54 protein-coding genes and 1 pseudogene (2 of these 55 only partly in view) are annotated in these 54,483 nt (G+C 62.7%); 25 read left to right on the top strand and 30 right to left on the bottom strand.

All coding sequences use genetic code 11. From position 1 onward, the window contains the following. Nucleotides 1–372: the 5' end (the start) of a LysR family transcriptional regulator gene (locus tag NTD82_RS25240; protein ID WP_175653128.1), read on the bottom strand. The gene continues 576 nt to the left of window position 1, outside the view; 372 of the gene's 948 nt are visible here — the first part of the coding sequence; it begins with the start codon at nt 370–372; the stop codon falls past the left edge of the window. 204 nt (nt 373–576) lie between these two features. Here NTD82_RS25240 and NTD82_RS25235 point away from each other — a divergent pair, with 204 nt between their 5' ends. The 4 genes and pseudogenes from NTD82_RS25235 (at nt 577) to NTD82_RS25220 (ending at nt 5,203) form a co-directional block, all read left to right on the top strand. After that, on the top strand, nt 577–1,992 hold the full coding sequence (locus NTD82_RS25235; RefSeq protein WP_095158901.1) for an acetyl-CoA carboxylase biotin carboxylase subunit: 1,416 nt from the start codon (nt 577–579) through the stop codon (nt 1,990–1,992). Nucleotides 1,993–2,002: 10 nt separating this feature from the next. After that, a complete protein-coding gene (oadA, locus tag NTD82_RS25230; protein ID WP_262130727.1) occupies nt 2,003–3,811 on the top strand; it encodes a sodium-extruding oxaloacetate decarboxylase subunit alpha in 1,809 nt (602 codons plus the stop codon). 103 nt (nt 3,812–3,914) lie between these two features. Continuing rightward, nucleotides 3,915–4,928: pseudogene (locus NTD82_RS25225) on the top strand (HipA domain-containing protein); the annotation flags it as partial. Then, nucleotides 4,925–5,203 carry a helix-turn-helix domain-containing protein gene (locus NTD82_RS25220; RefSeq protein ID WP_095158903.1) on the top strand — a complete coding sequence of 93 codons (279 nt, stop codon included), beginning with the start codon at nt 4,925–4,927 and terminating at the stop codon, nt 5,201–5,203. The pseudogene NTD82_RS25225 and the gene NTD82_RS25220, both read left to right, overlap by 4 nt. 31 nt (nt 5,204–5,234) lie before the next feature. Here NTD82_RS25220 and NTD82_RS25215 read toward each other — a convergent pair whose 3' ends face one another. Together NTD82_RS25215 and NTD82_RS25210 are read right to left on the bottom strand one after the other, a co-directional pair. Further along, entirely contained in the window at nt 5,235–6,056 is an 822-nt protein-coding gene (locus NTD82_RS25215) for an amino acid ABC transporter permease (RefSeq protein ID WP_262130726.1), read from the bottom strand. After that, a complete protein-coding gene (locus tag NTD82_RS25210; protein WP_262130725.1) occupies nt 6,053–6,871 on the bottom strand; it encodes an ABC transporter substrate-binding protein in 819 nt (272 codons plus the stop codon). The genes NTD82_RS25215 and NTD82_RS25210 overlap by 4 nt, the downstream gene beginning before the upstream one ends. A gap of 106 nt (nt 6,872–6,977) precedes the next feature. Between NTD82_RS25210 and NTD82_RS25205 the strand changes: the two genes are divergently transcribed. Beyond that, complete coding sequence (locus NTD82_RS25205) at nt 6,978–7,877, top strand: homocysteine S-methyltransferase family protein (protein WP_262130724.1); 900 nt, start codon at nt 6,978–6,980, stop codon at nt 7,875–7,877. A gap of 4 nt (nt 7,878–7,881) precedes the next feature. Here the strand turns inward: NTD82_RS25205 and NTD82_RS25200 are convergent, their stop codons facing one another. Genes NTD82_RS25200 through NTD82_RS25190 form a run of 3 tightly spaced genes read right to left on the bottom strand, consistent with a single transcriptional unit; the run spans nt 7,882 to nt 9,660 of the window. Continuing rightward, nucleotides 7,882–8,556: a GNAT family N-acetyltransferase gene (locus NTD82_RS25200; protein ID WP_262130723.1), complete on the bottom strand. Its 675-nt coding sequence runs from the start codon at nt 8,554–8,556 to the stop codon at nt 7,882–7,884. Nucleotides 8,557–8,570: 14 nt separating this feature from the next. Next, nucleotides 8,571–9,017 carry a GNAT family N-acetyltransferase gene (locus NTD82_RS25195; RefSeq protein WP_095158908.1) on the bottom strand — a complete coding sequence of 149 codons (447 nt, stop codon included), beginning with the start codon at nt 9,015–9,017 and terminating at the stop codon, nt 8,571–8,573. Between the two features lie 13 nt (nt 9,018–9,030). Beyond that, nucleotides 9,031–9,660, bottom strand: a complete 630-nt coding sequence (locus NTD82_RS25190) for an FMN-binding negative transcriptional regulator (RefSeq protein WP_262130722.1) — start codon at nt 9,658–9,660, stop codon at nt 9,031–9,033. A 91-nt stretch (nt 9,661–9,751) separates the two neighbouring features. On the opposite strand from NTD82_RS25190, the gene NTD82_RS25185 reads away from it, so the two are divergent. Beyond that, the gene (locus NTD82_RS25185; protein ID WP_262130721.1) at nt 9,752–11,281 is read left to right on the top strand and encodes a PLP-dependent aminotransferase family protein; all 1,530 of its coding nucleotides are present in this window, start codon (nt 9,752–9,754) and stop codon (nt 11,279–11,281) included. A gap of 69 nt (nt 11,282–11,350) precedes the next feature. Here NTD82_RS25185 and NTD82_RS25180 read toward each other — a convergent pair whose 3' ends face one another. The 5 genes from NTD82_RS25180 to aspA form a co-directional block, all read right to left on the bottom strand. Next, nucleotides 11,351–12,454, bottom strand: a complete 1,104-nt coding sequence (locus NTD82_RS25180; RefSeq protein ID WP_262130720.1) for a polyamine ABC transporter substrate-binding protein — start codon at nt 12,452–12,454, stop codon at nt 11,351–11,353. Continuing rightward, entirely contained in the window at nt 12,451–13,497 is a 1,047-nt protein-coding gene (locus NTD82_RS25175) for a histone deacetylase family protein (RefSeq protein WP_262130719.1), read from the bottom strand. Before NTD82_RS25175 ends, NTD82_RS25180 begins: the two co-directional genes overlap by 4 nt. Nucleotides 13,498–13,647: 150 nt before the next feature. After that, nucleotides 13,648–14,640 carry an AraC family transcriptional regulator gene (locus tag NTD82_RS25170; RefSeq protein ID WP_095158913.1) on the bottom strand — a complete coding sequence of 331 codons (993 nt, stop codon included), beginning with the start codon at nt 14,638–14,640 and terminating at the stop codon, nt 13,648–13,650. Nucleotides 14,641–14,691: 51 nt separating this feature from the next. Continuing rightward, nucleotides 14,692–15,687 carry an asparaginase gene (locus NTD82_RS25165; RefSeq protein WP_262130718.1) on the bottom strand — a complete coding sequence of 332 codons (996 nt, stop codon included), beginning with the start codon at nt 15,685–15,687 and terminating at the stop codon, nt 14,692–14,694. A gap of 189 nt (nt 15,688–15,876) precedes the next feature. Next, a complete protein-coding gene (gene aspA, locus NTD82_RS25160; protein WP_095158915.1) occupies nt 15,877–17,301 on the bottom strand; it encodes an aspartate ammonia-lyase in 1,425 nt (474 codons plus the stop codon). Nucleotides 17,302–17,481: 180 nt separating this feature from the next. On the opposite strand from aspA, the gene NTD82_RS25155 reads away from it, so the two are divergent. Further along, the gene (locus NTD82_RS25155) at nt 17,482–18,390 is read left to right on the top strand and encodes a LysR substrate-binding domain-containing protein (protein WP_110969808.1); all 909 of its coding nucleotides are present in this window, start codon (nt 17,482–17,484) and stop codon (nt 18,388–18,390) included. A 7-nt stretch (nt 18,391–18,397) separates the two neighbouring features. Here the strand turns inward: NTD82_RS25155 and NTD82_RS25150 are convergent, their stop codons facing one another. Beyond that, nucleotides 18,398–19,039: a hypothetical protein gene (locus tag NTD82_RS25150; protein WP_095158917.1), complete on the bottom strand. Its 642-nt coding sequence runs from the start codon at nt 19,037–19,039 to the stop codon at nt 18,398–18,400. Nucleotides 19,040–19,293: 254 nt separating this feature from the next. Here NTD82_RS25150 and purE point away from each other — a divergent pair, with 254 nt between their 5' ends. From purE to NTD82_RS25130, 4 genes are all read left to right on the top strand, one after another. Continuing rightward, nucleotides 19,294–19,785 carry a 5-(carboxyamino)imidazole ribonucleotide mutase gene (gene purE, locus NTD82_RS25145; protein ID WP_065758113.1) on the top strand — a complete coding sequence of 164 codons (492 nt, stop codon included), beginning with the start codon at nt 19,294–19,296 and terminating at the stop codon, nt 19,783–19,785. A gap of 10 nt (nt 19,786–19,795) precedes the next feature. Further along, nucleotides 19,796–20,878, top strand: coding sequence for a 5-(carboxyamino)imidazole ribonucleotide synthase (locus NTD82_RS25140; RefSeq protein WP_262130717.1), 1,083 nt, complete (start codon nt 19,796–19,798; stop codon nt 20,876–20,878). A gap of 90 nt (nt 20,879–20,968) precedes the next feature. After that, nucleotides 20,969–21,214 carry a GlsB/YeaQ/YmgE family stress response membrane protein gene (locus tag NTD82_RS25135; protein ID WP_095158919.1) on the top strand — a complete coding sequence of 82 codons (246 nt, stop codon included), beginning with the start codon at nt 20,969–20,971 and terminating at the stop codon, nt 21,212–21,214. A gap of 51 nt (nt 21,215–21,265) precedes the next feature. Continuing rightward, nucleotides 21,266–21,799 (top strand): DUF3299 domain-containing protein, encoded by a 534-nt coding sequence (locus NTD82_RS25130; RefSeq protein ID WP_256587854.1) that lies wholly within the window; start codon nt 21,266–21,268, stop codon nt 21,797–21,799. 19 nt (nt 21,800–21,818) lie between these two features. On the opposite strand, the gene NTD82_RS25125 is transcribed toward NTD82_RS25130, so the two are convergent. Beyond that, nucleotides 21,819–22,715, bottom strand: coding sequence for a D-hexose-6-phosphate mutarotase (locus tag NTD82_RS25125; RefSeq protein ID WP_262130716.1), 897 nt, complete (start codon nt 22,713–22,715; stop codon nt 21,819–21,821). Nucleotides 22,716–22,786: 71 nt separating this feature from the next. Next, nucleotides 22,787–23,188 (bottom strand): acyl-CoA thioesterase, encoded by a 402-nt coding sequence (locus NTD82_RS25120; protein WP_009402429.1) that lies wholly within the window; start codon nt 23,186–23,188, stop codon nt 22,787–22,789. A 363-nt stretch (nt 23,189–23,551) separates the two neighbouring features. Here NTD82_RS25120 and NTD82_RS25115 point away from each other — a divergent pair, with 363 nt between their 5' ends. From NTD82_RS25115 to NTD82_RS25080, 8 genes are all read left to right on the top strand, one after another. Beyond that, complete coding sequence (locus NTD82_RS25115; protein ID WP_095158922.1) at nt 23,552–24,841, top strand: MFS transporter; 1,290 nt, start codon at nt 23,552–23,554, stop codon at nt 24,839–24,841. 163 nt (nt 24,842–25,004) lie between these two features. Next, on the top strand, nt 25,005–26,003 hold the full coding sequence (locus NTD82_RS25110) for a phosphate ABC transporter substrate-binding protein PstS (RefSeq protein WP_095158923.1): 999 nt from the start codon (nt 25,005–25,007) through the stop codon (nt 26,001–26,003). A 138-nt stretch (nt 26,004–26,141) separates the two neighbouring features. Further along, nucleotides 26,142–28,430: an ABC transporter permease subunit gene (locus NTD82_RS25105; protein WP_095158924.1), complete on the top strand. Its 2,289-nt coding sequence runs from the start codon at nt 26,142–26,144 to the stop codon at nt 28,428–28,430. Between the two features lie 17 nt (nt 28,431–28,447). After that, nucleotides 28,448–30,118, top strand: a complete 1,671-nt coding sequence (gene pstA, locus NTD82_RS25100) for a phosphate ABC transporter permease PstA (RefSeq protein WP_095158925.1) — start codon at nt 28,448–28,450, stop codon at nt 30,116–30,118. Nucleotides 30,119–30,203: 85 nt separating this feature from the next. Next, the gene (gene pstB, locus NTD82_RS25095) at nt 30,204–31,037 is read left to right on the top strand and encodes a phosphate ABC transporter ATP-binding protein PstB (protein ID WP_095158926.1); all 834 of its coding nucleotides are present in this window, start codon (nt 30,204–30,206) and stop codon (nt 31,035–31,037) included. A 122-nt stretch (nt 31,038–31,159) separates the two neighbouring features. Then, nucleotides 31,160–31,915, top strand: a complete 756-nt coding sequence (phoU, locus tag NTD82_RS25090) for a phosphate signaling complex protein PhoU (RefSeq protein ID WP_095158927.1) — start codon at nt 31,160–31,162, stop codon at nt 31,913–31,915. 163 nt (nt 31,916–32,078) lie between these two features. After that, a complete protein-coding gene (locus NTD82_RS25085) occupies nt 32,079–32,981 on the top strand; it encodes a response regulator (protein ID WP_095158928.1) in 903 nt (300 codons plus the stop codon). Between the two features lie 177 nt (nt 32,982–33,158). Next, a complete protein-coding gene (locus NTD82_RS25080; protein WP_262130714.1) occupies nt 33,159–34,055 on the top strand; it encodes a peptidoglycan DD-metalloendopeptidase family protein in 897 nt (298 codons plus the stop codon). Between the two features lie 6 nt (nt 34,056–34,061). On the opposite strand, the gene NTD82_RS25075 is transcribed toward NTD82_RS25080, so the two are convergent. The 3 genes from NTD82_RS25075 to phoB all read right to left on the bottom strand — a co-directional run bounded on the left by NTD82_RS25075 (nt 34,062) and on the right by phoB (nt 37,634). Further along, a complete protein-coding gene (locus tag NTD82_RS25075; protein WP_095158930.1) occupies nt 34,062–35,402 on the bottom strand; it encodes a hemolysin family protein in 1,341 nt (446 codons plus the stop codon). Between the two features lie 114 nt (nt 35,403–35,516). Continuing rightward, the gene (phoR, locus tag NTD82_RS25070) at nt 35,517–36,791 is read right to left on the bottom strand and encodes a phosphate regulon sensor histidine kinase PhoR (RefSeq protein ID WP_262130802.1); all 1,275 of its coding nucleotides are present in this window, start codon (nt 36,789–36,791) and stop codon (nt 35,517–35,519) included. Nucleotides 36,792–36,944: 153 nt separating this feature from the next. Then, nucleotides 36,945–37,634 (bottom strand): phosphate regulon transcriptional regulator PhoB, encoded by a 690-nt coding sequence (gene phoB, locus NTD82_RS25065; RefSeq protein WP_095158932.1) that lies wholly within the window; start codon nt 37,632–37,634, stop codon nt 36,945–36,947. Between the two features lie 148 nt (nt 37,635–37,782). On the opposite strand from phoB, the gene NTD82_RS25060 reads away from it, so the two are divergent. Next, nucleotides 37,783–38,151, top strand: coding sequence for a hypothetical protein (locus NTD82_RS25060; RefSeq protein ID WP_095158933.1), 369 nt, complete (start codon nt 37,783–37,785; stop codon nt 38,149–38,151). 87 nt (nt 38,152–38,238) lie between these two features. On the opposite strand, the gene ubiA is transcribed toward NTD82_RS25060, so the two are convergent. Both ubiA and NTD82_RS25050 read right to left on the bottom strand, forming a co-directional pair. Continuing rightward, a complete protein-coding gene (ubiA, locus tag NTD82_RS25055; protein WP_262130712.1) occupies nt 38,239–39,129 on the bottom strand; it encodes a 4-hydroxybenzoate octaprenyltransferase in 891 nt (296 codons plus the stop codon). Further along, nucleotides 39,129–39,695 carry a chorismate--pyruvate lyase family protein gene (locus NTD82_RS25050; RefSeq protein ID WP_262130711.1) on the bottom strand — a complete coding sequence of 189 codons (567 nt, stop codon included), beginning with the start codon at nt 39,693–39,695 and terminating at the stop codon, nt 39,129–39,131. The genes ubiA and NTD82_RS25050 overlap by 1 nt, the downstream gene beginning before the upstream one ends. Before the next feature lie 148 nt (nt 39,696–39,843). Between NTD82_RS25050 and NTD82_RS25045 the strand changes: the two genes are divergently transcribed. From NTD82_RS25045 to NTD82_RS25030, 4 genes are all read left to right on the top strand, one after another. Beyond that, nucleotides 39,844–40,011, top strand: coding sequence for a rubredoxin (locus NTD82_RS25045; protein ID WP_095158936.1), 168 nt, complete (start codon nt 39,844–39,846; stop codon nt 40,009–40,011). A gap of 34 nt (nt 40,012–40,045) precedes the next feature. Beyond that, the gene (locus NTD82_RS25040; RefSeq protein ID WP_262130710.1) at nt 40,046–41,194 is read left to right on the top strand and encodes an NAD(P)/FAD-dependent oxidoreductase; all 1,149 of its coding nucleotides are present in this window, start codon (nt 40,046–40,048) and stop codon (nt 41,192–41,194) included. 187 nt (nt 41,195–41,381) lie between these two features. Next, complete coding sequence (locus NTD82_RS25035) at nt 41,382–41,657, top strand: HU family DNA-binding protein (protein ID WP_095158938.1); 276 nt, start codon at nt 41,382–41,384, stop codon at nt 41,655–41,657. Nucleotides 41,658–41,812: 155 nt separating this feature from the next. Continuing rightward, on the top strand, nt 41,813–42,187 hold the full coding sequence (locus NTD82_RS25030; protein ID WP_262130709.1) for an SCP2 sterol-binding domain-containing protein: 375 nt from the start codon (nt 41,813–41,815) through the stop codon (nt 42,185–42,187). 44 nt (nt 42,188–42,231) lie between these two features. On the opposite strand, the gene NTD82_RS25025 is transcribed toward NTD82_RS25030, so the two are convergent. From NTD82_RS25025 to exbB, 6 genes are all read right to left on the bottom strand, one after another. Then, nucleotides 42,232–43,632, bottom strand: a complete 1,401-nt coding sequence (locus NTD82_RS25025) for an aminoacyl-tRNA deacylase and HDOD domain-containing protein (protein WP_262130708.1) — start codon at nt 43,630–43,632, stop codon at nt 42,232–42,234. 78 nt (nt 43,633–43,710) lie between these two features. Continuing rightward, nucleotides 43,711–45,786 carry an ATP-dependent DNA helicase RecG gene (recG, locus tag NTD82_RS25020; RefSeq protein WP_095158941.1) on the bottom strand — a complete coding sequence of 692 codons (2,076 nt, stop codon included), beginning with the start codon at nt 45,784–45,786 and terminating at the stop codon, nt 43,711–43,713. Nucleotides 45,787–45,795: 9 nt separating this feature from the next. Continuing rightward, nucleotides 45,796–46,716, bottom strand: a complete 921-nt coding sequence (locus NTD82_RS25015; RefSeq protein ID WP_095158942.1) for a hydrogen peroxide-inducible genes activator — start codon at nt 46,714–46,716, stop codon at nt 45,796–45,798. A gap of 147 nt (nt 46,717–46,863) precedes the next feature. Beyond that, entirely contained in the window at nt 46,864–47,598 is a 735-nt protein-coding gene (locus NTD82_RS25010) for an energy transducer TonB (RefSeq protein ID WP_262130707.1), read from the bottom strand. Continuing rightward, nucleotides 47,595–48,023 (bottom strand): TonB system transport protein ExbD, encoded by a 429-nt coding sequence (gene exbD, locus NTD82_RS25005; protein ID WP_095158944.1) that lies wholly within the window; start codon nt 48,021–48,023, stop codon nt 47,595–47,597. Before exbD ends, NTD82_RS25010 begins: the two co-directional genes overlap by 4 nt. A gap of 3 nt (nt 48,024–48,026) precedes the next feature. Then, nucleotides 48,027–49,034 carry a tonB-system energizer ExbB gene (gene exbB / locus NTD82_RS25000; protein WP_095158945.1) on the bottom strand — a complete coding sequence of 336 codons (1,008 nt, stop codon included), beginning with the start codon at nt 49,032–49,034 and terminating at the stop codon, nt 48,027–48,029. A gap of 197 nt (nt 49,035–49,231) precedes the next feature. Here exbB and NTD82_RS24995 point away from each other — a divergent pair, with 197 nt between their 5' ends. After that, nucleotides 49,232–50,089 carry an SDR family oxidoreductase gene (locus NTD82_RS24995; protein ID WP_262130706.1) on the top strand — a complete coding sequence of 286 codons (858 nt, stop codon included), beginning with the start codon at nt 49,232–49,234 and terminating at the stop codon, nt 50,087–50,089. 12 nt (nt 50,090–50,101) lie between these two features. Here the strand turns inward: NTD82_RS24995 and NTD82_RS24990 are convergent, their stop codons facing one another. The 5 genes from NTD82_RS24990 to NTD82_RS24970 form a co-directional block, all read right to left on the bottom strand. Continuing rightward, entirely contained in the window at nt 50,102–50,839 is a 738-nt protein-coding gene (locus NTD82_RS24990) for a hypothetical protein (protein ID WP_262130705.1), read from the bottom strand. A 55-nt stretch (nt 50,840–50,894) separates the two neighbouring features. Continuing rightward, on the bottom strand, nt 50,895–51,275 hold the full coding sequence (locus tag NTD82_RS24985; protein ID WP_095158948.1) for a RidA family protein: 381 nt from the start codon (nt 51,273–51,275) through the stop codon (nt 50,895–50,897). Nucleotides 51,276–51,298: 23 nt separating this feature from the next. Then, nucleotides 51,299–53,407: a bifunctional GTP diphosphokinase/guanosine-3',5'-bis pyrophosphate 3'-pyrophosphohydrolase gene (gene spoT / locus NTD82_RS24980; RefSeq protein WP_095158949.1), complete on the bottom strand. Its 2,109-nt coding sequence runs from the start codon at nt 53,405–53,407 to the stop codon at nt 51,299–51,301. Nucleotides 53,408–53,467: 60 nt separating this feature from the next. After that, nucleotides 53,468–53,731: a DNA-directed RNA polymerase subunit omega gene (gene rpoZ / locus NTD82_RS24975; protein ID WP_095158950.1), complete on the bottom strand. Its 264-nt coding sequence runs from the start codon at nt 53,729–53,731 to the stop codon at nt 53,468–53,470. Nucleotides 53,732–53,896: 165 nt separating this feature from the next. Next, nucleotides 53,897–54,483: the 3' portion of a LysR family transcriptional regulator gene (locus tag NTD82_RS24970; RefSeq protein WP_262130704.1), read on the bottom strand. The gene runs 286 nt beyond the window's last position; 587 of the gene's 873 nt are visible here — the last part of the coding sequence; its start codon lies off the right edge, out of view; its stop codon occupies nt 53,897–53,899.

Here is a 54,483-nt window from a genome sequence, read left to right as displayed (position 1 = left end):
CGTCAGGTTGACCTCGGGATGGAGCTTCTTGAACGCCGCGAACAAGTGCGGCACGAAGTACTTGGCGCTCGATTCGACTGCCAGCTTCAGTTGGCCCTGCAACGAGCCCTGCATGTCGGAAAGCTGCATGTCGAGGCTTTCCAGGCGGCCGAAGATGTCCCGGCTGGCGCGCTGCAAGGCCTCGGCGGCTTCGGTGAGGTAGAGTTTCTTGCCGACGTACTCGAACAACGGCTGGCCGACCAGTTCTTCGAGCTGGCGGATCTGTAGACTAACGGCGGGTTGCGTTAGCGCCATTTCCTCCGCAGCGCGGCTGTAAGAGCGCAAATCGCACACTTCATTGAAGATCTGCAATTGACGCAATGTCATACGCATCAATGACTTACGCATGTTATCCCCAGCCCTTGGCAAAACCTTGTAACAGCACTATAAGCTTTTGCTAATGGAGCCTCTAACAAATATTGATTTTTGTTTATTCACCTACAGCGCTAGGGTGTTTGTGCGACTGGCCAGCTAGCTCTGGTCACGCGCCGACCGGCAGAGCCCGGTCGTTTGTCCAGCGGCTTTGGGAAGAATCCAGTGATAAAAAAAATCCTGATCGCCAACCGGGGTGAAATCGCAGTTCGGATCGTGCGGGCTTGCGCCGAAATGGGTATCCGCTCCGTGGCGATCTATTCCGACGCCGACCGCCACGCCTTGCACGTCAAGCGTGCCGATGAGGCCCACAGCATTGGTGCCGAGCCACTGGCCGGTTACCTGAACCCGCGCAAGCTGGTGAACCTCGCTGTGGAAACCGGCTGCGACGCACTGCACCCGGGTTATGGTTTTCTGTCGGAAAACGCCGAACTGGCGGATATCTGCGCGGAGCGTGGGATCAAGTTCATCGGCCCGGCCGCCGAAGTCATTCGCCGCATGGGCGACAAGACCGAAGCCCGCCGCAGCATGATCAAGGCCGGCGTACCGGTTACACCCGGTACCGAAGGCAACGTTGCCGACATCCATGAGGCCCTGCAGGAAGGTGAACGCATCGGTTATCCGGTGATGCTCAAGGCCACGTCCGGCGGCGGTGGCCGCGGGATTCGTCGCTGCAACAGCCGCGAAGAGCTGGAGCAGGCCTTCCCCCGGGTCATTTCCGAAGCGACCAAAGCCTTCGGTTCGGCGGAAGTCTTCCTGGAAAAGTGCATCGTCAACCCGAAACATATCGAAGCCCAGATTCTTGGCGACAGCTTCGGCAATGTGGTGCATCTGTTCGAGCGCGACTGTTCGATCCAGCGCCGCAACCAGAAGCTGATCGAGATCGCCCCGAGCCCACAGCTCACCCCGGAACAGCGCGCCTATATCGGTGACCTGTCGGTGCGCGCGGCCAAGGCGGTCGGTTATGAAAACGCCGGTACCGTGGAGTTCCTGCTCGCCGATGGCGAGGTGTACTTCATGGAAATGAACACCCGGGTGCAGGTGGAACACACCATCACCGAGGAAATCACCGGCATCGACATCGTTCGCGAGCAGATCCGCATTGCCTCGGGCCTGCCGCTGTCGGTCAAGCAGGAAGACATCCAGCACCGCGGATTCGCCCTGCAGTTCCGGATCAACGCTGAAGACCCGAAGAACAACTTCCTGCCCAGCTTCGGCAAGATCACCCGTTACTACGCGCCCGGCGGTCCCGGCGTGCGTACCGACACGGCGATCTACACCGGCTACACCATTCCGCCGTACTACGACTCCATGTGTCTGAAACTGGTGGTCTGGGCGCTGACCTGGGAAGAAGCCATGGACCGCGGCCTGCGCGCCCTGGATGACATGCGTTTGCAGGGGGTCAAGACCACCGCCGCGTACTACCAGGAAATCCTGCGCAATCCGGAGTTCCGCAGCGGCCAGTTCAACACCAGCTTCGTGGAAAGCCATCCGGAACTGACCAACTACTCGATCAAGCGCAAACCCGAAGAGCTGGCTTTGGCCATCGCCGCCGCCATCGCCGCGCATGCAGGCCTGTGAGGAACCCATAATGTCCAAGAAAATTTTCGTAACCGACACAATCCTGCGCGACGCCCACCAGTCCCTGCTGGCCACCCGCATGCGCACCGACGATATGCTGCCGATCTGCGACAAGCTCGACAAGGTCGGCTACTGGTCGCTGGAAGTCTGGGGCGGCGCGACCTTCGACGCCTGCGTGCGCTTCCTCAAGGAAGACCCGTGGGAGCGCCTGCGCAAACTGCGCGCGGCGTTGCCCAACACTCGCCTGCAGATGCTCCTGCGCGGCCAGAACCTGCTGGGCTACCGCCACTACAGCGATGACGTGGTCAAGGCGTTCGTCGCCAAGGCTGCAGTCAACGGCATCGACGTCTTCCGCATCTTCGACGCGATGAACGACGTGCGTAACCTGCGCGTCGCCATCGAAGCCGTGAAGGCCGCCGGCAAGCACGCCCAGGGCACCATCGCCTACACCACCAGCCCGGTTCACACCATCGACGCCTTCGTCGCCCAGGCCAAGCAAATGGAAGCCATGGGTTGCGACTCCATCGCGATCAAGGACATGGCCGGCCTGCTGACCCCATACGCCACCGGCGAACTGGTCAAGGCGCTGAAAGCCGAGCAATCGCTGCCAGTGTTCATCCACTCGCATGACACCGCCGGCCTGGCCGCCATGTGCCAGCTCAAGGCGATCGAGAACGGCGCGGATCATATCGACACCGCCATCTCCAGCTTCGCCTGGGGCACCAGCCACCCGGGTACCGAATCGATGGTCGCTGCGCTCAAGGGCAGCGAATTCGACACCGGCCTGGATCTGCAACTGCTGCAGGAAATCGGCCTGTACTTCTACGCCGTGCGTAAGAAATACCACCAGTTCGAAAGCGAATTCACCTCGGTCGACACCCGTGTTCAGGTCAACCAGGTGCCCGGCGGCATGATTTCCAACCTGGCCAACCAGCTCAAAGAGCAGGGCGCGCTGAACCGCATGAACGAAGTGCTGGCGGAAATCCCGCGGGTGCGTGAAGACCTCGGCTTCCCGCCGCTGGTGACCCCGACTTCGCAGATCGTTGGCACCCAGGCGTTCTTCAACGTACTGGCCGGCGAGCGCTACAAGACCATCACCAACGAAGTGAAGCTCTACCTGCAAGGCGGCTACGGCAAGGCGCCGGGCGTGGTCAGCGAGCAACTGCGTCGCCAGGCCATCGGCAGCGAAGAAGTGATCGACGTGCGTCCGGCGGACCTGCTGAAGCCGGAAATGACCAAGCTGCGCGCGGACATCGGCGCTCTGGCCAAGTCGGAAGAAGACGTCCTGACCTTCGCTATGTTCCCGGATATCGGGCGCAAGTTCCTCGAAGAGCGCGAAGCCGGCACCCTGACCCCTGAAGTGCTGCTGCCGATTCCGGAAGCTGGCGCCGTGGCCTCGGCCAGCGGTGAAGGCGTACCGACCGAGTTCGTCATCGACGTGCACGGCGAGACCTACCGCGTCGACATCACCGGTGTGGGCGTCAAGGCCGAAGGCAAGCGTCACTTCTACCTGTCCATCGACGGCATGCCGGAAGAAGTGGTGTTCGAACCGCTCAACGAATTCGTCGGTGGCGGCGGCAGCAAGCGTAAACAGGCCTCTGCGCCGGGCCATATCAGCACCACCATGCCGGGCAACATCGTCGATGTCCTGGTCAAGGAAGGCGATACGGTCAAGGCCGGTCAGGCAGTGCTCATCACCGAAGCGATGAAGATGGAAACCGAAGTGCAATCGCCGATCGCCGGCAAGGTCACCGCCATCCACGTTGCCAAGGGCGACCGGGTCAACCCGGGCGAAATCCTGATCGAGATCGAGGGCTGATCAAGCCCTCGGCAGTAAACGGTTAACCTCATGGGGAGCGAATTGCTCCCCTTTTTTTCGATTGGCTATATGCATTTAAATGCAGAAAACCTCAAGAACTCTAGACATCTTCTTGCTGACGCGCAGCACGCCGGCACCGATTGGCAATATGCGCATCAAGGAGTCGGCCGAGACGCTGGATACCGGCGCCCCGATGGGGTTCAGTTTCGAGGATGTCGTCAGTCGCGATCAGCGCTTTCTTGAGTATGCCTACGAGCAGGGCGCGGCTATTGGTGGGGCTACGGGGGCGGGGGGCGAGGCGCCCAAGCTGCTGCTGACAGAAGGACGGAATGGGCAGCTCTATCCGGATGCGGTGCTGAATGACGAACATGCCGCCTGCCACTGGTTTGTGAAGTTTGCTCGTAACCAGGCGCTAGACAACGATCAGACGATCCTGCGTGCCGAATTCCTCTACTACAAGGCGCTGCAACGCCTTGGCATCGATACGGTAGCAACTGCCGAGCTGGACCTGAAAGAGGCTGATAAACCTAGCCTCTGGATGAAGCGCTTTGACCGTCGGATCGGTGCTTCCGGCGTTGAGCGATTGGCGGTCGAGTCGGTGTATTCGCTGGCGGGAGTGACCGAGCCAGGCAGCCGGATGGATCATCTGGAAGTTATCCAAGGGCTGGCCGCCCTGTGGATAAATGCCGGGCAGAAGGATCAGGTGCCTGATCTGGTGGCGGAATATATGCGCCGTGATCTGATCAACAAGATTCTCGGCAACTCCGACAACCACGGGCGCAACACGGCGATCATTCGTGGCGAGGATGCGCTGCGGCTGGCGCCGATCTATGACCTCGCGCCCATGGTGATGGACGCCGAAGGCATCACACGAACCACCAAATGGGCTTCGCCTGTGGAGCATATGGGAGAGGTCGGCTGGCGAGCGGCTTGTCAGTTGCTGGAACCGTTGGTGGATCCGCAACAGGCGTTCGAGCGCTTGCGCCAGGATGCTCGTGGTTTGCTGGCGCTGCCGGATCTGCTGGCGGAGTCGGGTTTGCCGAAGGCGGTCATTGATCATCCGCACATCGCTTTGAAAAACCTTGAACAACGCATGAAGGACTGGGAGTTGCTATGACGGTTTCGATCGAGATTCGAGGGTTGCTGATCGAAAGCGTAATGGCGGGTATCGCCGATGGCTCACTTGAATTGGGTGCCGCCGTGCGTCGGTTGCGGGTCGAAGTCGCCAAGATGCAGCAAACCCAGTTCGCGAAGATGTGCAAAATTTCGGTGCGGACCCTGATTCAGATTGAACAGGGGGAAGGGAACCCGACACTCAATTCGCTGAATGCCGTGTTCCGGCCGTTCGGTTTGCAGATGGGGGTCATGAGGCGGCCGGATCGGTTGCGCTGAGTGAGCAGCCAAATCGCTGGCGCACTCACTTTTACCGCTGATACCCCTTCCCGTAATGCCGCTCCAACCGCGCCTGCACCAGTTCCAGTGCAAACGACAGCAGCCAGTAAATCAGCGCCGCGGTGGTGAGCATTTCCAGATACCGGTAGCTGGAGCGTCCGTAGGACTGCGCCAGGAACATCACTTCCCACACGCCCATCACCGAAATCAGCGATGAATCCTTGAGCATCGAGATGAATTGGTTAGCCCCCGGCGGGATGATGGTGCGCATGGCTTGGGGCAGGGTGACGTGCCAGAAGATGGTCGCCGGCCGCATGCCCAACGCCAGTGCCGCCTGGCGTTGGCCTTGGGCGACGCCGAGGATGCCGGCGCGGAAGATTTCGCTCAGGTAGGCGCCGTAGTTCAGCGACAGGGCGATGATCCCCGCAGTGATCGCGCCCGGCACCAGGCCAATCTGCGGCAGGCCCAGGTAGAGCAGCATGATCTGGATCAGCAGCGGTGTGCCGCGGAAGAACGAGGTGTAGAAGCTGGCAATGCCCAGCAACACCGCGCTGTTCGACAGCCGCGCCAACGCGGCGGCGAAGCCCAGCACCACCGAGCAGACCATCGAACACAGGCAGAGGAACAGGGTCAGCGCGGCGCCTTGCAGGAAGCCGTTCGGGCCGAGTTTGAAACCGGCCAGATTGGGAAACTTCTCAAGGATGATCGAAAACTTCAGATCAAAACTCAGGAAGAAGCCCACGAACACCAGCAGCAGGACCAGCCAGGTCAGGTAGAGCCGGGCGCGAAAGCCCGGCAGCGGCAAGCCCGCGCGGGTTTCGGCGGGCTTTGGCGGCAGTTGTTGAGCACTCATTTACTGATGTCAGCGCCGATCCATTTCTGCGAAATGCGCGTCAGGGTGCCGTCCTGCTTCAGTTGCGCGAACACATCGCGGACCTTGGCATCCCATTCGGCGTCGCCTTTTTCGATGGCCACCGAGTTCGGCTCCTCATAGAGCGCGGCGCCGGCCAGTTTGAAGCGTTTGTCCTGATCCAGGCGTGGTTTGGCGGTGACCAGGTTGGTGAGGATGGCATCCAGGCGCACGCCGGCACCCAGGCCGAGGTCCTGGAAGGCGACGTTATCGGTGTCGTACGGGGCGATCTGCACCGCTTCGAAGGGGTACTCAAGCTTGGTGTCCTCGGCGCCTTCGATCACCAGGTTCTTGTTCAGGTAGCTCTCGTAGCTGGAGGCGCTGGTCAGGCCGACCTTCAGGCCGTCGAGGTCCTTGGCCGAGTGAATGCGCTCGTCCTTGGCGTTGACCACGATCACCGCCGGCGAGGCGTAGTACTCGACCGGGAAGGCGAACACCTCGGCGCGGGCCTTGCTCGGGGTCATGGAGCAGATGCAGATGTCGTAGCGGCCGCTCCAGCGTCCTGCGGCGATCACGTCCCAGGACGGCGTTTCCAGGCGCAATTTCACACCCAGCTTGTCAGCCACGGCCTTGGCCACATCGACGTCGAAGCCGTCCAGCTGGTTCTGTTCATTGAGGAAGGAGAACGGCGGATAGCTTTCCATCAGCACGTTGACCAGCTCTTTGCGGGATTCCACACGGTCCAGGGTGGCACCGGCGAAGGCGTGGGTAGCAGTCAAGGCCAGCAGGCCCGCGCCTAGCAGAGAAGAAAGTTTCATAGGAATCACCGGAAAAAGTTGTAAGACAAAGCCTGTGAGGTATTAGATAGTTATAACAATAGCGGCACTAATACGTTTTATTTATATCTTTAGAAGCAGGTGTTATATGGGCGAAAAGGCGTTGGTCATTCTTGATGGCGGCATGGGCCGGGAGCTGCAGCGCCGCGGTGCGCCGTTCCGGCAACCAGAGTGGTCGGCACTCGCGTTGAGCGAGGCGCCGGAAGCGGTGGTGGCGGTACATCGGGCCTATATCGAGGCGGGCGCTCAGGTCATTACCAGCAACAGCTATGCGGTGGTGCCTTTTCATATCGGCGAGGAGCGTTTCAAGGCCGAAGGCCGCGCCCTGGCCAGCACCGCCGGGCAGCTAGCTCGCGCGGCGGCGGATGCCGGACCGCAAGCGGTACGCGTGGCCGGGTCACTGCCGCCGTTGTTCGGCTCTTATCGCCCCGACCTGTATCAGGCCGACCGCGTTGGCGACGTGCTGACGCCGCTGGTCGAAGGCCTGGCTGACCATGTTGATTTATGGCTGGCGGAAACCCAGAGCGCCATCGCTGAAGTGCAGGCGATCCGCGCCGGTCTTCCGCAGGACGGCAAGCCGTTCTGGGTGTCGTTCACGTTGCAGGATGAGGAAGTCGACGAGGTGCCGCGCCTGCGTTCCGGCGAGCCGGTGGTCGATGCCGCCGAGGCCGTTGCGGCCTTGGGCGTGCAGACCCTGCTGTTCAACTGCAGCCAGCCAGAGGTGATTGGCGCCGCCATCGACGACGCCATCGCCACCTTCAAGCGCCTGGGCGTTGAGATTGCCGTCGGCGCCTACGCCAACGCCTTCCCGCCGCAGCCGAAGGACGCCACCGCCAACGATGGCCTGGACGAGTTGCGTGAAGACCTCGACCCGCCCGGTTACCTGCATTGGACGCAGGATTGGCGCCAACGCGGCGCCAGCCTGCTGGGCGGATGCTGCGGGATCGGCCCGGAGCATATCGCCCTGTTGGCCCAGCGTTTGAAGTAACGCCTTACGACGTGGCGCGGCAGGCTTCCAGCGTTCTGAGTTGACCCTCCGGACGCTGGTTTTCCTCGCTCAGCCAGCGCTCGAAACCGGCGGCAATCGCCGGCCACTCGTCATCCAGGATCGAATACCAGGCGGTGTCGCGGTTCTGGTCCTTGACCACCATGTGCTGACGAAACACCCCCTCGAAGCTGAAGCCGAAGCGCTCCGCAGCCCGTCGCGAACGGGCGTTGGCGTTGTTGCACTTCCATTCAAGCCGGCGGTTGCCCAGCTCGAACGACAACTTGCCCAGCAGATAAACCGCTTCCGTGCCCTTGGGCGTGCGCTGCATCGCCGCGCCGAAAGCGATGTGGCCGATCTCGATCCGGCCATGGGCCGGGACGATGGACATCAGGCTGAGAATGCCCTGCACCTGGCCGCTGGCCAGATCGACGACGCTGTAGAACAGCGGGTCGCGGCTGCTGGCGTTGTCTTCCAGCCAGCGGTCGAACGGCGCGCGCTCGCTGAAGGGACCATAAGGCAGGTAGTCCCACAGCAGGCCATCGGCACCCGGCCCCTGGAGCACTTGCCAGAGATCATCGCCGTGCCGGCGCAGGTCGAGTTTCTCCAAGCGGATGAAGCGGCCGGTCAATGGCTCCGGGTGCGGTTCCGTGGCGGGTTTCCAGTTCAGATTCGTACTCATGGGAAGGCTCCGTCTTACAGCGGCTTGCGGAACTGGATGAAGCCCGGACGCTCGGCGACCTGCTCGTACAGGGAAATGGCCGTGGCGTTGGTTTCGTGGGTCAGCCAATGCACCTTGGCGCAACCGGCTTCGCGGGCGACATCGTAGACGTGCTCGATCAACTCGCGGCCGACGCCCTTGCCGCGCTGGCTGCCGTCAACGTAGAGGTCCTGCAGGTAGCAGGAGTTTTCCACAGACCAGTTGGAGCGGTGGTAGATCCAGTTGACCATGCCCACCGCCTTGCCATCGACCCAGGCCAGTGCCGAGTTGGTGGTTTCGGCCGGGTCGAGCAGGCGCTGCCAGGTCACTTGGCTGACGTCGTCGGGCAGGCGGGTTTCATAGAAATGCAGGTAGGCCTGCCACAGTGGCAGCCAGGCAGCGTGATCGGCGGCGGTAACCGGACGGATCTGAACGGTAGACATGTGGCGCGTTCCTTCAAGGTTGCTGCATCAGCGCAGCGAGTTGGTTGTCCAGTGGGTCGGGGCTGGCGGCCAGGCCGTCGCGCACGCCGTCGTGGTCGAGGGTCGAACGGTTCTGGCTAAGCTTGCGGTTGCTCTGCAGGCGCGCGATGGGCACCGCGAAACCGACGATGGCCTTGAGCATGCCTTGCAGGTAATCGGCCGGGGCGTCGTCCACCGACCAGGGACGCTCGCGGCCCTGCTCATGGCGGTCGCTCAGGCGCCGGACGATATCCAGCAGCGGTTCGGCTTCATGGTAGACGCGGGGCGTGCCCCAGGCGTGCACCGCTGTGTAGTTCCAGGTCGGGACGGTCCGCGGGTCCTCGGCCTTGCTCGGGTAGAAGCCCGGGCTGACATAGGCGTCGGCGCCGGGAAACACCACCAGCACCTCGGCCCCGCGCTCCAGTTCCTGCCATTGCCGGTTGCCCCGGGCCAGGTGCCCGTACAGCGTGCCATTGGGACCTTCATCGGGATTCAGCAGCAGCGGCACATGGCTGGCTTGCAGGCCCTGCTCGCCCAGGGTGATCAGTACCGCCAGGCGGGTGTTCTCAATGTGCTGGAGCTGGCGTTGCAAGTCGTCATCTTTGAAAGCGCTGGGTGAGAACATGGCAAAGTTTCCTTGGCGAATGGACTCATCCTAGGCAGGCTATTGGTCTAGTGTAAGAGCCATTTAAAGCTAATTTCCTGGGTCCAATAACATGGTAGAGCCTTCTGTTTCCTTGCCGTTCGATCCTACCGGGATCGTCCTTGACCGCCGGCAGGGCCTCAGCCGGCAGCTTTATCAGGCATTGCGCGCGCGTGTGCTCGATGGACGTCTTGGTAGCGGTGCCCGGCTACCGGCCAGCCGCGACATGGCAGCGATTCTTGGTTTGTCGCGAAACAGCGTGGTGCGCGCCTACGACCAACTGTATGCCGAGGGTTTCATCGAAAGTCGGGTGGGCGACGGCACCTATGTCAGCCACCTGCCAAAGTTGTCCACAAAAGTATCCACAAGGTTATCCCGGGGTTTATCAACAGCCTTATCCACAATTTCGCCGGAAAATACTGGTGATTCGTCCAGTAAAGTTATCCACACTGATGCCCTTTTTCGCTTGGAAAATCATCATTTGCCCACGCCGCGCAGTGGTCCGCCGCGGGCTTTCCGGGTCGGTGTGCCAGCGTTCGACCTGTTCCCGTTCGAGGTCTGGGCCAAGTTGCAGGCGGGTTTCTGGCGAAATCCCGATGCGGCCGGTCTCGGTTACGGTGATCCGGCAGGTGAACCGATGCTTCGCGAACTGATAGCCGCTTATTTGCGTCGATCGAGGGGACTTTCCTGCACGCCTGAACAAATTGTGATCACCACCGGCGCACAGCAGGCCATCAGCCTTTGTGCACAGTTGCTGTTGGAGCCTGGGGCGGGGGTCGCTGTGGAAAACCCGGGCTATCGCGCCGCCGCCTGTGCCTTCGCCCTGACCGGCGCGACGATGCACGGCGTGGCTGTGGATAACGAAGGGCTCGACTGCAACGCATTGGCCGCCTTGAGTGATTGCCGCTTGGCCTACGTCACGCCTTCACACCAATACCCCACGGGCGTGGTGATGAGCCTGGCCCGGCGCCTGGAACTGCTGGCCTGGGCCGAGCGCAACGAGCGCTGGATTGTCGAGGACGACTACGACGGCGAATACCGCTACAGCGGCGCGCCATTGGCACCGCTGGCGGCGCTCGATCGTAGCGGGCGGGTGTTGTACGTCGGCACCTTCAGCAAGGTGGCTTTTCCGGCCCTGCGTCTGGGCTATCTGGTGCTGCCGCGGCAATTGGTGGAGCCGTTTTCCCGGTGTCGGGCGTTGATGGTGCGGCATTCGGAGGTCGGCACGCAGACGGTGATGGCGCAGTTCATGGCCCAAGGGCATTTCCAGCGGCACATCCGGCGCATGCGGCGGGCGGCGCTGAGCCGGCGTAATGCCTTGCAGGCCGGTTGGCCTGTGGATATTCCGGGTGTGGGTGGGTTGCCGGAAATGGTTGCGGGGCTGCACGTCAAAGTGGATGTGGATAACTTCGAGCGGGAGCAGTGGCTGGTGGAACGGGCGCTTGAGGCGGGTGTGGAGATCAATCCGCTGAGTGACTACTGGCTACCGGAGACGCCCGCGTCTGTGGATAAGAGCGCCGGGCTGGTGTTGGGGTTTGCGGCGGTGGGGGAGGCGGGGATTGCGCAGGCGTTGGGGGCGTTGAGGAAGGTCTGGAAGGGGTGAGCGTTTTTTGGGGCGCATCGCGAGCAAGCTCGCTCCTACAGGGGGCGAGCTTGCTCGGGATAATTACACTCAGGTCCCCGCTTTGATCTTGGTCCAGGCCCGCGTCCGTGCCCGCTCCGCGTCACGGCCCAGCGGCTGCAAGGTATAGAGCTTGGTCATCGCCTCCGCCGTCGGGTACAGGTTCGGGTTGTTGCGGATCGCCGGGGCGACCAGCTCGGTGGCGTCCTTGTTCGGATTCGGATAGCCGACAAAGTCGCTGATCGGCGCGATCACCTTCGGTTGCAGGAGGTAGTTGATGAAGGTGTGGGCATCTTCCGGGTTGGCTGCGCCTTTGGGGATGGCCAGCATGTCGAACCAGATTGGCGCGCCTTCCTTCGGCAGGCGCATGTCCACCACTACGCCGTTTTTCGCTTCGATGGCGCGGTTGGCGGCCTGGGAGAAGCTGCCGGAGTAGCCCACCGCCACGCAGATGTCGCCGTTGGCGATGTCGGCCATGTATTTGGACGAGTGGAAATAGGTGATGGATGGACGAATCTTCATCATCAATTCTTCGGCTTTCTTGTAGTCCGCCGGTTTGCTGCTGTTAGGCGGCAAGCCCAGGTATTGCAGGGCCAGCGGCATGATTTCCGACGGCGAATCGAGCAGGGCCACGCCGCACTGCTTGAGTTTGGAGAGGTTCTCCTCCTTGAAGATCAGGTCCCAACTGTCCACCGGTGCATTTTCGCCCAGTGCCGCCTTGACCTTGGCCGGGTTGAAGCCGATCAGCACGGTGCCGTACATGTAGGGCACGGCGAATTTGTTGCCCGGGTCATTGGCCTCGATCAGCTTCATCAGCGCCGGGTCCAGGTGCTGCCAGTTCGGCAGTTTGCTGCGGTCCAGCGGCTGGAACACGCCCGCTTCGATCTGCTTGGCCAGGAACACGTTGGAGGGCACCACTACGTCATAGCCGGAGTTGCCGGTCAGCAACTTGGCTTCCAGCGCCTCGTTGGTGTCGAAGATGTCGTAGATCAGCTTGACCTGGGCGTCCTTTTGGAAGTCCGTCAGGGTTTGCGGGGTGATGTAGTCGAACCAGTTGTAGACCCGCAAGGTGCGTTGTTCGGCGACAGCCTGGAGGCTGCCGGCGAGCAAGGTGGTACAGAGCAGGGGGGCGAGCAGTCGTTTTAATCGAGTCATGCTTGGGCTTCCTGTTGGGCGCGTTCGAAACCTTCGAGAACGTTCACGGCGTTGATGCCGATTTCTTCCACCGCATAGCCGCCTTCCATGACGAACAGGGTCGGCTTGCCAAGACGGGCGATGCGCTCGCCCATTTGCAGGTAATCAGGGCTGTCGAGCTTGAACTGGGAGATCGGGTCGTCCTTGAAGGTGTCCACGCCGAGGGAAATCACCAGCACGTCCGGCGCGTAGGCGTCGATGCGTTGGCAGGCCTGCTCGAGCGCGTTGTTCCAGGTGGCCCAGTCGCTGCCGGCGGGCAGAGGGTAGTTGATGTTGTAGCCCAGGCCGTCGCCGTCGCCGTGTTCGTCGGCATAACCGAGGAAGAACGGGAATTCGGCCTGCGGGTCGCCGTGGATCGAGGCGAAGAACACGTCGCTGCGGTCGTAGAAGATTTCCTGGGTGCCGTTGCCGTGGTGGTAGTCGACATCAAGGATCGCCACTTTGCCGTGGCCTTGGTCGAGGAACGCCTGGGCGGCGATGGCCGCGTTGTTCAGGTAGCAATAGCCGCCCATGACGTCGCTGGCGGCGTGGTGTCCTGGCGGACGGCAAAGAGCGAAGGCACTGTGGGCGCCGGCCTGCACCGCGGCCTGGGCGGTGAGCGCCACTTGCGCGGCGCTGTAGGCTGCTTGCCAGGTGCCGGCGGTGATCGGCGCGCCGGCGTCGAAGCTGTAGTAGCCCAGTTCGCCCAGCAGGCTGGTCGGTTTGACCCGGCGCAAGGTGCGCGCCGGCCAGGTGAATGGCAGCAGGTCGCCGTCGCGGTTCAGCTCGGCCCAGCGGGCCCAGGCCCCTTCGAAGAAGTTCAGATAGCCGGCGTCGTGCACCCGCAGCAACGGTTCACGGCCAAAATCGCGCGGGCCGCTGATGGGCCCGAGGTTACGGGTCTTGACCCGCTCCAGTACGTGGTCGGCCCGCGACGGCATTTCGAAGCAGGGCATCAGTTGCCCGTCGATCAGCTCGCAGCGGCCGTGGTGCAGGCGGTGGTCATCGGAATAAATCGTCAGCATGTTGTTGTTCTCCGGTCACTGGCGTATCGGTCCATTGTTGATGGCAGCCCGGTGAAGCAGAACGGCGCAAACGGCCAAAAGGGGATCGATATGGCCACGACGAGTGTCCGGATTTGGCCCCTGGATGGTGCACGCCTCGACGCTATGAGCTCAGGTCTTGAAATGGCTCGGGGCCACGCCGCTCCAGCGCATGAACGCGTGGCGGAAGCTGGCGGTCTCGCTGAAGCCCAGTTCCTCGGCGATCCGGTAGATCGGTATGTTCCCCTCGCCGAGCAATTGCTTGGCCCGCTCGAAGCGTAGTTCGTCCAGCAATTGTTGATAGCTGCTGCCCATTTCACTCAAGTGCCGGCGCAAGGTTCGCGATGAGCAGTTCATCTGCCGCGCCAGTCCTTCCAGGCCGGGGGCGGCGTCCAGTTGCCGGGCCAGCAGTTCACGGATGCGCCCGAGCCAGGCTTGGCGACCGGTGAATTCCAGATTCAACTGGCGGCAACGTTCGCTCATGGCCCGGTGGGTCACCTGGTCGGCCAGCGGCAGGGGATGTTCCAGCCAGCGGCGGTCGAAGGCGAACGCGTTGTCGTCGGCCTCGAAGCGTAGTGGGCAGGTGAAGGGGTTGCTGTAGAGCGGATGGTAATCGGGCGTCGGGTGGGCGAAGCGCGCACCGAGCAGAGGCAGCGGCTGGCCCAGCAGGTCATCGCAGATGATTTTCAGCGAGGTCAGGCAGAACTCGGCGTTGAAGGCGGCCAGTTGCGGTTCTTCGCGGTAGCCGCTGGCGCTGAACCAGATGCGCTCGCCGTCCTCGATCAGGCGCAACTGGAAAAGTGTTCCCAGAAGCGCGGGATAACGCAGCGCCAGACGTAACGCGTCACCTAAGGTGGCACTGGAGAGCAGGGCATAGCCGAGCATGCCGTAGGACGAAATGTGCATCCGTCGGCCCAGTTCCAGGCCGATTTCCCGGCGCCGGGCCACCGCGTTGGCGCACACCAGCATCTCCTGGCGGGTGGTGATGCGCGGGTCGGCGCGCCCCAGGTCCGCCGGGCTGATGCCGCTGCCCTTGAGCAACGAATCGTCGTCCAGGCCCTGGCTCTGGAAGGCCTGGAGCACCAGGGAAACCGCGTTCAGGGTGGTCAGGTGGGAGTGCAGCATGCGGGGTGTCCGGCTATTGGGCTGATCGGTGAGCGAGCAAATTGTGTGCCTTTAGCGCAGCTCACCGGCCAGATCCACTTCCACCAGACGGCGCACTTCGTCCACCGCCAGCCCGGCGCCGAGCAGCAACTGCAACTTGCCGAACGCCGCTTCGCGGGTCATGCCGCCGCCCGACAGCACGCCAGCCTGGCGCAATTTGCTGCCGGCCTCGTAGATATCCAGTTCGACGCCGCCTTCATGGCACTGGCTGACCGCAACCACCACCACGCCACTGGCGTGGGCCTCGCCGAGGGCGGCGAGAAAGTCCGGGTTGTCGCCCGGGCCAGTGCCGCTGCCGAAACATTCGAGGATCACGCCGCGGGCACCGGTGTTGATCACCGCCCTCAGCACGTGCGCGGAAAAGCCCGGCACCAGCGGCAGGACGGCAACATTCGCCACCTGTTTCGGCTGGCGGTAATCCAGGGCGGCGGGCACGGCGGGCGATGAGGTCGCGGTGCTGTTGCGTTTGAGGGTGACGAAGGGATGCCGGCCAAAACTGCGGACCTTGGCGGTACGGCTGGGCGCCAGCAGCTCGCCGTGAAAATAGAGCTGTACGCCGGGTGCCTGGCCGTCGGTCAGGGCTTGCAGTGCGCCGGTGAGGTTTTCCCAGGCATCGCTGTCGTCTACGCCCGCCGGCAGCATGGAGCCGGTGAACAGTACCGGTGCGTCCAGCCCGAGCAGTTGAAAGCTCATCGCCGCGGCGCTGTAGGCCAGGGTATCGGTGCCATGCAGGACCAGCACCGCATCGGAGCCAGAATCGATCGCTTCGATGATCGCCGTGCGCAGGCGCAGCCAGTACTGCGGGGTCATGTTGGCGCTGTCGATCAGCGGCGTCATTTCGCGGAAACGCCAGGGTGCGAGGCGACCCGATCCGCTCAGTTGCGCGCGCATGCGCTGCTCGAAGCCGGAGGCGGGGGTCAGGCCGTGGGCACCGGCCTGCATGCCGATGGTGCCACCGGTATACAGCACCATGATGCTGTGGGCGGGTCGTGCGGACGCCGAAGTCATGCGCCATTCTCCATGGTCGGTCTTGTTCGTGGCGGGGAACAGTACGACATCCGGTGGAGAGCTGTCAGGCGGATTGAAGGGAGGGGGCTTTCGCCAGAATAAAAAAAAGGGCCCGGGGTTTAGCCCTGGGCCCTCAAAAGGTGAGAGGTGTCTAGTCCCTCGACCTGGTGAGACGGTTTGTTGCGCGGGTTACGCCTTCAGCGGAACCAGACGCGGAGCAATCATATTTTCCGGACGCAGGATGTCGTTGAGCATCGCTTCGTCCAGCAGGCCTTCCTCGCGCACCAGTTCCAGCACGCCACGGCCACTTTCCAGGGCGATGCGGGCGATACGGGTGGCGTTTTCGTAGCCGATGTAAGGGTTCAGGGCGGTGACCAGGCCGATCGAGTGTTCGACCAGTTCACGGCAGCGCTGTTCGTTGGCGGTGATGCCGACGATGCAGTGCTCACGCAGCATGTCCATGGCGCGCTGCAGCAGGCGGATCGAGTCGAAGATCTTGTAGGCGATCAGCGGTTCCATCACGTTCAGTTGCAGTTGACCGCCTTCGGCAGCGATGGTCAGGGCCAGGTCGTTGCCCATGATGGCGAAGGCGACTTGGTTGACGGCTTCCGGGATAACCGGGTTGACCTTGCCTGGCATGATCGAGCTGCCTGGCTGGCGAGCCGGCAGGTTGATCTCGTTGATGCCGGTGCGTGGGCCGCTGGACAGCAGGCGCAGGTCGTTGCAGATCTTCGACAGCTTGACTGCGGTACGCTTGAGCATGCCGGAGAACAGGACGAAGGCGCCCATGTCCGAAGTGGCTTCGATCAGGTCGGCGGCCGGTACCAGCGGCTGGCCGCTGATGGTTGCCAGGCGCTGAACGGCCAGGGCCTGGTAGCCCGGGTCGGCGTTGATGCCGGTACCGATGGCGGTACCGCCCAGGTTCACTTCGGTCAGCACTTCTGGTGCCAGGGTGCGCAGGCGGTTCAGGTCTTCGGTCAGGGTGGTGGCGAAGGCACGGAATTCCTGACCCAGGGTCATCGGTACGGCGTCCTGCAGTTGGGTACGACCCATCTTCAGTACGTGGCTGAATTCTTGACCCTTGGCAGCGAACGCCTGGATCAGGCTGTCGAGGCTGGCCAGCAGCGCGTCGTGGCCCAGCAGCAGACCCAGGCGGATCGCGGTCGGGTAGGCGTCGTTGGTCGACTGCGCCATGTTCACGTCGTTGTTCGGGTGCAGGTATTTGTACTCGCCTTTCTGGTGGCCCATGGCCTCCAGCGCGATGTTGGCGATGACTTCGTTGGCGTTCATGTTGGTGGAAGTACCAGCACCGCCTTGAATCATGTCCACGATGAACTGCTCGTGGTAGTCGCCACGGATCAGGCGGGCGCAGGCCTCGCTGATGGCGGCATGTTTGGCATCGCTCAGATGACCCAGCTCACGGTTGGCGTCGGCTGCGGCTTGCTTGACCATGGCCAGGCCCACGACCAGCTTCGGATAGTGCGACAGCGGAACACCGGAGAGGTGGAAGTTGTTGGCAGCGCGCAGGGTCTGGATGCCGTAGTAGGCATCAGCAGGGACTTCCAGGGTACCAAGCAGGTCTTTCTCGACGCGGAACGATGCAGCAGCGGACATGATGGATATCATCTCGAATTAACCCGGCACATGCCGGAATGGCGCTAATCGTAGGAGCGGAAGCTGTTTTGCGGCCAATGCTGTTGCACGCTAACCTATGCACAAACGGCATAACGTCTGATGTGACGTTCTTCCTGGTTCGAGCGTGTGCCATTTTGGTGCGCGGTTTGGAGAGTTTTGATGAACGTTGAAAGCAAGTGGCTGGAAGACTTCAGTGCCCTGGCCGCCACCCGCAGTTTTTCCCAGGCCGCTGAGCGCCGCTTTGTCACGCAGCCGGCGTTCAGCCGCCGTATTCGCAGCCTGGAGGCGGCGCTGGGTCTGACGTTGGTCAACCGCTCGCGCACGCCCATCGAGCTGACCGCCGCCGGGCAGTTGTTTCTCGTCACTGCGCGCACTGTTGTCGACCAGTTGAGCGAAGTTCTCCGCCATTTGCACCACCTTGAAGGCGGGCAGGGCGAGGTGATCCAGGTGTCCGCGGCGCATTCCCTGGCGCTCGGATTTTTCCCGCGCTGGATCGCCCAGTTGCGCAATGACGGGCTGAACATTGCGACCCGCCTGGTGGCCACCAACGTCGGCGATGCTGTCCATGCCCTGCGCGAGGGCGGTTGTGACCTGATGCTGGCGTTCTACGACCCCGACGCGGCCTTGCAGATGGATGCGGAAATTTTCCCTTCGCTGCACCTGGGCAACACCGAGATGCTGCCGGTGTGTGCGGCGGGGCCAGACGGCAAGCCGCTGTTCGATCTCGAAGGCGAGGCCAGCGTGCCGCTGCTGGCGTACAGCGCCGGGGCGTTTCTCGGCCGCTCGGTGAACCTGCTGTTGCGTCAGCGCAACCTGCGCTTTACCACCATCTATGAAACCGCGATGGCCGACAGCCTCAAGGGCATGGCGCTGGAAGGGCTGGGCATCGCCTGGGTGCCGAGCCTGTCGGCGCGGGCCGAGCTGGAGCGTGGCGAGTTGGTGATCTGCGGCGGGCCCCAGTGGCATGTGCCACTGGAGATACGTCTTTATCGCTGCGCGCTGGTGCGCAAGGCCAATGTGCGACTGCTCTGGCGCAAGCTCGAGTCCGGCACGCAAGAACAGCCTTGAACCGTCATCAACGCAGCCGTTTCAGGTAATTGGCGATGTTCTCCCGGTTTTCATCGGAGTAGCGATAACAGTTCGAGCGAAGGCCAAATCGGTTGGGGAACATATAGGTTTCGCAGAACCAGCCATTGAAGCTGATATAGGACTGCTCGTGGGTGGCGCTCAGCGTATGGCCCAGTTCATGCCCCACCGTGGCGTAGGTACCCAGCGAGGCAATCGCGGAATGGCCCGTCTGGTAGGCCATGCCAAAAATGCTGTCGTTGCCATGGCGTTCCAGTTCATTGCGGGTCAGCAGCAGGTACTTGTTGTCGGTGACGTCTTCTGGGCTGGGCTGTTGGCGCCGCCAGACCGAGGCAGCGTCGGCCCATTCCGACAGCGTGGCGGAGGCGTCCAGCCCTTGGTACGTGATGTCGGTCAGGCCGGGAATACGCCGCGTGAAGCGCAGGGCGACCGGGAGGCGAGCGATCAGGCGTATCTCGTCCATCCAGGCCTCGAAGTAGTCTTTTTGTAGCTGTTCGTCTGAAAGTTCAGACAGCTCATCGTGGGGAAAGACCCAGATCGTCAGCGTTGGGGTGGCTTCGGCACTGGCGAGCGGCGCGTTGAGCGTCAGGGTGATTGCCAGTGGCAGGGCGGGAAACAGCGAGTTGTGCATGAGGTCATCCGTGACGTTGATGTGCGGTGACCCACCGTACCGCCAGCCTCCGGGGCCAGAGCATCTGGAAGCCCAGCAGCGGGGCAATGGCCGGACATCGCGACAGGGCTGGGCGCTTTGCTCCTCATTGCGCTATAATCCCGCGCCTTCGACCAGTCGGTCGATTCAGAATCCGTATGACGAGCCACGCCGGTCTTCCCGCGTGGCTCGTTGCTTTTGGTGCGTCGGAAGACGCTTACAGGAGAGGCTCGACGATGAGTGCACTGGTTGGCGTGATCATGGGCTCCAAGTCCGATTGGTCCACCCTTAGCCACACCGCCGATATGCTGGAAAAACTCGGCATTCCCTACGAAGTGAAGGTGGTTTCCGCCCACCGCACTCCGGACCTGCTGTTCCAGTACGCTGAAGAGGCCGAAGGCCGTGGCATCGAGGTGATCATCGCCGGAGCGGGTGGCGCTGCCCACTTGCCAGGCATGTGCGCCGCCAAGACTCACCTGCCCGTGCTGGGCGTTCCGGTGCAGTCGTCGATGCTGTCGGGTGTCGATTCGCTGCTGTCGATCGTTCAGATGCCCGCCGGCATTCCGGTGGCGACCCTGGCAATCGGCAAGGCTGGCGCGATCAACGCAGCACTGCTCTCGGCGAGCATTCTGGGGGCCAAGCACCCGCAGTTCCACGCCGTGCTCAAGCAGTTCCGCGCAGAACAGACAGACAGCGTTCTGGACAACCCAGATCCACGCCAGGCCTGAGGTCACACGCATGAAAATCGGTGTAATCGGTGGCGGCCAGCTCGGCCGCATGCTGGCTCTGGCGGGCACCCCGCTGGGCATGAACTTCGCCTTCCTCGACCCGGCGCCAGACGCCTGCGCCGCGCCATTGGGCGAGCACCTGCGTGCCGACTATGGCGACCAGGATCATCTGCGCCAACTGGCCGATGAAGTCGATCTGGTGACCTTCGAATTCGAAAGCGTTCCGGCCGAGACCGTGGCGTTCCTGTCGCAATTCGTGCCGGTCTACCCGAGCGCCGAAGCCCTGCGCATCGCTCGCGACCGCTGGTTCGAGAAGAGCATGTTCAAGGACCTGGGCATCCCGACCCCGGCCTTCGCCGATATCCAGTCGCAAGCCGACCTGGAAAACGCCGTGGCCAGCATCGGTCTGCCAGCCGTATTGAAAACCCGCACCCTGGGTTACGACGGCAAGGGCCAGAAAGTGCTGCGCACGCCGGCCGACGTAATCGGCACCTTCGCCGAGCTGGGCAGCGTGCCGTGCCTGTTGGAAGGTTTCGTACCGTTCACCGGTGAAGTTTCGCTGGTCGCCGTGCGTGCACGGGATGGCGAAACCCGCTTCTACCCGCTGGTCCACAACACCCACGAGAGCGGCATCCTGCGCCTGTCGGTGGCCAGCAGCGATCACCCGCTGCAGTCCCTGGCCGAAGACTATGCGAGCCGCGTGCTTGAGCAGCTCGATTACGTCGGCGTTCTGGCCTTCGAATTCTTTGAAGTCGATGGCGGCCTGAAAGCCAACGAAATCGCGCCGCGGGTCCACAACTCCGGGCACTGGACCATCGAAGGCGCCGAGTGCAGCCAGTTCGAGAACCACTTGCGTGCCGTTGCCGGCCTGCCGCTGGGCCCGACCCGCAAGGTCGGCGAAAGCGCCATGCTCAACTTCATCGGCGAAGTGCCGTCTGTGGATAAAGTGGTTGCCATCGACGACTGCCACCTGCACCACTACGGCAAGGCGTTCAAGGTCGGACGCAAGGTCGGCCACGCCACCCTGCGCTGCGCCGACATGGCCACCCTGGAGCAGAAGATCCAGCAGGTCGAAGCGCTGATCGCGGGTTGAACTGAACCTCTCCGTTCGGCACCCCTCTGATGGCAGGACGCCAAAGCGCTGACTAGGCTTTGGCAGTGCACTCACATCAGAGGGAATGCCATGGGAATCATCGGAACCATCTTCATCGGCCTCATCGTTGGCTTGCTGGCGCGCTTTCTCAAGCCCGGCGACGACAGCATGGGCTGGATCATGACCATCCTCCTCGGTATCGCCGGCTCGTTGGCCGCGACCTACGGTGGCCAGGCGCTGGGGATTTACCAGGCAGGCCAGGCGGCCGGGTTCCTGGGGGCGTTGGTGGGCGCGATCATCCTTCTGGTGATCTACGGATTCATCAAAAAAAGCTGATGGCGGGATAGAATGCTCGGCAACTTCTCCGACGGTTGCCGAGCATTTTTCATGCGTGCGTTATTCCTCATTCCGCTGCTGCTGTGCAGCACTCTCGCCCGGGCCGAACTGCCTGAAACCGACTGGCTGGAACTGATGCCCAAGTCGGATCAGAAAGCGCTGGAAGAGATGCCAGAAATCGACCACGACTCACCTGAAGCCCAAGGCACCTTCACCGACAAGGGTGGCTTGAAGCAGAGCAAAGGCTTGCCCGCGGTGATGTACTCGACCAAAACCGTCGCAGCGATGAACGGCAAGTCGATCCGTATTGGCGGTTACCCGGTGCCGCTGGAATCCGATGCCAAGGGCAACAGCACGCTGTTCTTCCTCGTCCCCTATCCGGGTGCTTGCATCCACGTCCCGCCGCCGCCGCCGAACCAATTGGTGCTGGTGCGCTATCCCAAGGGCGTGAAGCTGGACGATATCTACACCCCGCTGTGGGTCAGCGGCACCTTGAAAGTCGAGAAGGTCAACAATGACCTGGCCGACGCCGCCTACGCCATGGACGCCGGAAAGGTACGCGTGGTGGAGGACGCGGACCTGTAAGACACAGGTCCGCGGGTTGTCAGAGGGTTTCGCTGGCGATGCTCAGACCCAGGGTATGGCTGGCGCCGGGTGCCAGTTCCACCAGATCGTCCCAGATGTTCGCGGTCTCGATGCAGAGCATGCGCTGCCAACCGTCGTCGGCCATGTCCGCGAGCTGCGCGGCGCGCTCGGTCCACGGGTTCCAGATCACCGCCGAGCGCGAACCGGAGCAGCTCAGGCGGATGCGCCGGTTCCACGCCGGATCGACGATGCTCAGAAGGGAAGGGGTGTTGAGGTAGATGCGGTCTGTCTCGCCGCTGAAGGTCAGGTCCGCTGGCTGGTTGCGTTGCTCCCAGTCGGCCAGGGTCTCGATGTAGCTCAGACCATTCACGCCTTCCACCCGGACCGAACGCACATCGCTGACGGCGAAGTAGCTGTGCAGCGCCTGGCTCAGGGTGACGTGGTCGTTGCCTAGGTTGGTGCTGGTAAGGTTCAGGGTCAGTTGCTCATCCATCACGATGGACAGGGTGAGTTCGACCTGGTGGGGCCAGCCGGGCAGGTCGCCCTGGCTTTCCGGCAGCGTGAACGCCAGTTGCACGCTGTCGCCGCTGCTGTCGATGCCAAGCAATTGCCAGTCGCGCCCGCGTGCCAGGCCATGGGCCGGCGCATCGCTGCCATTGAACTGGTTGCGGACCGCTTCGGGATTGCGCTGCAGGTTGCCGAACCACGGCCAGCACACCGGCACGCCAGCGCGCACCGACTTGCCGCGCGTGAACAGGGCCTGATCGCTGAGCCAGAGCAGAGGCGGTTCGCCCAGACGCTGATAACTCAGCACCTGCGCGCCCTGCTGGGCCACCAGCAGCTCGGCGCTGTCGCTGGTGATGCGCCAGCAGTTGAGTTCGCCGTGTTGTTCCGATTCGACCTTGGGTGTGGACATGCGCTGATCTCGTTGAAGTGCCGTAAGGTCTTTGACCTTTCACAGATCGACGAGTTTACCGCGCACCCGGGTCAGCGACGAGGTGGGACCGAACGGGTGCGGCCGCTGCCGTCGATGGCGACGAACACGAAGACGGCCTCGGTGACCTTGCGCCATTCGCTGGACAGCGGATCATCGCTCCACACTTCGACCATCATCTGGATCGAGCTGCGGCCGATTTCCAGGGTCTGGGTATAGAAGGACAATTGCGCACCGACGGCGACAGGCACCAGGAATGCCATGCGGTCGATGGCGACGGTAGCGACGCGACCGCCGGCGACGCGGCTGGCCATGGCCGTGCCGGCGAGGTCCATCTGGGCTACCAGCCAGCCGCCGAAAATATCGCCGAAACCGTTGGTTTCCCGCGGGAGTGCGGTGATCTGCAAGGCCAGGTCGCCTTGCGGGATGGGATCTTCTTGTTCGAGTTCAATCATGCCGGGGGTGCCTCTGACCCGTGTCGCTTCGTTGGTTGACGCAGTATCGGATGCCGCGAAAAACGATTCAGCAGACTCATACCACGCTGCTTACGCTTCGAAGGGCGGCGAAGGGAAACTCTGCGAAACCGACCAAGCATACTTGGCAGCGTTTTCGCACAATATCCCACCTTGGGCGCAACCTGTTTCTACGAGGGGCCAGTATATAGAGCCTCGCAAGCACCGACGACCATGCGGTCACCATTATCTGTGGGGAATATGTAGATCTGTGTCGCTTTCGGACAATTTGTTATCGTGCTGAGTTCATTTCAGGCCTGTTACAACCGTGCTATCAGGTCTGAACCGCCAATAAGAGAAGCCTCAATGACCTCCGTGCCCTCCAGTATCGAGCAGCCCGCCCGGCCGCTGACCCGCAGTGACTACAAGACCCTGTCGCTTTCCGCCCTGGGCGGTGCGCTGGAATTCTACGACTTCATCATCTTCGTGTTCTTCGCCACGGTGGTCGGCAAGTTGTTCTTCCCACCGGACATGCCCGAATGGCTGCGCCTGATGCAGACCTTCGGCATCTTCGCTGCGGGCTATCTGGCGCGGCCGCTGGGCGGCATCGTCATGGCTCACTTCGGCGACCTGCTCGGGCGCAAGAAGATGTTCACCCTGAGCATCTTCCTGATGGCGGTGCCGACCCTGATCATGGGCCTGCTGCCAACCTACGCGCAGATCGGCATGGCGGCGCCCATTCTGCTGTTGCTGATGCGGGTGATTCAGGGCGCGGCGATTGGTGGTGAAGTCCCCGGCGCCTGGGTGTTCGTCTCCGAGCATGTGCCGGCGCGCAATACCGGTTTCGCCTGCGGCACCCTGACGGCCGGCCTGACGGCGGGCATCCTGCTTGGCTCGCTGGTCGCCACGCTCATCAACACCGTCTACACCCCGACGGAAGTGGCCGATTACGCCTGGCGGATACCGTTCCTGCTCGGCGGTGTGTTCGGCCTGTTCTCGGTGTACCTGCGCCGTTGGCTGCACGAAACCCCGGTGTTCGCCGAACTTCAGCAGCGCAAGGCGCTGGCCGAGGAAGTGCCGCTGCGCGCGGTGCTGCGTGACCACCGCGGAGCCATCGTGCTGTCGATGCTGCTGACCTGGCTGCTGTCGGCCGGCATCATCGTCGTGATTCTTATGACCCCAACCATTCTGCAGACGGTCTACGGCTTCACCCCGACCGTGGCCTTGCAGGCCAACAGCCTGGCGATCGTCTTCCTGACCCTCGGCTGCATCGGCGCCGGCAAGCTGGTCGACCGTTTCGGCGCGGGCCGCATCTTCGTCGCGGGGAGCCTGGCCTTGTTGATCACCTCGTGGACCTTCTACCACACCCTCGCCGACCACAAAGACCTGCTGTTCCCGATGTACGCCCTGACCGGCCTGTGCGTAGGCATCGTCGGTGCGGTGCCGTTCGTAATGGTCCGCGCCTTCCCGCCGGTGGTGCGCTTCAGCGGCCTGTCGTTTTCCTACAACGTCGCCTACGCTATCTTCGGCGGCCTGACCCCGATGGCCGTCACCGCGCTGCTCAAGTTCAGCCCCATGGCCCCGGCGTTGTATGTCGCCGGGATCTGCACCATTGGTCTGCTGGTCGGGCTTTATTTGTTGGCAACCAAGCGCTGAACCCCCTCTAGCTCGCCCTTCGCAACATTCTGAAAAGGCCATCACCCGATTGGGGTGATGGCCTTTCATCTAATTGTCACAATCGATTCATAGAGTAGTCACACGGCCTGCAGATACTTGGGCCCGATCCATCTCACCCCCGAATTCCTGCTAGGAGCAAGGCATGAAACTGAAGCGTTTGATGGCGGCCCTGACCTTTGTCGCCGCTGGCGTTGCCACCGCCAATGCGGTTGCCGCTGTTGACCCAGCTATTCCGACCTACACCAAGACCACCGGTGTGTCGGGCAACCTCTCCAGCGTTGGTTCCGATACCCTCGCCAACCTGATGACGCTGTGGGCCGAGGCGTACAAGAAGGAATATCCGAACGTAAACATTCAGATTCAGGCCGCCGGCTCCTCCACCGCGCCACCCGCGCTGACCGAAGGCACCGCTAACCTGGGCCCGATGAGCCGCAAGATGAAGGACGTCGAGCTGCAGGCTTTCGAGCAGAAGTACGGCTACAAGCCAACCGCTATCCCGGTCGCCGTTGACGCCCTGGCTGTCTTCGTCCACAAGGACAACCCGATCAAAGGCCTGACCATGGCTCAGGTTGACGCGATCTTCTCGTCGACCCGTCTGTGCGGCGGCAAAGCCGACGTCAAAACCTGGGGCGACCTGGGCGTGACCGGTGACCTGGCCAACAAGCCGGTTCAACTGTTCGGCCGTAACTCGGTATCCGGCACCTACGGCTACTTCAAGGAAGAAGCCCTGTGCAAAGGCGACTTCAAGCCAAACGTGAACGAACAACCAGGCTCCGCTTCGGTGGTTCAGTCGATCAGCTCCTCGCTGAACGGCATCGGTTACTCGGGCATCGGTTACAAGACCGCTAGCGTCAAGACCGTAGCCCTGGCCAAGAAAGAAGGCGGCGAGTTCGTTGAAGACAACGAAGCCAACGCCCTGAACGGCACCTACCCGCTGTCGCGTTTCCTCTACGTCTACGTCAACAAGGCCCCGAACAAGCCTCTGGCCCCGCTGGAAGCCGAGTTCGTGAAACTGGTTCTGTCCCAGGCAGGCCAGCAGGTCGTGGTGAAAGACGGCTACATCCCGCTGCCAGCCAAAGTGGCTGAGAAAGCCTTGGCTGACCTCGGTCTGAGCCAGACCGCGGGCGTCGCGAAGAACTGAGTGTGACTCAGGCAGGGTTCGGAGGATGCCGAACCCTGCCGCAAATTGTCAGTCCGCTGCCAGGACCTCTGCGCGGCGGGCTTTTTTGCGTCACTGCACTGTAATGTTTTTGTCATACGGGACCGCTAGGGTGTGCGCATGAATGATCTGGCCAACTCCACCATGACCCAAAATTCTCCCCCCGTGCGGATTGATTTCAATACGCCCGAGTTGCAACGCAAACGTCGCCTGCGCGCCTTCAAGGATCGCCTCACCCGCTGGTATGTCCTGGTGGGCGGGCTTGCCGTGCTGGCGGCAATCACCCTGATTTTCTTCTATCTGGCCTACGTGGTCGTGCCGCTGTTCCAGGGTGCGACGCTGACCAGCAAGAAAGCGCTGGAGCCGACCTGGCTGCAACAGGACGCCGGCAAACCGCTGATGATCGCCCTGGAAGAGCAGAACCTGGTGGGGATGCGTGTCTCCGACAAGGGCCAGGCGCTGTTCTTCGACACCAAGACCGGTGCCGAGCTCAAACGCGTCGACCTGCCACTGCCGGCAGGCGTCCAGGTGACCTCGATCGGTTCCGACCAGCCGGGCAGCCCGCTGATCGTGCTGGGCCTGTCCAATGGTCAGGTGATGGTCTTCAGCCACAGCTACAAGATCACCTACCCGGACAACAAGAAAACCATCACCCCTGCCGTCGACTTCCCGTATGGCCAGGAGCCTGTCGCGCTGGACGACCAGGGCCGTGCCGTTGAACACGTGAGCCTGAACCACAACGGCGACACGCTGTTGCTGGCCGGTTCCGCAGGCGCTCACCTGCAGGTGCTGTCGCTCAGCCGTACAGAAAACATGATGACGGGCGAAGTCACCAGCGAGCAGAGCCGTATCGAGCTGCCGCAGATGACCGAGCCGGTGAAGGCGATCTTCATCGATCCACGCCAGCAGTGGCTCTACGTCATTAATGGTCGCGCTCAGGCCGACGTGTTCAGCCTGCGTGAGAAGAGCCTCAACGGTCGCTACAAGCTGCTTGAAGACGGTAATGCCGAAATCACCGCCAGCACCCAGTTGGTCGGTGGTATCTCGCTGATTCTCGGAGACTCCAAAGGCGGTCTGAGCCAGTGGTTCATGGCGCGCGATCCAGACGGCGAGCAGCGTTTCAAACGCATCCGCGACTTCAAGATGGACAACGCGCCGATCGTGCAGATCGACGCCGAAGAGCGCCGCAAGGGCTTCATCGCCCTGGACGCCAACGGCAAGCTGGGTGTGTTCCACAGCACTGCGCACCGCACCCTGCTGGTCGAGCCGGCCGCTGAAGGCGCTGGCGTGCTGGCACTGTCGCCGCGGGCCAACCGCGTGATCATCGAAGAAGGTGGCAAGCTGCTGCCGCTGACCTTGAAGAACCCGCACCCGGAAGTTTCCTGGAGCGCGCTGTGGAGCAAGGTCTGGTACGAGAACTACGACGAGCCGAAGTATGTCTGGCAGTCGACCGCCTCGAACACCGACTTCGAACCCAAGCTGAGCCTCTCGCCGCTGACCTTCGGTACGCTCAAGGCCGCGTTCTACGCGATGATCCTGGCTGCACCGCTGGCCATCGCCGCAGCGATCTACACCGCCTACTTCATGGCACCGGGCATGCGCCGCAAGGTCAAGCCGGTGATCGAGTTGATGGAGGCGATGCCGACGGTGATTCTCGGCTTCTTCGCGGGTCTGTTCCTCGCGCCGTACCTTGAAGGTCACTTGCCGGGCGTGTTCAGTCTGCTGATGCTGCTGCCGCTGGGTATCCTGGTCGCCGGCTTCTCCTGGAGCCGCCTGCCCGAGTCGATCCGCCTGCGAGTACCGGACGGTTGGGAAGCCGCCATCCTGATCCCGGTAATCCTCTTCACCGGCTGGTTCGCCCTGTACATGAGCCCGTTCCTGGAGACCTGGTTCTTCGGCGGTGACATGCGCCTGTGGATCACCAACGACCTGGGCATCACCTACGACCAGCGCAACGCCCTGGTAGTGGGTATCGCCATGGGCTTCGCGGTTATCCCGAACATCTACTCGATCGCCGAGGACGCCGTGTTCAGCGTGCCGCGCAGCCTGACCCTGGGTTCGCTGGCTCTGGGCGCCACGCCGTGGCAGACCCTGACCCGCGTAGTCATCCTGACCGCCAGCCCGGGTATCTTCTCGGCACTGATGATCGGTATGGGTCGTGCGGTAGGCGAAACCATGATCGTGCTGATGGCCACCGGCAACACCCCGGTCATGGAGCTGAACCTGTTCGAAGGTATGCGCACCCTGGCAGCCAACGTCGCCGTGGAAATGCCCGAATCGGAAGTCGGCGGCAGCCACTACCGCGTCCTGTTCCTTGCCGCGCTGGTGCTGCTGATGTTCACGTTCGTGATGAACACCTTGGCCGAGCTGATTCGCCAGCGTCTGCGCAAGAAATACTCGTCGCTTTGATAGGAAGGTAGAGATCCGTGAAAAAGGATTCCCTCAAAAGCTGGTTCAAGAGCGGCGCCCCCGGTGTCTGGATAAGCGGTGGCTCGGTGGCCATCGCGGTCATCATGACCATCGGTCTGCTCTCGGTCATCGCTGTACGTGGTCTGGGCCATTTCTGGCCCGCCGACCTGGTCCAGGCCAACTACACCGTGCCGGGCCAGCCCGCGCACGTGGTAGTGGGCGAAGTGGTGCAAAAGGAAGAAGTACCACGTGCCCGTCTGAAAGGTGCCGGCTTGCCGGTACCTGACGTCGGCCCGGAATTCATGACCCGCGAACTGATCAAGGTCGGTAACCGTGACCTCAACGGCAGCGACTTCACCTGGGTTGTGGGTGAATGGCTGACCGACGAACAGCGTCCCGCCGAGATGATCGCCCTGGAACGCCGCGAGTGGGGCAACTTCTACGGCTACCTGGTCAGCGTCAAGGAAAACGGCAAGGTGGTCGGCGAAGGCCAGGCTGCCTGGACCGAACTGCAGAACCGTCTGGCCCGCTCGGAGAAGCTGGCCCGCGACCTGCAAAGTCTTGAGAAGAAAGACATCGGTGCCATCAACCACGGTCTTGAGCGCCTGCGCCTTCACGGCCGCAAGCTGGAGCTGGAAGGCAAGCTGGACGCCGCCGCCCAGGCCGACATCGAGTCCGAGCGTGCCGAGCTGAACAACCGTTACAAGGCCATCGAAGAGCGTCTGGGCACCCTGCACCAGGATTTCGCTCGCGACAGCCTGGTAGCGCGTGACGGCAACGGCCGTGAAGTCGAGATCAACCTGAGCAAGGTGGTGCACGCCTACCAGCCGAACGGCATGGGCCTGTTCACCAAGCTGGGCGTGTACTTCGCCAAGGTCTGGGAATTCCTCAGCGACGACCCGCGTGAAGCCAACACTGAAGGCGGTATCTTCCCGGCCATTTTCGGTACGGTGATGATGACTCTGATCATGGCCGTGATCGTGACGCCATTCGGCGTGCTGGCAGCGGTCTACCTGCGTGAATACGCTCGTCAGGGACCCATCACCCGGCTGATCCGCATCGCGGTGAACAACCTGGCCGGTGTTCCGGCGATCGTCTACGGCGTGTTCGGCCTGGGCTTCTTCGTCTACGTGTTGGGTGGCTCGCTTGACCGGCTGTTCTTCCCCGAATCGCTGCCGGCGCCAACCCTCGGTACGCCGGGCCTGCTCTGGGCTTCGCTGACCCTGGCACTGCTGGCGGTACCGGTGGTGATCGTTGCCACCGAAGAAGGTCTGGCGCGGATCCCGCGGACCGTGCGTGAAGGCTCTCTGGCCCTCGGCGCAACCAAGGCCGAGACGCTGTGGAAGATCGTCCTGCCGATGGCCAGCCCGGCGATGATGACCGGCATGATCCTCGCGGTGGCCCGTGCCGCCGGTGAAGTGGCGCCGCTGATGCTGGTGGGTGTGGTGAAACTGGCGCCGTCGCTGCCGGTGGACGGCAACTACCCGTACCTGCACCTGGACCAGAAGATCATGCACCTGGGCTTCCACATCTATGACGTCGGCTTCCAGAGCCCGAACGTCGAGGCCGCGCGTCCGCTGGTGTACGCCACCGCGCTGCTGCTGGTGCTGGTCATTGCCACGCTGAACCTGTCGGCGGTCTGGATCCGTAACCACCTGCGCGAGAAGTACAAAGCGCTGGATCACTGATCGTCACCGTCTTTTTGCAAGTGCCGCCCGCGCCGTGTGCCGGGCGGTTCGATGAAACGAAATTGATAGCGTATGGAGTCTGACCATGCAGCATGAACCCCACACCCACGGCATCGATATGTCGGCCTTGGGTCGCGACAAACAGAGCCTGCGTCTGGCGGAAGAAACCGTGGCCATCGAAGTGCCCGGCCTGAGCCTGTTCTACGGCGAGAAACAAGCCCTGTTCGACGTCAGCATGAACATCCCCAAACAGCGCGTGACCGCCTTCATTGGCCCGTCCGGCTGCGGTAAATCCACCCTGCTGCGGACCTTCAACCGGATGAACGATCTGGTCGACGGCTGCCGCGTCGAGGGCGCGATCAACCTCTACGGTAACAACATCTACCGCAAGGGCGAAGACGTCGCCGAGCTGCGCCGTCGCGTCGGCATGGTGTTCCAGAAGCCGAACCCGTTCCCCAAGACCATCTATGAAAACGTGGTCTACGGCTTGCGCATCCAGGGCATCAACAAGAAGCGCGTGCTCGACGAAGCCGTCGAATGGGCACTCAAAGGCGCGGCGCTGTGGGAAGAAGTGAAAGACCGCCTGCACGACTCGGCCCTCGGCCTGTCCGGTGGTCAGCAGCAGCGTCTGGTGATCGCCCGTACCATCGCCGTGGAACCGGAAGTCCTGCTGCTCGACGAGCCTTGCTCGGCACTGGACCCGATCTCCACCCTGAAGGTCGAAGAGCTGATCTATGAGCTGAAGTCCAAGTACACCATCGTCATCGTGACCCACAACATGCAGCAGGCGGCCCGGGTTTCGGACTACACCGCGTTCATGTACATGGGCAAACTGGTCGAATTCGGTGATACCGATACCCTGTTCACCAACCCGGCGAAGAAGCAGACCGAAGACTACATCACCGGTCGCTACGGCTAGTCGCGCGGGGCGCGACAGCTTCACGCTGCGAGCCACGAGCGGCAACAAGGTGAACTCAGGGATTACACGAACGACTTGAAGCTTGCGGCTTGAAGCTGGCAGCTTATTCGCGGAGCGAAAGCATGATCGACAAAGACAGCCTCACCCATCACATCTCCCAGCAGTTCAACGCCGAGCTCGAAGAGGTGCGCAGCCACCTTCTGGCCATGGGCGGCCTGGTCGAGAAGCAGGTCAACGACGCGGTCACCGCGCTGATCGAGGCCGACTCCGGCCTGGCCCAGCAGGTGCGCGAGGTTGACGAGCAAATCAACCAGATGGAACGCAACATCGACGAGGAATGCGTGCGCATTCTTGCCCGTCGCCAGCCGGCCGCGTCGGACCTGCGCCTGATCATCAGCATTTCCAAGTCGGTGATCGACCTGGAGCGCATCGGTGACGAGTCGACCAAGATCGCTCGCCGCGCCATCCAGCTCTGTGAGGAAGGCGAATCGCCGCGCGGTTACGTCGAGGTTCGCCATATCGGCGACCAGGTGCGCAACATGGTCCGCGATGCACTGGACGCCTTCGCCCGTTTCGACGCCGAACTGGCGCTGTCGGTTGCTCAATACGACAAGACCATCGACCGCGAATACAAGACCGCGCTGCGCGAACTGGTCACCTACATGATGGAAGACCCGCGTTCCATCTCGCGGGTGCTGAGCGTGATCTGGGCCCTGCGTTCGCTGGAGCGTATCGGCGACCACGCGCGCAACATCTCTGAGCTGGTGATTTACCTGGTGCGCGGTACCGACGTCCGTCACCTGGGCCTGGCGCGCATGAGGGAAGAAGTTCAGGGCACTGAAAAAGCTAATGTTTCGGGCGAATCTGACGATAAATAAGACTGCCCCGAGAACTAACGCCTGGCTCCGGCCGGGCGTTTTCGTTTGCGGCAGCGCAATAGAAGGCACCCGCGAACGAATGCGTTATGTCCCGGCGTGACCGAAGTTTTGGCCAATGGCCATCAGTCAACGTTATGCTAGTCGGGATCAGGAAGGAGTGGCGATGAGTAAAGTCAGTGTTTTGGTGGTGGATGACGCGCCGTTTATCCGCGATCTGGTGAAGAAATGCCTGCGCAACTATTTTCCGGGCATGGTCATTGAAGATGCGGTCAACGGGCGCAAAGCCCAGACCCTGATGGCCCGGGAGGTGTTCGACCTGATTCTGTGCGACTGGGAAATGCCGGAGATGTCCGGCCTCGAACTCCTGACCTGGTGCCGCCAGCAGGACTCGATGAAGACCCTGCCGTTCATCATGGTGACCAGCCGCGGCGACAAGGAAAACGTGGTTCAGGCCATCCAGGCCGGCGTTTCCGACTATGTCGGCAAGCCGTTCACCAACGAGCAGTTGCTGACCAAAGTAAAAAAGGCCCTGGCCAGGGTTGGCAAGCTCGAGGCGAGCATGGCCGGCGGTAATGCACGCTCCTCCAGCGGTTTTGCCAATGACTCGCTGTCGGCCCTGACCAGCGGCAAGCCTGAGCAGGCCAAGGCCAGTGCACCGGTCGCGGCGCCAGCCGCCCAGCCACAGGTCAGCGCTCCCGCGCCTGAGCCGGCCAAGCCTGCCGTGCCGGCCGGACGTGGCCAAGGCCAGCTGCGCCTGTCCAGCGGCAATCAGCCCTGCATCATCAAGGCACTGACCCTCAAGGAAGCTTCTCTGGTGGTACGCCGCAGCGATGCCCTGCCGCAGGTGCTGGAAGGCGCCGTGCTGGATCTGGAGCAAGGCGAGACCTCGGAGATCGCCCGGCTCAACGGTTACCTGCATTCGGTCGCGGCACTTGAGCCCAAGCCCGACAGCGACTGGCTGCAACTGATCTTCCGTTTCGTCGACCAGGATGCGCAGAAGCTCGACTACCTGTCTCGCCTGATCGCCCGCGGTACGGCCCAGAAGCAATACATTCCGAGCGCCTGATCACCGGTCACCCCGACCTGCGTCGAGCGAAGCTGCCCAGTGGCTCGCCGACGCGCCGTCTGGCGGCAAATTGCCACCGCTGATCGGCTTGAACCTTCCTGAAACAGTCCCCGCCTTCTGCGACAAAAACCGGCTGCTAGGCTTCGACAAAGCACAACTGTCAGAAGGCCATTAGTCATGCCATCCCGCCTGCTGCTGTTCTGCGCCTTGCTGCTATCTGCCGGGCCGGCTCTGGCCATGACCATCTATAAAAGCACCGACCCTTACGGTGTTGTTTCCTACTCTGATCGGCCCCAGCCTGGTGCGCGGCCTTTCATCTTTCGGGACCAGATGGTCGAGCAACTGGACAGTCAGGTGCACCTTCAAGCCACGCCGCATGCCGGCGGTGTGCATTTCTCCGTGTACAACGAGTTGTTCGCGCCCGTCGAAGTCGAGTTGCGCCTGGAGCGCCTGGGCAATGCGAGGGACGTCGGGCCGCGGGTAGTATGGCGGGTGGTGCCGCCACGGGCCACGGTAGCGCTTACCAGCATCAGCGCCTTGCAACCGGGCAAACCGGTGACTTACCGCGAGAAATTTCGTACGGCCCTCGGCGACCCCGTGCAGCGGCCGCAGGCCTATCGCTACCCCTTGCCCTGGCGTGGCGGGCCGTTTCGCCTGACCCAGGGCCCTAACGGCCGCTTCAGCCATTTCGGGCCCAAAGGCCGCTACGCCATGGACATCGCCATGCCCGAGGGCACGCCGATCATCGCCGCGCGTCCTGGCGTGGTGGTCAAGGTGGAGAACCGGCAAAGCGGGCGCGGGACGCAGCCGTCCGGCAATTTCGTGAGGGTCCTGCACGGCGACGGCACCATGGGCGTGTACCTGCACTTGATGCGCGGTTCGGTGGTGGTCAGGGAAGGGCAGCAGGTGGCGTATGGCACGCCGCTGGCGCGGTCGGGGAATACCGGCAGGAGCACCGCGCCGCACCTGCATTTTGTGGTGCAGCGCAATGTCGGGCTGGCGGTGGAGTCGATTCCCTACCAGTTCAACCAGCCCGTGGGTGGGTTGCCGAACTTCACCGCCGGCAACCCGTGACGGTGCTCAATCGAGCTTGAGCACCTTGGCCAGGACGATCTTCGGCCCTTTCATCTTCTTGATGATGATGCGCAGGCCTTCGACTTCCAGCACTTCTTCCTCTTCGGGGACGCGCTTGAGGGTCTCGTAGACCAGGCCAGCGAGGGTTTCCGCCTCGATGTGGTCGAGGTCCAGGCCCAGCAGGCGCTCGACCTTGAACAGCGGCGTGTCACCCCGCACCAGCAGCTTGCCCGGCTGGTAGGCGAGGATGCCGCGTTCGGCCTTGCGGTGTTCGTCCTGGATATCGCCGACCAGCACTTCCAGCACGTCTTCCATGGTCAGGTAGCCGATGACTTTGCCGTCGGCCTCCTCGACCAGCGCGAAGTGCGCGCCGCCTTTGCGGAACTGCTCCAGCAACTGCGACAGCGGCATGTGCCGGGAGACGCGCTCCAGCGGGCGGGTCAGCTCGGCCAGGTCGAAGGATTCTGGAACGTGGTCCAGCGCCGCCAGTTCCAGCAGCAGGTCCTTGATGTGCAGCAGGCCGACGAACTCGCCGCGCTCGGCGTCGTACACCGGGTAACGGCTGAACTTGTGCCGGCGGAACATCGCCAGGATCTCTTTCAGCGGCGCATTGACGTCGAGGCTGATCATGTCTTCCCGGGAGTTGGCCCAGTCGACCACTTCCAGCTCGCCCATTTCCACCGCCGAGGCCAGCACGCGCATGCCTTGGTCGCTGGGGTCCTGGCCACGGCTCGAGTGCAGGATCAGTTTCAGTTCGTCACGGCTGTAGTGGTGCTCGTGGTGCGGGCCGGGCTCGCCTTGGCCGGCGATACGCAGGATGGCGTTGGCGCTGGCGTTGAGCAGGTAGATGGCCGGGTACATGGCCCAGTAGAACAGGTACAGCGGCACGGCGGTCCACAGCGACAGCAGCTCTGGCTTGCGGATCGCCCAGGACTTGGGCGCCAGCTCACCGACCACGATGTGCAGGTAGGAAATCACGAAGAAGGCGCTGAAGAACGAAACGCCCTTGATGATCTCCGGCGACTGCACGCCGATGGCGGCCAGCAGCGGTTCGAGCAGGTGGGCGAACGCCGGTTCGCCGACCCAGCCAAGGCCCAGCGATGCCAGGGTGATACCCAGTTGGCAGGCGGACAGGTAGGCGTCCAGTTGGCTGTGTACGGTGCGCAGGATATGTCCGCGCCAGCCATTCTGTTCGGCGATTGCCTCGACCCGGGTCGAGCGCAGTTTGACCATGGCGAACTCGGCGGCTACGAAAAAGCCGTTGAGCAGAACCAGCAAGAGAGCGAAAAGAATCATGCCGAAATCGGCGAAGAGTGAGGCGAGGCTGATACTAGGGGAAGGGTCCATGATGGAGTTTTACGGGGTCCGTCTTCTTGAAATAGGGAGAAAAAAGATGCCAGCTCATGCTGGCACCCGTCCGCCAATGTAGCGGCTGAAAACCCAAATGCAAAGTGCGCTGGATCACTGAACCTTGCGGCCGGCGATCTGAACGCCGGCGAAGTGGCAGGTAAAGGTGCTGCCGTGGCCGGGAACGCTGCTGATTTCCAGGCGGCCACGATGGCGCAGCAACACGTGTTTGACGATCGCCAGGCCCAGGCCGGTGCCGCCGGTATTGGACGCTCGGCTGGAGTCGACCCGGTAGAAACGCTCGGTGAGGCGCGGCAGGTGCTTGGCGTCGATACCGATGCCCGAGTCTTGCACGCTCAGGTGCGCGCCGTGTTCGTCGCCCCACCAGCGGATGCGGATATTGCCCTCGTCCGGGGTGTACTTCACGGCGTTGAACACCAGGTTGGAGAAGGCGCTGCGCAGTTCCGCCTCGCTGCCTTTCAGGCGCAGGCCGGGCTCGGCTTCCAGGGTGATGCGCTGGTTGCGCTGGCCAGACAGTGCCTGGGCGTCGCCCTTGATGGAGTGCAGCAGGGTGTCGACTGCGACCGGAAGGTTGTCCGACGGGTAATCGGTGGCTTCCAGCTTGGCCAGCAGCAGCAGGTCGTTGAGCAGCGTTTGCATGCGGCCGCCCTGTTGCTGCATTTGCTGCAGCGCCCGCGTCCAGCGTGGATTCACGTCTTCCACGTTGTCCAGCAGGGTTTCCAGGTAGCCGGCAATCACGGTCAGCGGTGTGCGCAATTCGTGGGATACGTTGGCGACGAAATCCTTGCGCATCTGTTCGAGCTGGTGGATACGGGTGACGTCGCGCACCAGCATCAGGTGCTCGTTGTTGCCGTAGCGGGTGATGTGCAACTGAATGCGCAGGCGGTCGCTGATCGGCGACGGGATTTCCAGCGGCTCCAGGTAGTTTTCCTGTTCGAAATACTCCTTGAAGCGTGGATGGCGGACCAGATTGGTCACCGGCTGGCCGCTGTCCTGCGGGGTTTTGAGGCCCAGTAGGGTTTCCGCGGCGCGGTTCCACCACTCCAGGTTGCCTTCGCTGTCGAGCATGATCACCGCATCTCTCAGCGCGGCGGTGGATTCCTGGACGCGGTCGATCACCGCTTGCAGGCGCCCGCGGACCCGCTGGTCACGGCGCTGCAGGTGATAGATGCTGTCGAAGATCTCGCCCCACAGGCCGTAGCCGTCCGGTGGTGCTTCATCGGATCTGTGCTCTTGCAGCCACTGGTGCAGCCGCAGCATCTGTTTCAGGGTCCAGCCCAGGTAGACAGCCAGGCCGAGCGCGAGGCTCCAGCCATAGTGGCCGCTGATCAGCCCGACAAGCAGGCAGACGGTAATCAGCAGCAGCATGTGGCGAATGAGGGTGCCGTGCCAGTTCTGGTTCACTTCGGGATCCTTGGGGATCAGCCTCACGTTGCAGCTACACGCTGCAAGGTTGAAGCGGATCGCGTTTTGCTTTTTGCTCTTCTTGAGACTGGATCAAGCGCAAGCTTGAAACGGCTTTCAACCCTTGGTTGAAAACCTGTAACCCGTGCCGCGAACGGTTTGTACCAGATTTTCATAGGCTTCACCCAGTGCCTTGCGCAGGCGCCGGATATGCACGTCGACGGTACGTTCCTCGACATAGACGTTGCCGCCCCAGACCTGGTCGAGGAGTTGCCCGCGGGTGTAGGCACGCTCCTGGTGGGTCATGAAGAATTGCAGCAGGCGGTATTCGGTGGGGCCCATCTCGGCGGGCTTGCCGTCGATGGTCACGCGGTGGCTGATGGGGTCGAGCAGCAGGCCGCCGACTTCGATCGGCGCTTCGCCATCGCTCGGGCCGGCACGGCGCAGGACGGCCTTGAGGCGGGCGACCAGCTCGCGCGGCGAGAACGGCTTGGTGATGTAGTCGTCGGCGCCGACTTCCAGGCCCTGGATCTTGTTGTCTTCCTCACCCTTGGCGGTGAGCATGATGATCGGTACGTCGCTGGTCAGCTCGTCGCGCTTGAGGCGGCGGGCCAGCTCGATGCCCGAGGTGCCCGGCAGCATCCAGTCGAGCAGGATCAGGTCCGGCTTGCGGTCCACGATGATGGCATGGGCCTGTTGCGAATTTTCGGCCTCGAGGCAGTCATAGCCAGCCATTTCCAATGCAACGGCGATCATTTCGCGAATTGGCGCTTCGTCGTCAACGATCAGAATGTTCCTGCCAACCATGCTCAAACCTCTCCCAGCTTCTGGTGTCTTGGCCCGCATTAGATAACGGAATTATTGCAGTCGTGTGACAGGTCGGGGGCCGTTGCAGCAACATTTCGTTACTGAGCTAGGCTGTAAATCCCACTCCCGAGATTTAACGGTGAATCCAATGACACGACATACGCTGAACTGGATGACGCTCTGCGCAGCTCTCGCCTTACCGGGGATGGCCCTGGCCGACCATGCCATGGAGAAGGACGGCATGCTGGTGGATCACAACGGCATGACGCTCTACACCTTCGACAAGGATGCTGGCGGCAAGTCCATGTGCAACGACGAATGCGCGAAGAACTGGCCACCCCTGGCGGCCAAGGCCGGTGAGAAGGCCGAAGGCAAATGGACGCAGATCAAGCGTGCCGACGGCAGCATGCAGTGGGCCTACGACGGCAAACCACTGTACACCTTCGTCAAGGACAAGAAGGGCGGAGACATGACCGGTGATGGCATGAAGGACGTCTGGCACGTCGCCAAGCCCTGAACCGTAGCTCCCACAGAGGCTTGAATCAGCCACTGTGGGAGCCGGCTTGCCGGCGATTGCGATCGACCCGGTAGCACTGCGTTCGAGTCAGCGTGTCGCGTAGTCGATCACGATGCTGACGAAGATGATCAAACCCGCCCAATGGTTGTGCAGGAACGCCTTGAAGCAGGCGTCCCGCGCCAGGCTGCGGGTTGACCAGAACTCCCAGGCGAAGCACACCGCCGCGCCCAGCAAGCCGAGATGGAACCAGCCGCCCAGGTCGAATTGGTTGCCGGCCAGCAGCAGGCACAGCAGCGACCCGACCTGCAGCGACAGAATGATGATGCGGTCGGCTTCGCCGAACAGGATCGCGGTGGATTTCACCCCGATCCTCAGGTCGTCGTCGCGATCGACCATCGCGTAGTAGGTGTCATACCCCACCGTCCACAGCAGGTTGGCGATGTACAGCAGCCAGGCGATCGCCGGCAGCTCGCCGTTCGCTGCGGTGAAGGCCATCGGAATACCCCACGAATACGCCGCGCCCAGGACTACCTGCGGGTAGTAGGTGTAGCGCTTCATGAACGGGTAGCAGGCCGCCAGCGCCACCGCGCCGAACGACAGGTACACCGTGGTGGCGTTGGTGCACAGCACCAGCAGGAAACTCAGGCCCACCAGCAGCGCGAACAACGCCAGGGCTTCCCGGCTGCTGATCTTGCCGCTGGCCAGTGGCCGCTCGGCGGTGCGTTTGACGTGTCCGTCCACCTTGCGGTCGGCGAAGTCGTTGATGGCGCAGCCCGCTGCGCGCATCAGCACCACGCCGAACAGGAAGATCAGCACATTGGCCAGGGTCGGCGAGCCTTTGCCGGCAATCCAGACCGCCGACAAGGTCGGCCAGAGCAGCAGGTAGATGCCGATCGGCTTGTCCATACGGCTCAGTTGGATGAAATCCCACGCACGGGGATGCAGGCGATTGAGCGACTTGAGCAGGCTCAGGTACATCAGCGGACCTCCTGGAAAGCTTCAGTGGCGTGCCACAGCGCGGGAAGAAAAACCTCCGCCACCAGCAGGCCCAGCGCGCCACGGTCGAAACGCGAACGGCGGCCACACAGACCTTCGCTGTTCTGCTCGGGCGGCAGCCAATCCGGCGGGTAGTGGCAGACTTCGATCGCCTGACGGGCGAAGCCGCGATCACAGAACAGCAACTCGCCCAGTGACCGGCTGCCCAGCGCTTCCAGATCAAGGCCATCGTTGAGCAAGGCCTCGCGGCCGGCAACGCTGCGGGCGAACACCCAGGGTTCGCCATGGCCGCGCAGGTAAACCTCGCGCACCCAGCCTTCGCTGCCCGGCGCCAGGCCAAGGGCCTGGCATTCGTCGGTGCGCAGGGTCTGCCAGCCTTCATAAAGGGGCGTCACGGAGAAATGGTCAGCAGAGAGGCGGGTCAAACGGCGGGTCAGGGAGCCCTGGTCGAACAGCCAGTCCAGGAGCAGCGCAGGCGTTTTCGCGGCGAGCTGCGGTGTGTGCTGCGTCCATTGCGCAGCCGGAAATTGCGAGGATTCGTATGGCACGGTAGATCAGCGGTTACAGGCCAGAGAGGCGGCGAGCTTAGCATGTTTGCCCCTGGCAACTTGCATCGCCTGGCCAGCCTCAGTACAAAGCCCTGCTGACGATCGACGCATAACGATCGCGCCTGGCCTGAATGTAAGGAGATCAACGATGAAGAAGTGGCAATGTGTGGTGTGCGGCCTGATTTACGACGAGGCCGAGGGCTGGCCGGATGACGGCATCGCGCCCGGCACCCGTTGGGAAGACGTTCCGGCAGACTGGCTGTGCCCGGACTGCGGCGTCGGCAAGATGGATTTCGAGATGATCGCCATCGGCTGATCTTTTTTCACCCTTTTTGAAGGACACGCAAGGCATGACCGATCCCGTCGTGATAATCGGCACCGGACTGGCGGGTTACAACCTCGCCCGCGAATTTCGCAAGCTCGACGGCGAGACGCCGTTATTGCTGATTACCGCGGACGATGGCCGCTCCTATTCGAAGCCGATGCTCTCGACCGGTTTTGCCAAGAACAAGGACGCCGACGGCCTGTGCATGGCCGAGCCGGGCGCCATGGCTGAGCAGTTGAAGGCCGAGATCCGCACCCACACCCGCATCAGCGGCATCGATCCCGGTCACAAGCGCCTGTGGATCGGCGAAGAGCAGGTGCGCTACCGCGACCTGGTGCTGGCCTGGGGCGCAGAAACCGTGCGTGTACCGCTTGAGGGCGATGCTGCCGATCTGGTGTTCCCGATCAATGACCTGGAGGACTACGCGCGTTTCCGCGCGGCGGCGGCGGGCAAGCGTCGGGTGTTGATCCTCGGGGCTGGCCTGATCGGCTGCGAGTTCGCCAATGACATGAGCCTGGGCGGCTTCGAGGTTGAGCTGGTGGCGCCGTGCGAGCAGGTCATGCCGACCCTGTTGCATCCGGCCACCGCGGCAGCGGTCCAGGCCGGGCTTGAAGGGCTGGGCGTGCGCTTCCACCTCGGGCCGGTGCTGAACCGCTTGCAGCGGGTGACGGACGGGCTTGAGGCGCATCTGTCGGACGGCTCCGTGATCGCCTGCGATCTGGTGGTTTCTGCGGTCGGCCTGAAACCCCGCACCGACCTGGCCTCGGCAGCCGGTTTGAGGACCAATCGCGGGGTGGTCGTTGACCGCCACCTGCGCACGTCCCATGCCAATATCTACGCATTGGGCGATTGCGCCGAAGTGGACGGGATCAACCTGCTCTACGTGATGCCGTTGATGGGCGGGGCGCGGGCGTTGTCGCAGACGCTGGCCGGCAACCCGACTGCGGTCAGCTATGGACCGATGCCGATCACGGTGAAAACCCCGGCCTGCCCGCTGGTGGTGTCGCCGCCGCCGCTAGGGCAAGAGGGGCAGTGGACAGTCGAAGGGCAGGGCGCCGACCTGAAAGTGCTCTGCCACGATGCTGCGGGCCAACTGCTCGGCTATGCCCTTACGGGTACTGCGGTGATGGAGAAGCTGGCACTGAATCGCCAGCTTCCGCCCCTGATGGCGTAAATAACAGGCGTTCTGTCGGATTTACCCCTCCATTGCCGCCACAATGGCCGCGCAGAGACTGGCGCGGCCCTTGGTGGCGTGCCATCCTCACTCCCGTCTGCCGCAGTTTAGAGCCTGCGGTGCCTTGGGCGCTGCCTGTTGGGCGGCACGGCATAACAACAAAAAATTCCGTCAAAGGGGCTTCACCATGCGTAAACCCGAACTCGCCGCAGCCATCGCTGAAAAGGCCGATCTCACCAAAGAGCAGGCCAACCGTGTCCTGAATGCCGTGCTCGAAGAAATCACCAACGCCCTGCACGGAGGGGACGGAGTGACCCTGGTAGGCTTTGGTACGTTCGAGAAGCGTCACCGCGGTGCCCGCACCGGCAAAAACCCGCAAACCGGCGAGCCGGTGAAAATCAAGGCCAGCAATACCGTGGCGTTCAAGCCAGGCAAGTTCCTCAAGGACAGCGTCAATCCTTGAGAGCGTGATTCATCGAATGCAGTGAGAACGGGCATCCCAAGGGATGCCCGTTTTGCTTGGGGTGATCGCTGCAGCAAAAGCAGGTCGACCAGTAGCATTCGTTCACTAAAAGGATAAACTGCGCGCGCCAGTCACTTTTTCGCCGAGGCGCATTCATGAAGTTCCGCTTTCTCCTTTGGGCCATGGGGCTGCTGATGTCCCGGGCCAGCCGCAAGAATCCGGCTTTCCAGCAGCAATTGCAGGGCAAGGATCTGGTGTTCCAGCTACAGACTCTGGACGGCAAGGTCGCCCGCCACTTCGTCGTCAAAGACAATCGCATCAGCAGCGGTGGCGGCACCCATCCGACCCCGGCCTTCGCCATCGCCTTCAAGGACGCCGTGTTCGGCTTCGAGACCCTTCAGGCGAAGAACAAGCAACTGGCGTTCATGCAGGGGATCCAGGACAAGACCATTCAGATCAAGGGCAACCCGGCCCTGGTGATGTGGTTCCAGGGCCTGATGAAGTACCTGAAGCCCAAAAAGAAAGCCTGACCCCAAGGGGCCAGGCTTTTTCGTGACAGCCGCTACAGCCGGACTCAGTGCTGGCTGAACTGCGAGGCCAGTTCGCGCAGCATGGTTTCGGCTTCCAGCACCTTGTGGACCACGTCTTCAGCCTTCTCGCGAGTGATGCTCAGGCGTTCCAGCAGCTCGTCCGGAATAGGCTCGTCTGGCCCGGAGCCGATACCGCGAGCGCGCAGCAGGCGCACCGACAGGCACACCAGATTGGGGAAGGCCGAGTAGTCGCCGGCGTAATGCGGGTCGTGCTGGAAGCGCAGGGCGGTGGCAAGCTCTTCCGGCATGTCCCAGAAACGCATCAGCCAGGCGCCGATCTGCTCGCGGCTGATGCCCAGCAGATGTTGCTCCACATAGCTGTGGCACAGGTGCGGGTTGACCTCCAGGTGTCGGCAGATCAGCGAGAAATGCGGCGGGAACACGTGGGCCAGCAGCAGGTAGCCGAAGTTGTGCAGCAGCCCCGCCAGATAGGTCAGCCCCGCTTCCGGGCGTTCAGCCCGCGGCATTGCGCGCGTCAGACCCTCGATCACCGCAGCGGTGTAGATCGATTGCTGCCAGTACGGCGTGGTCTGTTGCGGATGATCCTTCGGCAGGCTGAGGGTCTTGCCCAGCGCCAGGCCCAGCGCCAGGTTGATCACCAGATCGAAGCCGAGCACGCGGACGATGGCGTCTTCCACCGAGCGGATCTTGCCGGGTGAGGCGTAGTAGGGCGAGGCCGCCCAACTGACCACCTGGGCCGCCAGCGCCGGGTCGGTTTCGACCACACCGGTGATGTCATCAATGGTGGCGTTGGGGTCTACCCGCAGCTTGATGATTTTCTGCGCGGTTTCGGCCAGCGGCGGGATTTCGATGGTCGCTTCCAGGCGCTGCTGGATTCGACGCGCGGTAAAAACCTGAACGGCCTGGGTGATTTCCTCGCTGTCGTCAGCGGGCCGGTCGAGGTTCGGACGGATCTGGCTCAGCAGTTCGCCGAACTTGCCGGCGCTGGCCTTGCTGAGCATCTTCTTGAAGTCGTCGCGCTCGATTTCCAGCAGCAACCCGGCTTCACCCGACTGCACCAGCAAGCGCTCCTGCTGCAGCACACTCTCTTCGTACAAGCAGGGCGAACTGGTCAGCGCGGGTATGGCCGGCAGGATCTTCAGCCCGTGCTTGTCGAGCATCTGTTGCAGACGCTCCAGCGGCACCGCGGCCAGCTTGCGCCCGGTCAGTTCGGTGAGACGGCTGAGGTCGAGCAACTGGCTCTGCGGGAACAGCACCATCAGCGCGCCGACCGAGTCGTCCAGCAGGACGGCCATAACACGGGCTTCGGGCGGCAACTGCGGTTGTTCGGGCACTTCGCGATAGGCGACGCCGAGCTTGTCGAGCAGCAGCCGGATAACAGACGGAACCTGTGGGGTTGCTGTATCGAGGGCAACTTCAATCATGGTCTGTATCCAAATTTTTTACAGAGGCAGAGTATACCCAGCTTGACCGGGTGGCTGGATCCAATTGCGTGGATCACGTCACACCTGGCCATATTGTTGGCCGTGACGCAGCCAGCGTTCGAGCAGCGGGCTGACGTGATCGGGCCAGCGCGCCAACAGCGCCTGGGCGGCGTCGCGAACGGCGGGCAGCAGGTCGGCATCGCGCATCAGGTCGGCGACCTTGAACTGCAGCAGGCCGGTCTGGCGCGTGCCGAGCATTTCGCCCGGGCCGCGCAGTTCCAGGTCCTTTTCGGCGATGACGAAGCCGTCGTTGGTTTCGCGCATGATCCCCAGGCGTTCGCGGCCGATCTGCGACAGTGGCGGATGATACAGCAGCACGCAGTGACTCACGGCGCTGCCGCGGCCGACACGGCCACGCAATTGGTGCAACTGGGCCAGGCCCAGGCGCTCGGGGTTTTCGATGATCATCAGGCTGGCGTTCGGCACATCCACGCCGACCTCGATCACGGTGGTGGCCACCAGCAGTTGCAGGCGGCCTTCCTTGAACTCGGCCATGATCGCGGCCTTTTCCGCAGGCTTCATGCGCCCGTGAATCAGCCCCACATGCAGCTCGCCCAAGGCGCTGGAAAGCTCCTCGAAGGTGGTTTCGGCGGCCTGGCAGGTCAGCTCTTCGGATTCTTCAATCAAGGTGCACACCCAGTACGCCTGGCGCCCTTCGGCACAGGCGGCACGCACCCGTTCGACCACTTCGAAGCGCCGGCTGTCGGTGACCAGCACGGTGTTGACCGGGGTACGCCCGGGCGGCAGTTCGTCGAGGATCGAGGTGTCGAGGTCGGCGTAGGCGCTCATGGCGAGGGTCCGCGGGATTGGGGTCGCGGTCATGATCAACTGGTGCGGGCAGAAACGGCCGCCCACGCCTTTCTGGCGCAAGGCCAGGCGCTGCTGGACGCCGAAGCGGTGCTGTTCGTCGATGATCGCCAGGGCGAGGTTGTGGAATTTCACCTCTTCCTGGAACAGCGCATGGGTGCCAACCACCATGGGCGTGCCGCTGGCGATCTGCTCCAGCGACGCGGTGCGGGCCTTGCCCTTGAGCTTGCCGGCCAGCCACGCGACTTCGATACCCAGCGGTTCGAGCCAGCGTTTGAAGGTGATGTAGTGCTGTTCGGCGAGAATCTCGGTGGGCGCCATCAGCGCCACCTGGTAGCCGGCTTCCAGCGCCTGTAGCGCGGCGAGGGCGGCGACCACGGTCTTGCCCGCGCCAACATCGCCCTGGACCAGGCGCAACATGGGCTCGGGCTGGCTCAGGTCGTAAGCGATTTCATTGCCGACCCGCTGCTGCGCGCCGGTCGGCGGGAAGCCCAGGTTGGCGAGGAACTGCGCCGGCAGCCGCTTGGCCTTGGGCAGCACCGGCGCGCGCAGGGCCCGCAGGCTTTCCCGCAGGCGTTGCTGTGAAAGCTGGTGGGTGAGCAGTTCTTCGAAGGCCAGGCGATGCTGGGCCCAATGCTGGCCTTCGGCGAGCTCATCGACATCGGCATCGGCGGGCGGCTGGTGCAGGTAGCGAATGGCCTGGTCCAGCGGGCCGAGCTGGTAGTCGCGGGCCAGTTCCTCGGGCAGCCAGTCCGGCAGGCTGCGCGGGCCGAGCATGGCCAGGCTCTGCTGGCTCAACTGGCGCAGGCGCTGTTGAGTGAGGCCTTCTGTGGTCGGGTATATCGGGGTCAGGGTCTGGTCCACCGGCGCCGGCTCGTCGCCGGTAAGGGCGCGGTACTCGGGGTGGTAGATTTCCAGCCCCGAGGCGCCGGGCCGGGCTTCGCCGTAGCAGCGCAGGTGGGTGCCGCGCTTGAGGCCGTCTTTCTGGGCGTTGCTGAAGTGATAGAAGCGCAGGCTCAGCACGCCGCTGCCATCACCGAGGCGCACGACCAGGCTGCGGCGTTTGCCCATCACCACGTCTGCGCCGCTGACCACGCCTTCGATGACCGCATCCTGGCCAGGACGCAGCGCACCGATGGGCACCACGCGGGTGCGGTCCTGATAGCGCAGGGGCAGATGGAACAGCACGTCCTGGAGGTTTTCCAGGCCGACCTTGGCGAGCTTCTCGGCCATGGCTTCGCCGACGCCTTTCAATGCGGTGACCGACACCTGGGACAACTCGGTCATGGCGAAAACCTATTGGTCCGCGGGTGGCTTGGCCACCGAGCACAGACGGATCGAATCAGCGAGGATCTCAATGGCCTTCGGCCGCGGGAAACTGGCCCGCCAGGCGATGGCCACGGTGCGGAACGGCACGGGCGGGCTCAACGGACGGACTTCGATCACGCCAGGCGCGTAGTGATGGCTGTGCACCGCCGACAACGGCAGGATCGAGATACCGAGGCCAGAGGCGACCATGTGACGGATGGTTTCCAGCGAGCTGGATTCCACCGTGGTGTGCTTGGCGCCGTCGCTGCCCTTGGCCAGGGTCGGGCAGGCCTCGAGCACCTGGTCGCGGAAGCAGTGACCTTCGCCCAGCAGCAGCAGGCTCTTGTCGTTGAGCAGGCTGGCGTCGATGGTCTCTTGCTGGGTCCAGGGGTGGCCGCTGGGCATCAGCACATAGAACGGCTCGTCATAGAGCGGCAGCGTCAGCACGTCGGCTTCATTGAACGGCAGGGCGATGATCACCGCGTCCAGTTCGCCGTTGCGCAGTTTGTCGCGCAGCACGTGGGTGAAGTTTTCTTCGATGTACAACGGCATCTGCGGGGCGACCCGGTGCAGTTGTGGAATCAGGTGGGGGAACAGGTACGGGCCGACGGTGTAGATGGCTCCGACCTTGAGCGGCGCGGTCAGCTGGTTCTTGCCAGCCTGGGCCAGTTCGCGGATGCCCTGGGCCTGTTCGAGGACTTTCTGCGCCTGGGCGACGATGCTTTCGCCGACCGGGGTCAGGCGCACCGCGCTTTTGCTGCGCTCGAAAATCAGTACGCCCAACTCGTCCTCAAGCTTTTTCACGCCCACCGACAAGGTCGGCTGGCTGACGTGGCAGCGTTCGGCGGCGTGGCCGAAATGCTGTTCCTGAGCGAGAGTGACGATGTAGCGTAATTCTGTGAGGGTCATAACATGCGTCCATGAAGTAGCGGCCCCAGCATAGCGGCTGCAACCGATAGAAGCACGTTATCAGACTTGCATCGGGGCGACAGAAACAATGATCCAGGCTTCATGAAGGAAGACGGCGACCCGAGGGTCGCCGTCTTTTTTCCAGCCTTAGCGCTTGTCCAGCGAGTAGACGAACGGTGCAACCACTTCGATGCTGCCGTTGTTGAGCAGCTCCTTGGGTGGCGCCGGCACTGGCTGTGCCTTGCGGATCATCTCCAGGGTCGCGCGGTCCAGCGCGGCACTGCCCGAACCTCCGGCCAGCGAGTAGGACAGGATCCGGCCTTCGCCATCGACCACGAAGCGCAACCGGTTGATGCCCTGCAGGCCGCGACGGCGAGCGTCTTCCGGGTAGCGTTTGAACTTGCCCAGGTGACGCAGCAAGTCGCTCTGCCAGGTCGGCAAGGCGTTGCTGTTGCTGGCGATGCTCGGTGCCGGTGCCGCCGATTTTTGCGCCGGCGCGTTGCTCGGCGGGGTATCGACGACGTCCTGCTCGACCGGTTTCTCCTGCGGATCAGGCTTTTGCTCCGGCTTTGGCGGCTGGGGCTTGGCCTTGGGTTTGGCAGGTTTCGGAATAGCGATTTTCGGCTTCGGTGCTTCAACCAGCTTCGGCAACGGCGGTTCTTCTACCGGTGCGGGCGGTTGCGGCGGCGTCACGACCTTGGGCGGTGGTGGCGGCGCCGGCTCTGGCATCGGAGCCATTTCGATCATCATTGCTGCGGGCGGCAGTTCGATGGCCTGCGGTGCCGACCAGTTCAGCGCCAACACGATTGCGATGGCATGCACTGCCAGCACGAGTAACAGGCTACCGCCGTAACGCCCCAGCTTGTACCGGGTCTCGATCATTTCTTGGCTGCCGTCTCAAGCCCGACCAGACCGACCTTGAGGTAGCCGGCGGCGCGCAATGTGTTCATGACTTCCATCAGATCGCCGTAGTCCACACCTTTGTCGGCCTGGAAGAAGATCGTGGTTTCCTTGTCACCCTTGGTCTTGGCATCCAGCATCGGCCCCAGCTGGCTCGGTTGCTGGACCAGGTCTTCACCGAGGTAAAGCTTCTGGTCAGCCTTGACGCTCAGGAACACAGGCTTTTCCGGTCTCGGCGCGGGCTTCGCGGTCGAGGCTGGGAGGTCGACCTTGATGTCGACCGTCGCCAGCGGCGCTGCCACCATGAAGATGATCAGCAGAACCAGCATTACGTCGATGAACGGCGTAACGTTGATTTCGTGGTTTTCGGCGAGATCGTCGCCGCCCTCGTTAAGATGCAGGCCCATGGTTTACCCCACTTTCACCATGTGCGGCTGCGCGGAACGCTCGCCAGGCTGGTGGTCCAGGTCACGGCTGACCAGCAGCAGTACCTGTGCGGAGGCGTCGGACACCTGAGCCTTGTAGCCTGCGATGGAGCGGGCGAAGACGTTGTAGATGACAACCGCCGGGATCGCGGCAACCAGACCCAGCGCGGTGGCCAGCAGTGCTTCGGCGATACCCGGGGCAACGACTGCAAGGTTGGTGGTCTGGGTTTTGGCGATGCCGATGAAGCTGTTCATGATGCCCCAGACGGTACCGAACAGACCGACGAACGGTGCGGTGGAACCGATGGTAGCCAGTACGCCGGTGCCGCTGCTCATGTTGCGGCCGCTGGCGGCAACCAGGCGTTCGAGGCGGAAGCTGACGCGTTCCTTGATGCCTTCTTTCTCGCGGGCGTTGGCCGACAGGTGCATTTCTTCCAGCGCGTCATGGACCAGCGTGTGCGACAGGGTGCCGGGGACGTTGGTATTGTCGCTGGCGTCCTTGAGGCTGACCGACTTCTTCAGCAGGCCGATTTCGCGACGCAAGCGGCGCTTGGCCCCCAGCAGCTCGAAGCCTTTGGCGATCCAGATGGTCCAGGTGATGATCGAGGCGATGGCCAGGCCGATCATGACGGTTTTGACGATGACGTCAGCGTTCTGGTACATGCCCCATGGCGACAGGTCGTGGCCCAGGCCCAGGGTTGGGTCGTCGGCGAGCGGTTCGCCGTCGGCATTCAGGGGACCTTCCACCGACGCTTCGACTGGCGCGGCGGCCGGGTCTGCCGGAGTAGCGGCTGCGTGCTCTGCGCCGTGTGCGGCAGCGGTGCCTTCTGCGGCTGGCGTCGCAGGTGCGACCGCTGCTGCTGGAGTGGCGGTGGCTGCGGCAGGTTCTTCTGCCATCGCGGCAGGTGCCAGCGTCAGGCTGAGCATCAGCGCTGCGATGGCGCGCAAGGCGCGCGACGTGGTTGGCGAAGCGGAAGGTTGGATGCGTGTCATGCTGGCCGGACCTGATGAAGAGGATGCGTGAATGGTCTTCAAGGCCTCGAAACAGGCCGAGAACAGAAAAAAGGGGCGGCCATTATTGCAAGTAATTCTTGTTAGCAGAAGTAATAAAGTAGCTTTTTTTACAGCGATGGCTAGCCGCCTATCGATTTTGGCGAAATAGTTCGGTCTTTGGTTATGGGAGTTTTGGCATGTCTTTACCTTCAGTTCTGATCGTCGGCTGTGGCGATGTCGGGGGGCGCCTGGCCAGGCAATTGCTGGCTTCTGGCTGGGCGGTCAGCGGCTTGCGCAGGAATACTGGCGCTTTGCCGGAGGGGGTCACGGGCATCAAAGCCGATCTCGAACAAGGTCAATGCCCGGCTGATTGGCCGGTGGTTGCGCCTGATTATCTGGTCTACAGCGTGGCCGCTAGCCAGCATGACGAAGCGGGCTATCGCTCGGCGTATGTCGAAGGGCTGCGCAATGTGTTGGGCTGGCTGGCCGAGCGCGGGCAGAAGCCGCGTCGGCTGCTGTTCGTCTCCAGCAGCAGTGTTTTCGCCCAGCAGGACGGCGAGTGGATCGATGAAACCGCGGAAACCGCGCCACGCGAGTATTCCGGGCGGGTGATGCTGGAGGCGGAGCGCCTGGCGTTGCAGAGCGGTGTGCCGGCCAGCGTGGTGCGCCTGACCGGGATCTACGGGCCGGGCCGCGAATGGCTGCTCAGCCAGGTGCGCCAAGGGTATCGGGTCACCGAGGAACCGCCGCTGTATGGCAACCGCATCCATGCCGAGGATGCCGCCGGCCTGCTGGCGTTCCTGCTGCAGGCGGATCGGGACGGGCGGGCGCTGGAGGATTGCTACATCGGCGTGGACGATGCGCCCGCGCCGCTGGCCGAGGTGGTGGCCTGGTTGCGCGAGCACATGGGGGTTACCGAGTGGTCCGAGGAGCAGCGCGTGCGCCGTACTGGTAGCAAGCGCTGCAGCAACGCCCGGGCTCGGGCGCTGGGCTGGACGCCCACATTTGCGAGTTATCGCGAAGGCTATGCAGCGATTCTTGAAGGGCGCGGCTGAAGCGCCCGTCCGTTATTTCTGTTCCAGCAGCCAGCGGCGAGCGCCGGGGCGCAGCGATGGCATTTCGTCAGGCTGGGAGTCGTTGATGGCCTGGAAGATTTCCATCTGCTTGCCGTCGCGCTTGAAGATCCACGGATTGCCCTGCTGGTTGCGCTCGAGCCACAGGCTGTCGAACTTGCCGGTCATGCTGGCGCAATCGCCCGCCAGGCAAAGGGCGTAGCGGTCCAGATTGGGCAGGCCGTCGAGGGCGCCGTTGTCGCGAAAGCGCACGGTGCCGCCCTGGCCAGGGCCTTCGAGGATTTTCCAGTTGCCTTTCAGGTAGGCGCCATACAGGGCCTGCTCGAAGGCGGCGCCTGGGGGAATATCGGGGTTGATGGTGTCGCTGCTGCGCTGGAAACGCTGTTCCGGGGCCCAGTCGCTGGTGGCCTGCACCAGTTCCTTGCCATCCAGTTCGAGGTTTTCCACCTGGTCGCCGTCGAGTTCTACTTGCCAGTGGTCTTCATCGATGGCCTTCAGGCGGCCTTCCACCAGCTCGAAGCCGTTGCTGTAGCTGGCTTGTCCGGCGGCGACGTTGACCTTCCATTCGAAGTTCGGTCCGTGGCGCTCGAGTGCGTAACGCAGGCCAGTGCCTTTGGACGCAGCATCGATGGCGTTCTGGTTGATCCAGACACCGTTGTAGTCTTCGGGTTTGTGGCTCGCGCAGCCGCCGAGCAGTGCGGCAAGCAGCGAAAGGGCAAGCGCGTTGCGCATTACGGGGTCCTTCAGGGGAGGAAAAGCGGCGAACCCTCAGGCTCGCCGCAGGGTATTACTCGAGAACCAGGATCGCGTCCATCTCGACCTGCGAGCCGCGTGGCAGGGCGGCAACGCCGATGGCCGCGCGAGCCGGGTACGGCTGCTCGAAGTAGCGGCCCATGACTTCGTTGACCTTGGCGAAGTGGCTCAGGTCGGTCAGGAAGATGTTCAGCTTGACGATGTCCTTGAAGGAACCGCCAGCAGCCTCGGCCACGGCCTTGAGGTTTTCGAACACCTGGACGGTCTGGGCTTCGAAGCCTTCGACCAGTTCCATGGTTTTCGGATCGAGCGGGATCTGGCCCGACATGTAGACGGTATTGCCGGCCTTGATCGCCTGGGAGTAGGTGCCAATGGCGGCTGGGGCCTTGTCGCTGGTGATGACAGTCTTGCTCATGGTGACTCCTTGCACGGGAAGGGCTACGCGCGCATGCGGGTGATGCGGATGACCCCCGCCAGTGCGCGCAGTTTCTTGATCACGCGGGCCAGGTGTACGCGGTCGTGCACGCTGACCACAAGCTGGACGACGCTGATGCGGCCATCACGCTCGTCCATGCTGATTTTCTCGATGTTGCCGTCGGCCGCGTTGACGCTGCTGGCGAGCAGGGCGATCAGGCCGCGCTGGTGTTCCAGCTCGACGCGCAGTTCGACGTTGAACTCGCCGGTGACGTCCTTGGCCCAGGAAAGCTGGATGCATTTTTCCGGGTTATGGCGGATTTCACTGATATTGCGGCAGCCTTCGAGGTGCACCACCATGCCTTTTCCGGCCGAGAGGTGGCCGACAATGGGGTCGCCCGGAATCGGCGTACAGCATTTGGCGTAGCTCAGCACCAGACCTTCGGTACCGCGGATGGCCAGCGGGCTTTCCGGGCTTGGCAGCTGCTCGCCTTCGCTGGAGAGCAGGCGTCGGGCCACGACGTAGGCCATGCGGTTGCCCAGGCCGATGTCTTCGAGCAGGTCTTCGATCAGTTCCAGGCGGTACTCTGCGAGCATGGCCTGGACGCGCTCTGGCGGAATCTTGTCCAGGGCGCTGTCGAAGCCGTTGAGCACCTTGTTCAGCAGGCGTTCGCCCAGATTGATGGACTCGGAACGGCGCTGTAGCTTGAGGGCGTGGCGGATGTGCGTGCGGGCCTTGCCGGTGACCACGAAGTTCAGCCACGCCGGATTCGGTCGTGCGCCCGGGGCACTGACGATTTCGACCGTCGAGCCGCTCTGCAGCGGTTCGGACAGCGGCGCGAGGCGGCGGTTGATCCGGCAGGCGATGCAGCTGTTGCCGACGTCGGTGTGTACCGCGTAGGCGAAGTCGACCGCAGTGGAGCCTTTCGGCAGCTCCATGATGCGGCCCTTGGGCGTGAAGACGTAGACCTCGTCCGGGAACAGGTCGATCTTCACGCTTTCGATGAATTCGAGGGAGTTGCCAGCGCGTTGCTGCATTTCCAGCACGCCCTTGACCCACTGCCGTGCGCGGGCGTGGGTGCCCTTGGGCTGTTCGTCGTCGCTGGACTTGTACAGCCAGTGGGCGGCGATGCCGTTGTTGGCCATCTCTTCCATCTCGCGGGTGCGGATCTGGATTTCGATGGGGACCCCGTGCATGCCGAACAGCGTGGTATGCAGCGACTGGTAGCCGTTGGCCTTGGGGATTGCGATGTAGTCCTTGAAGCGGCCGGGCAGGGGCTTATACAGATTGTGCACGGCACCGAGCACGCGGTAGCAGGTGTCGACCTTGTCGACGATGATGCGAAACGCGTAGACATCCATGATCTCGTTGAAGGCGCGACGCTTGCCGCGCATCTTCTTGTAGATGCCATAGATATGTTTTTGCCGACCGCTGACTTCGCCTTCCATGCCATCCACCGCCAGGGCGTGGCTGAGCGACTCTTCGATCTTGTTGACGATTTCCTTGCGGTTGCCGCGTGCACGTTTGACAGCCTGGTAGATGCGCGCCGAGCGCATCGGGTACATCGCCTTGAAACCCAGGTCCTCGAACTCGATGCGCACGCTGTGCATGCCGAGGCGGTTGGCGATGGGGGCGTAGATTTCCAGGGTTTCCTTGGCGATGCGCCGGCGTTTTTCGCCAGACAGCACTTCAAGGGTGCGCATGTTGTGCAGGCGGTCGGCCAGCTTGACCAGAATCACCCGGATATCCCGGGCCATGGCCATGGCCATCTTCTGGAAGTTTTCCGCCTGGGCCTCGGCCTTGGTCTCGAAGTTCATCTGGGTCAGCTTGCTGACGCCATCGACCAGTTCCGCGACGGTTTCGCCAAACTGTGAACTGAGGGCTTCCTTGGCGATGCCGGTGTCTTCGATCACGTCGTGCAGCATGGCCGCCATCAGGCTCTGATGGTCCATGTGCATGTCGGCGAGGATGCTGGCGACGGCCAGCGGATGCGTGACGTACGCCTCGCCGCTGCGGCGGCGTTGGCCGTCGTGGGCCTGTTCAGCGTAGAAATAGGCTCGGCGGACCAGGTTGACCTGGTCGGGCCCGAGGTAGGTCGACAGACGATCGGCGAGGGCATCTATGCTCGGCAAGATACGACCTCCTGCCGAGGATAAGGGACCCGCGCCGCACAACGTCGACCAGGCATAGACTTAGACGGCCTCGTTGGCCTCTTCGTCGAACGCAGTGAAGACCGGGTCTTCAGTGACGATATCTTCTGCGGCGAGAAACTCATTGGTAATGAAGCCTTCGGCGATTTCGCGCAGGGCAACGACGGTAGGCTTGTCGTTTTCCCACGCCACTTTCGGCTCTTTGCCGCCGGTGGCCAGTTGGCGGGCACGCTTGGTGGACAGCATGACCAGCTCAAAGCGGTTATCCACGTGGTCTAGACAATCTTCAACGGTTACGCGGGCCATGGTGTTCCTCAAATAGCGAATGCGGTGTTCTGCCCAAATGGGCGAGCGGACTCGATAGTTTAAAAAATCACCAGCCGTTAGGGAAGCGCTGATTTCGGTTCGAGCCCCGGATATGCCGACGATACCTACTTGTAAGCGTCTATTACAACTGTCTTGCGCGACCTGTCAGATCAACGCATTGCGCAAACGCGGGGTCAGTTCGTCGAACAGTGCCTGGACCGAGCGCAATGCCCGGCAATCCGGGCGGGTCAGCAGCCACAATTGGGTATCGCAACCGGGTAGCGCTTCGCTCAGTTGCTCGACCCCCGGCAGGGTGTGCGCCATATAGTCCGGCAGCGCGGCCACACCGAGGCCGGCGCTGACCAACTGGGCGATGGACGAAATGCCGCTGCAGCGGTAGCGCGGCATTACGCCGGGCAGTTTTTCGCTGCGCCAGACCACCGTGGGGTGATCCTGCATGGAATCGTCCGGCGAGATCCACGGCACGCTGGCGGGCGCTTCGGTCAAGCGGCTGCGAAATTCCTCGCGACCGCACACGACATAAGAAGCCGAACCCAGGCAGCGTCCTACAAGATGCTCGGGCGGCGAGTTGGTCAGGCGCAAGGCCAGGTCAGCGTCGCGGCGGCTGAGGTTGGCGAAGGTGTTGGACGTCGCCAGTTCCAGTGACAGCGCCGGGTATGCCGGCATGAACTCGGCCAGCGCCGGCAGCAGCAGGCTGTGCAATACCGCGTCGGTGCAGGTCAGGCGCACAG

The sequence above is a fragment of the Pseudomonas sp. 5P_5.1_Bac1 genome, assembly GCF_025466015.1.
Classification (GTDB): Bacteria; Pseudomonadota; Gammaproteobacteria; order Pseudomonadales; family Pseudomonadaceae; genus Aquipseudomonas.
This window is presented reverse-complemented; position numbering and strand designations above follow the sequence as displayed.

What these genes read in the sequence shown, in the direction of transcription:
- oadA (WP_262130727.1), top strand. Translation starts at nt 2,003, where the DNA reads ATGTCCAAGAAAATTTTCGTAACCGACACAATCCTGCGCGACGCCCAC.
- NTD82_RS25220 (WP_095158903.1), top strand. Translation starts at nt 4,925, where the DNA reads ATGACGGTTTCGATCGAGATTCGAGGGTTGCTGATCGAAAGCGTAATG.
- NTD82_RS25215 (WP_262130726.1), bottom strand. Translation starts at nt 6,056, where the DNA reads ATGAGTGCTCAACAACTGCCGCCAAAGCCCGCCGAAACCCGCGCGGGC.
- NTD82_RS25210 (WP_262130725.1), bottom strand. Translation starts at nt 6,871, where the DNA reads ATGAAACTTTCTTCTCTGCTAGGCGCGGGCCTGCTGGCCTTGACTGCT.
- NTD82_RS25205 (WP_262130724.1), top strand. Translation starts at nt 6,978, where the DNA reads ATGGGCGAAAAGGCGTTGGTCATTCTTGATGGCGGCATGGGCCGGGAG.
- NTD82_RS25200 (WP_262130723.1), bottom strand. Translation starts at nt 8,556, where the DNA reads ATGAGTACGAATCTGAACTGGAAACCCGCCACGGAACCGCACCCGGAG.
- NTD82_RS25195 (WP_095158908.1), bottom strand. Translation starts at nt 9,017, where the DNA reads ATGTCTACCGTTCAGATCCGTCCGGTTACCGCCGCCGATCACGCTGCC.
- NTD82_RS25190 (WP_262130722.1), bottom strand. Translation starts at nt 9,660, where the DNA reads ATGTTCTCACCCAGCGCTTTCAAAGATGACGACTTGCAACGCCAGCTC.
- NTD82_RS25185 (WP_262130721.1), top strand. Translation starts at nt 9,752, where the DNA reads ATGGTAGAGCCTTCTGTTTCCTTGCCGTTCGATCCTACCGGGATCGTC.
- NTD82_RS25180 (WP_262130720.1), bottom strand. Translation starts at nt 12,454, where the DNA reads ATGACTCGATTAAAACGACTGCTCGCCCCCCTGCTCTGTACCACCTTG.
- NTD82_RS25175 (WP_262130719.1), bottom strand. Translation starts at nt 13,497, where the DNA reads ATGCTGACGATTTATTCCGATGACCACCGCCTGCACCACGGCCGCTGC.
- NTD82_RS25170 (WP_095158913.1), bottom strand. Translation starts at nt 14,640, where the DNA reads ATGCTGCACTCCCACCTGACCACCCTGAACGCGGTTTCCCTGGTGCTC.
- NTD82_RS25165 (WP_262130718.1), bottom strand. Translation starts at nt 15,687, where the DNA reads ATGACTTCGGCGTCCGCACGACCCGCCCACAGCATCATGGTGCTGTAT.
- aspA (WP_095158915.1), bottom strand. Translation starts at nt 17,301, where the DNA reads ATGTCCGCTGCTGCATCGTTCCGCGTCGAGAAAGACCTGCTTGGTACC.
- NTD82_RS25155 (WP_110969808.1), top strand. Translation starts at nt 17,482, where the DNA reads ATGAACGTTGAAAGCAAGTGGCTGGAAGACTTCAGTGCCCTGGCCGCC.
- NTD82_RS25150 (WP_095158917.1), bottom strand. Translation starts at nt 19,039, where the DNA reads ATGCACAACTCGCTGTTTCCCGCCCTGCCACTGGCAATCACCCTGACG.
- purE (WP_065758113.1), top strand. Translation starts at nt 19,294, where the DNA reads ATGAGTGCACTGGTTGGCGTGATCATGGGCTCCAAGTCCGATTGGTCC.
- NTD82_RS25140 (WP_262130717.1), top strand. Translation starts at nt 19,796, where the DNA reads ATGAAAATCGGTGTAATCGGTGGCGGCCAGCTCGGCCGCATGCTGGCT.
- NTD82_RS25135 (WP_095158919.1), top strand. Translation starts at nt 20,969, where the DNA reads ATGGGAATCATCGGAACCATCTTCATCGGCCTCATCGTTGGCTTGCTG.
- NTD82_RS25130 (WP_256587854.1), top strand. Translation starts at nt 21,266, where the DNA reads ATGCGTGCGTTATTCCTCATTCCGCTGCTGCTGTGCAGCACTCTCGCC.
- NTD82_RS25125 (WP_262130716.1), bottom strand. Translation starts at nt 22,715, where the DNA reads ATGTCCACACCCAAGGTCGAATCGGAACAACACGGCGAACTCAACTGC.
- NTD82_RS25120 (WP_009402429.1), bottom strand. Translation starts at nt 23,188, where the DNA reads ATGATTGAACTCGAACAAGAAGATCCCATCCCGCAAGGCGACCTGGCC.
- NTD82_RS25115 (WP_095158922.1), top strand. Translation starts at nt 23,552, where the DNA reads ATGACCTCCGTGCCCTCCAGTATCGAGCAGCCCGCCCGGCCGCTGACC.
- NTD82_RS25110 (WP_095158923.1), top strand. Translation starts at nt 25,005, where the DNA reads ATGAAACTGAAGCGTTTGATGGCGGCCCTGACCTTTGTCGCCGCTGGC.
- NTD82_RS25105 (WP_095158924.1), top strand. Translation starts at nt 26,142, where the DNA reads ATGAATGATCTGGCCAACTCCACCATGACCCAAAATTCTCCCCCCGTG.
- pstB (WP_095158926.1), top strand. Translation starts at nt 30,204, where the DNA reads ATGCAGCATGAACCCCACACCCACGGCATCGATATGTCGGCCTTGGGT.
- phoU (WP_095158927.1), top strand. Translation starts at nt 31,160, where the DNA reads ATGATCGACAAAGACAGCCTCACCCATCACATCTCCCAGCAGTTCAAC.
- NTD82_RS25085 (WP_095158928.1), top strand. Translation starts at nt 32,079, where the DNA reads ATGAGTAAAGTCAGTGTTTTGGTGGTGGATGACGCGCCGTTTATCCGC.
- NTD82_RS25080 (WP_262130714.1), top strand. Translation starts at nt 33,159, where the DNA reads ATGCCATCCCGCCTGCTGCTGTTCTGCGCCTTGCTGCTATCTGCCGGG.
- NTD82_RS25075 (WP_095158930.1), bottom strand. Translation starts at nt 35,402, where the DNA reads ATGGACCCTTCCCCTAGTATCAGCCTCGCCTCACTCTTCGCCGATTTC.
- phoR (WP_262130802.1), bottom strand. Translation starts at nt 36,791, where the DNA reads ATGCTGCTGCTGATTACCGTCTGCCTGCTTGTCGGGCTGATCAGCGGC.
- phoB (WP_095158932.1), bottom strand. Translation starts at nt 37,634, where the DNA reads ATGGTTGGCAGGAACATTCTGATCGTTGACGACGAAGCGCCAATTCGC.
- NTD82_RS25060 (WP_095158933.1), top strand. Translation starts at nt 37,783, where the DNA reads ATGACACGACATACGCTGAACTGGATGACGCTCTGCGCAGCTCTCGCC.
- ubiA (WP_262130712.1), bottom strand. Translation starts at nt 39,129, where the DNA reads ATGTACCTGAGCCTGCTCAAGTCGCTCAATCGCCTGCATCCCCGTGCG.
- NTD82_RS25045 (WP_095158936.1), top strand. Translation starts at nt 39,844, where the DNA reads ATGAAGAAGTGGCAATGTGTGGTGTGCGGCCTGATTTACGACGAGGCC.
- NTD82_RS25040 (WP_262130710.1), top strand. Translation starts at nt 40,046, where the DNA reads ATGACCGATCCCGTCGTGATAATCGGCACCGGACTGGCGGGTTACAAC.
- NTD82_RS25035 (WP_095158938.1), top strand. Translation starts at nt 41,382, where the DNA reads ATGCGTAAACCCGAACTCGCCGCAGCCATCGCTGAAAAGGCCGATCTC.
- NTD82_RS25030 (WP_262130709.1), top strand. Translation starts at nt 41,813, where the DNA reads ATGAAGTTCCGCTTTCTCCTTTGGGCCATGGGGCTGCTGATGTCCCGG.
- NTD82_RS25025 (WP_262130708.1), bottom strand. Translation starts at nt 43,632, where the DNA reads ATGATTGAAGTTGCCCTCGATACAGCAACCCCACAGGTTCCGTCTGTT.
- recG (WP_095158941.1), bottom strand. Translation starts at nt 45,786, where the DNA reads ATGACCGAGTTGTCCCAGGTGTCGGTCACCGCATTGAAAGGCGTCGGC.
- NTD82_RS25015 (WP_095158942.1), bottom strand. Translation starts at nt 46,716, where the DNA reads ATGACCCTCACAGAATTACGCTACATCGTCACTCTCGCTCAGGAACAG.
- NTD82_RS25010 (WP_262130707.1), bottom strand. Translation starts at nt 47,598, where the DNA reads ATGATCGAGACCCGGTACAAGCTGGGGCGTTACGGCGGTAGCCTGTTA.
- exbD (WP_095158944.1), bottom strand. Translation starts at nt 48,023, where the DNA reads ATGGGCCTGCATCTTAACGAGGGCGGCGACGATCTCGCCGAAAACCAC.
- exbB (WP_095158945.1), bottom strand. Translation starts at nt 49,034, where the DNA reads ATGACACGCATCCAACCTTCCGCTTCGCCAACCACGTCGCGCGCCTTG.
- NTD82_RS24995 (WP_262130706.1), top strand. Translation starts at nt 49,232, where the DNA reads ATGTCTTTACCTTCAGTTCTGATCGTCGGCTGTGGCGATGTCGGGGGG.
- NTD82_RS24990 (WP_262130705.1), bottom strand. Translation starts at nt 50,839, where the DNA reads ATGCGCAACGCGCTTGCCCTTTCGCTGCTTGCCGCACTGCTCGGCGGC.
- NTD82_RS24985 (WP_095158948.1), bottom strand. Translation starts at nt 51,275, where the DNA reads ATGAGCAAGACTGTCATCACCAGCGACAAGGCCCCAGCCGCCATTGGC.
- rpoZ (WP_095158950.1), bottom strand. Translation starts at nt 53,731, where the DNA reads ATGGCCCGCGTAACCGTTGAAGATTGTCTAGACCACGTGGATAACCGC.